Genomic DNA, 56,575 nt, shown 5'->3' on the forward strand with positions numbered 1-56,575 from the left:
TTGACCACGCCCAGCCGAGACTTCAACGACACCTGGACCCAGGTCGTCGACATGCTCATTCGCGGCACCGACGTGCGCGACGGAGAGCCGCAGCCGCTGACCACCCAGCACAAGGCTTTGCTCCGGTCCGTCCAGCCCGTCGGCCAGCTCAACGGGTTCGTGCTGCTGGCGACCGGCTCCGAGATGGTCCAAACGCTGGTCAAGGAGGAATTGTCCGAGCGCATCGAACGCGCGTTGGATGTGATCACCGGGCGTCCCCAGCAAGTCGTTGTGACGATCTCGGAGGACTCGTCGCACGCGGACAAATCGCACGCGGACACATCGCAGGCGGATACCTCGCACGCCGATGCCCCGCATCCCGGGCAGGCGGGACAGATGCCGGCCGGTCGCCCGGCACCGGCCGCGACCGATGGAGACGCCCCGAACCCCCCATACCCGGATGCCAACCGCTCCCGCGGCGTCGACCAGGCCGCCGGCCATGATTCCGGGGCCTGGCGCACCATCGAGTTCGAACGCGACGCCCGCGACACCGCACAGTTAGGCGATCCCCGTGGATTCACCGGCCAGGCTGCCCATGACCCGCGGTCGCCCCTGATGCCCCAGCAGGACCAGGGCGGGCAGATGCCGGGCACCCCGGGCGCGCCCCACCCCCCGCAAACCCCCCACCCGGGCCAGGCCCCCCAGATGCCGCACGGTGGCGGCGCCCAGACGCAGGGCACGGCCGCGGACCTTTTCGGCCAGAGCAAGTACCACCTCCACGGGATGAAAAACCCCATGTCCCAGCCGGTGGAGGAGCCGACGCTGAATCCGAAGTACACCTTCGAGACGTTCGTCATCGGCCCGCAGAACCGGTTCGCCGCCGCCGCGGCCGCCGCCGTCGCCGAGCAGCCGGCCCGCGCCTACAATCCGCTGTTCATCTCCGGCGGTTCCGGCTTGGGCAAGACGCACCTGCTCCATGCCATCGGCCACTACGCCACGGCGCTCGACCCGAAGCTGCGGGTGCGCTACGTGTCGTCGGAGGAGTTCACCAACGACTTCATCAACTCGGTGCGCGACGACGCCCAGGAGAGTTTCAAGCGCCGCTACCGCGACCTGGACATTCTCATCGTCGACGACATCCAGTTCCTGGAGGGCAAGGAAGGCACGCAGGAGGAGTTCTTCCACACGTTCAACGCCCTCCACCAGGCCGATCGCCAGATCGTGCTGTCGTCGGACCGGCCTCCGCGCGAGCTGAAGACGCTGGAGGAGCGCCTGCGCACCCGCTTCGAGTGGGGCCTGACCCCGGATCTGCAGCTGCCGGACCTGGAAACCCGGATCGCGATTTTGTCGAAGAAGGCGCAGCTCGACCGCCTCAACGTCCCGCATGACGTGCTGCAGTTCATCGCGGAACACACGGCGTCGTCGATCCGCGAGCTCGAGGGCCGGCTGCTGCAGGTCACCGCCCAGGCGTCGCTGCTGAAGATGCCGGTGACGTTGGCGCTGGCGGAGGAGATCATCGGCTCGGACAGCGCCGAGGTGGAGATCACGCCGGACATCATCATTTCGGCGACGGCGGAATTCTACGGCCTCACCGTCGCCGATCTCACGGGCCCGGGGAAGACCCGCCCGGTGTCGCATGCGCGGCAGGTGGCGATGTACTTGACCAGGTCGCTCATCGACATTTCGCTGCCGGCCATCGGCAAGGTTTTCGGCAACCGGGATCATTCGACGGTGTTGTACGCGCACCGGAAGATCCAGAAGGAGATCGCCGAAAAGCGGGCCACCCAGGACCAGGTCAACGATCTGACCACGCGCATCCGGGAGCGTTCCCGCACCATCGGCTGATTCGCGTCGGCGGCGTCGCCGGCGTCGGCGGACGGTGCGCGGCATGGGGCGGGCGTCATCGCTTTACGACGAAGCTCGCCTCACTGAAGCTCGCCTATTCCTTACTTAATGCGTGTAATTACGGCTGTGTAATTTAGAGACCCCGATCACACGGATCATGTTGGTAACCAGCGGTTTTTCGTTCACGGAGGTGTGGATGAACCGCGGTCTTCTGTGGAAGAATCCGCCGGCGGTCGATCCATCCACAGTTCGGGCGATTCATCCACAGGTCCATCAACTTTTCGCCCACACTCGGATTTCCGCGCCGACCAGCGGCGGACCGGTCATCCCACAGGATCCACAGCCCCTACTACTTCTTCCGACCATCCATCTCAATCAACGTCCGAGAAAAAGGGGCCTGTCGACAAACGGCGCGCTCGCCGCCGCGACCGGGCCGCGAATGACAGGAAGTCTCCGGACCGCCGACATCGGCGGCGGCAAACTGGGTTAAGGTTGTGATTCGAGGAAGCACCGGCGACGGCCGGACCGTCGGCTGCGCCGGCGGATCACAAATCGTGAAACTCATGGAGGGACGATGGAGCAGACGGACGTGCGTCTCCGCGCAGCCAAGGATGATCTCGCTGACGCGGTGGGGTGGGTCGCACGCAATCTGCCGACGCGTCCGACGCAGCCGATCCTTCGCGGCATGGTCTTCACCGCCGATGACGATGGTCTGGAGATCGCCGGCTACGACTACGAGGTGTCGACGCAGATCCGCATCGCCGCGGAGATCTCCGACACCGGTCGTTTCGCGGTCAACGGCAAGCTCGTCTCGGACATCGTCTCCAAGCTGCCGAACAAGCCGATCGACATGCATTACGACGGCACGCGAGTGCTGGTCACCTGCGGAAAGTCGCGTTTCGAGCTGCCGGCGATGACGCTGGAGGACTACCCGGCCCTGCCGTCGGTTCCCGCCGCCACCGGCACCATCGACCCGCAGCTGTTCACCGAGGCCATCGGCCAGGTCGCCGTGGCCGCCGGCAAGGACGAAACCCTGCCGATGCTCACGGGCATCCGCATGGAGACCGAGGGCGACACGGTCACCCTGGCCGCCACGGACCGTTTCCGCCTGGCGGTGCGCACCTTCCAGTGGAATCAGATCCCGGAGGGCAACGCGGAGCTGCTCATCCCCGCCAAGACGCTGGCAGACACGGCGCGTTCCCTGGACTCCGGTTCGAGCGAACCGGTGACCCTGGCGTTCGGCGACGGCTCGGATGGCCGGGCCGTCGGCGCCGATGGTCTGCTGGGCATCCTGGCCGACCCGCGTCGCACCACCACGCGTCTGCTCGACGTGGAGTTCCCGAAGTTCCGCCCGTTGCTGCCGAAGCAGCATTCGTCTTTGGCGTCGGTGCGCATCGATCCGTTGCGCGAGGCGATCCGCCGCGTGTCGCTGGTCGCCGATCGCGGTGCCCAGATCCGCATGGATTTCTCCGAGGGCCAGGTCGTGCTTTCCGCCCACGGCGACGAGGCCGGTCGCGCCGAGGAAGTCCTCGAGTGCGCGTTCGTCGGTGAGCCGCTGCTCATCGCCTTCAACCCGGGGTACCTGTCCGACGGCCTGTCGGCGATTCACACCGACCGCGTGGTCATGGGCTTCACGCAGCCGTCGCGTCCCGCGGTGCTCATCCCGGAGCCGGACGAGCTGCCGGGCGCCGACGAAGACGGCATGTTCCCGACTCCGGAGACGGAATTCACGTACCTGCTCATGCCCGTCCGCCTTCCGGGCTGACCGGCTTTTCCGGGGCGGAAGGGAAGCGGGGCGACGTCTCCGCGGTGCCGACATGTATTTGCGTTCGTTGAGCCTGCGCGACTTTCGGTCGTGGCCGGAGCTGAGCCTTGAGCTGGAGCCGGGCATCACGGTGTTCACCGGGCGCAACGGCTACGGCAAGACGAACATCGTCGAGGCCGTGGGCTACATGTCCACGTTGTCGTCGCATCGCGTGTCGACGGATGCCCCGCTGGTGCGGTCGGGGGCGGATTCTGCGCGCGTGTCGGCCACCGCCGTCAACGACGGCCGTGAGCTCACCGCCCATCTGCTGATCAACCCGCATCGTGCGAATTTGGCGCAGCTCAACCGCACGCGGCTGCGCAGCCCGCGCGAGTTGTTGGGCACGGTGCGGTCGGTGTTTTTCGCGCCGGAGGATCTGGAGCTGGTCAAGGGCGAGCCGGCCCAGCGGCGCCGCTATCTGGATGATCTCCTCGCCGTCCGTCGTCCGCGGATGGCCGGCGCGCGTCTGGAGTACGAGCGGATTCTTCGGCAGCGAAACGCCCTGCTCAAGTCGGCCGGTGGCTCGTTGCGTCGCGGGTATTCGTCGTCGGAGGGGCAGGCGGCGTTGGCGACGCTGGACACGTGGGATTCGCAGCTGGCCCACGTCGGGGCGATCATCACCGCGGCGCGCATCGGGCTGGTCCGCGATCTGGGTCCCCGGGTCGTGGAGGCGTATGCGACGCTCGCGCCGTCGTCGCGGCCGGCGACGGTCGAGTACCGCACGAAGTTGCCGGTCGACGATCTTCCCGACGACCCCGAGATCATCGAGGCGCTGCTGCTCACGGAGCTCGGCGCGCGCCGCAACCGGGAGATCGACCGGGGCATCAGCCTCGTCGGGCCGCATCGGGATGATCTGCAGTTGAATCTCGGCAATGATGCGGCGAAGGGGTTCGCCAGTCACGGCGAGACGTGGTCGTTCGCGTTGTCGCTGAGGTTGGCGTCGTATCTCATGCTCCGCGAGGAGGGCCCGGATCCGATCCTCGTCCTCGACGACGTTTTCGCCGAGCTCGACCGTCATCGTCGCGAGGCGTTGGTGGACATCGCGAAGCAGGCCGAGCAGGTGCTCATCACGTCGGCGGTCGGCGAGGAGCTGCCGGAGGGGCTTGCCGACGTCCCGGCGGTGAGCACGCACGTCGTGACGGTGCGGGACACCGATGACGGACGCATTTCGCTTCTCGACGCCGACGGGGACGCCGATCGATGAGCGAGGGCGACGCCCCGGATCTGGTCGGGGAGGTTTTCGGGCGGATGCGCGCCACGGCGAAGATGGGCGGCAAGCACCCGCCGTCGTTGCAGCGGCCGGCCCGGAAGAACTCGGGATTCACGCTGGAAGCGGGGCCAAGGGTGATCAAGCGGGACGATGACGGCGGCACCGCCGACACCGCCGGCAACGGCCGCGACCACACCGTCGCCCGCGACCTGGCGGGTACGCGCATTCCCGAACGGCTCCTGTACCGCGACGACATTCGCATTCGCCGTCGCCGCGATCGAAGTCCGCTGTCCTTCGGGTCCGTCCTCGCCCGTCAGGCGACCGAACGCGGCTGGCGGCGCAACATCGCCAACGGCATCATCATGTCCAAGTGGCCCGAACTTGTCGGCGAGGTCATCGCCGACCACACCGAGGTCGTGGAGTTCAAGGACGGCACGTTGGTCGTCCAGTGCGCTTCGAGTACGTGGGCGACGCAGCTGCGGTTGGCGCAATCGCAGATTCTGGCGGCGATCGCCGATGAAGTCGGGGACGGAGTCGTCGAAAAGCTGCAGATCAAGGGGCCGACGGGGCCGAGTTGGACGAAGGGTCGGCTGCGGGTCAAGGGCCGCGGTCCGCGCGACACGTACGGGTGACGTCGACGTCCGACGCGAATGCGGAGGCGAAATCGGGGATCACGACGACCCGATTTTGCGAAAATCGGCGCTGAACGCCCTTTTGGCGCGGCCTGATGCGTGTCCGGTGGGGGACTACGGGGTAAGATGGACGGGCATACCAAGCGCACAAGCAAAGGGAGACCGGGTCCACAGTGGCTGCCACCGAAAACCAGTACGACGCCTCATCGATCACCATCCTCGAGGGGCTCGAGGCCGTTCGCAAGCGGCCCGGCATGTACATCGGCTCCACCGGCGAGCGAGGCCTGCACCACCTGGTGTGGGAGGTCGTCGACAACTCCGTCGACGAGGCGATGGCCGGATACGCCTCCGAGGTCAAGGTGACGCTGCTGGAGGACGGCGGCGTCGAGGTCGTCGACGACGGCCGAGGCATTCCGGTGGAGATGCACCCGACCGGTGCCCCGACGGTGCAGGTCGTCATGACGCAGCTGCACGCAGGCGGCAAGTTCGACTCGGAGTCCTACGCCGTGTCCGGCGGCCTCCACGGCGTCGGCATCTCCGTGGTCAACGCCCTGTCCACCCGCGTCGAGGCCGAGATCGTCCGCGACGGCCACGTGTGGTTGCAGAACTTCACCAACGCGGTGCCGGAGGACCTGGTCAAGGGCAAGAAGGCCCGCGGCTCGGGAACCACCATCCGCTTCTGGCCGGATCCGGAGATCTTCGAGACCACCGAGTTCAACTTCGACACCATCGCACGTCGCCTGCGCGAGATGGCCTTCCTGAACAAGGGCCTGACCATCACGCTGACCGACAAGCGCGTGTCGGAGGAGGAGCTGGAGGCCGAGGCGCTGGCGGAGCAGGCCGAGAAGGAATCGGCCGCACTGGTCGAGGCCGACGCCGAGGACGGCGACAACGGCGATGCCGCCGAGGGCGCCGAAGACCAAGTGGCCAAGGCCAAGAAGCGTCGGGAGAAGAAGAAGGTCTACCACTTCCCGAACGGCCTGCAGGATTACGTCGAGGCCCTGAACAAGTCGAAGACCAGCATCCACCCCTCGATCATCAGCTTCGAGGCCGGCGGCGAGGGCCATGAGGTCGAGATCGCCATGCAGTGGAACAGCGGCTACTCGGAGTCGGTGCACACCTTCGCCAACACGATCAACACGATCGAGGGCGGCACCCACGAGGAGGGCTTCCGCTCCGCGCTGACGTCGTTGATGAACCGCTACGCCCGCGAGCACAAGCTGCTCAAGGAAAAGGAAGCAAACCTCACCGGCGAAGACGCCCGCGAGGGGCTGGCCGCGGTGATTTCGGTGCGCGTCGCCGATCCGCAGTTCGAGGGCCAGACGAAGACGAAGCTGGGCAACACCGAGATCCGCTCCTTCGTGCAGCGCATGACCAACGAGCACATCTCGCATTGGCTGGAGGCCAATCCGGCGGAGGCGAAGGCGATCGTCAACAAGGCCATCGCCTCGGCGCATGCCCGTGTGGCGGCCCGCAAGGCCCGTGACCTGGTGCGTCGCAAGTCGGCGACGGATCTGGGCGGCCTGCCGGGCAAGCTCGCGGATTGCCGTTCGAAGGATCCCCTGCAGTCCGAGCTGTTCGTGGTGGAGGGCGACTCCGCCGGTGGTTCGGCGAAGTCCGGCCGCAACTCGATGTTCCAGGCGATCCTGCCGCTGCGAGGCAAGATCCTCAACGTGGAGAAGGCGCGCCTGGACAAGACGCTGAAGAACGCCGAGGTGCAGGCGATCATCACGGCGCTGGGCACGGGCATCCACGACGAGTTCGACATTTCCAAGCTGCGCTACCACAAGATCGTGCTCATGGCCGACGCCGACGTCGACGGCCAGCACATCGCGACGCTGCTGCTGACGCTGCTGTTCCGTCTGATGCGCCCGCTCATCGACGAGGGCCACGTGTACCTGGCGCAGCCGCCGCTGTACAAGCTGAAGTGGGCGAAGGGCGAGCCGGGGTACGCGTACTCGGATGCCGAGCGCGATCAGATGGTCGCGGAGGGTTTGGCCGCCGGCCGCAAGATCAACAAGGACGACGGCATCCAGCGCTACAAGGGTCTGGGCGAGATGAACGCCTCGGAGCTGTGGGAGACCACGATGGATCCGGAGCGTCGCGTCCTGCGTCAGGTTGCGCTGGAGGATGCGCAGAAGGCCGACGAGCTGTTCACCATTCTCATGGGCGATGATGTCGCGTCGCGTCGTTCCTTCATCACCCGCAACGCGAAGGACGTCCGTTTCCTGGACGTCTAGGGCGGGCCTGCTCGGTCGGGCCCGGCGTGTTCAGGCTTTGACCAGCTGCTTTACGACGCCGATGGGGCGCCGACAAAGATCTCTGAACGAGATGATTATCGGCGCCCCATCATTGGTTTTAGGCCAACTGTTGGTGTACGCCCCTGGATTTCCCGGCGGGCGTCGTCAAGCAACGACCGCCGGGGAGGCGACCGCCGCGCCTAGGAGGACGACGGAATCGGGATCTCGCCGGAACCGCCCGGGATGTCGATGCCCGAGCACGCGCCGGCGCCCGACGCACCGTTGAACATGGCGAGGATGAAGCCGACGCCGAAGGGCGCGCCGCTGATCGCCTGGGCGAAGTGGTTGTAACCCTCGATCTTCGGCAGGATGTCGTCGCGGTAGAAGACCTCGCCGCCGTTGGCGCACCAGTTGTCCGCCAGATCGCGGGCCTGCTGGTACTCGACGTTGAGGTCATGGCGGCCCGACACGATCATCGTCGGCGCGGCCGGAACGCCATGGCCGATGAACTGGTCGTTCATGGCCTTCTGACCCTCGGGGATGTCGCCCAGGATCTCGTCGAGGCTCAGACCGCTGTTGGTCCACTGGCTGGTGCGCTGATGCCCGTACGCCTTGGTGATCTCGTCGGTGCACATGGTGGAAAGGTTCTGCAGCGTCTCCTTGCCGCCCTCGTTCATGTGGCGATCCATGGCCGGGGCCAGGTTCGGGTACCGCGCGGCCAGTCCGTTGATGGTGAAGCCGATGGCGCCGACGAGGTCGGAACCGTCGATGTTCCTCTGCACCGCGTCGAGGTCGGCCGGGGGAGCGGAGGCGTAGGCGGCCGCGACATCCAGATCCGGGGCGTAGGAGCTCGCGGCCTCGACCGCGGCGGCCGAGGCGCCGCCGCCCTGCGAGTGACCGTAGAACGCGACCCGGCCGTTGCCGCCCGACAGATTCCGTGCGGCGCGCGCGCCGTCGAGCATCGCGTGGGCCTGCTCGGCGCGGTTCATGTACGTGTGGATGCCCGGCGTGCCCATGCCGACGTAGTCCGTGACGAAGACGCGCACGCCCGCGGCGGCGAAAACCCAATCGTAGAGACCCTCGAGGTTGACCAGGCGACCGGAGGAGAACGGGTCGGCCTGGTTTTCCAGCGGCCAGTTGCGCGACGGGGCGCACTGATCGCCCTGGCCGACGGTGCCGCGGCCGATGACGACGGTCGGGCGCTCGCCGACGCCCGTCCACGGCACCGACGGCTCGACCATGTAGCCGCTGACCGGGACGGCGTTGCCGTGCATGTCGGTGGTCGAGTACAGCACCTTCGTCACCGACGACGGCAGCGGGTAGTTCAGCTCCGGAGGCATCGGCGCGGTCGGGGCGGCGGCGGTGCGCAGGATGGTGCCCGGGGCGCCGGCGGTGACCGTGGAGGTGTCGTAGAACGACTCGTCGATGGCTGGCGACTCGTCGGAGGAGCCGAGGGAACCGGTGCCGCCGGGAACCTCCGGCATTCCCTCCAGGCCCGGAACCTCGGGCATGTCGGGAAGGTTCGGTGCGGCGGAGGCCGGGGTGAGCAGACCCCCGATCGTCATCGTGCTGGCGAGGACTGCTGCGGCGGCGCGGCGCCTGATTCGAGAAGGGGATCGCATGTTTCGGATTATCGGCATTTGTCACGGGGCGCGAGCACGTTTTGGTGAAAAAATGGTATCCGCCGGTGAACGGCACGCCCGCGGGGGTGGTGAACCGGCGCGAATCGGTGCGGCAACACCGTTTGCCGGGCTGTTTCGGTGTTCGGGGAACCAAACCGGGATATCGTATCGGCCGTGAACGAACACGATGAACGGGCCAAGACCGCAGCCGACCCCGAGCGAGGCGCCGCCGACGCCGACGCCGACGCTGACGCCGACGCTGACGCCGTGGAAGCCGTGACCGAGGATCCTGCCGCGCACGCCGGGGAGCGCACGCGCTACGAGCCCGAGGTGGTCGAGCGCACGCTGTTCGACGGGTCGGTCACGCCGATGCAGCTGTACCGCCCGAAGGCTGCGCCGAAGGCGATCGTCGTGTTCTTCCCCGGCTTCGGCATGGGGGCCCGTTACTACTGGCCGATGGCGCAGGAACTGTGCGATCGCGGGTACGGGGTGCTCGTCTCCGAGCTGCACGGTCAGGGCGAGCAGACCGCCAAGCCCACGCGGCGCAATCAGTGGGGGTACAACGAGCTGGCCTCGAACGATTTCCCGGAGGCGGTGGCGACGGCGCGCGCCGAGTTCGAGACCTCCGGCGAGCGTCTGCCGGTCTACCTCATGTGCCATTCGATGGGCGGCCAGATCGGTTCGTTGTACCTGGCGCGCCCGGAGGCCGACGTCGACGGCATGATCACCGTCGGCTCCGGCACCCCGCACCACATTCGCTTCACCGGCGACGAGCGTCGGCGACTGCGGTTGGGCGGTCCGGTGATGTGGACGGTGTCGAGGCTGCTCGGCTATTGGCCGGCGGGTCCGTGGGATCTGGCGGGCTACGGGCGCCAGTCCGGCCGGCATGTCCGCGAGTGGGCGATGTTCGCCCGCAACGGTCGGCTGCGTCCGACGACGGCGGACATGGATTACGGGTGCGAGATGCCGAAGGTCACCACCCCCGTGCTCATGTTGACCTGCGACGGCGACCGGGATTGCACTCCGGAGTCGGCGATGGACCTGGCCTCGCGTCTGCCGAAGGCGGCCCGTTTCGAGTTCCTCGATCACCGCCTCGGCCACAACCGTTGGGCCCGCGAGCCGGAGGCCGTCGCCGACCGGTTCGAACGGTGGCTCGACGAGCTCGCCTCCGGGCAGCCCTGGCCTTGATGTCCGGGTGTTTTGCGTGACGACGGCTCGTCGTCAGCGCATCCGCCGTGCCGGGTCGCGCACGCCGGCGATGGCCGCGGCCCGGTCGAAGGACATGTGGGTGCCCGCCAGCCGTCCGTGCACCAGCACCGCCGTGACGGCGAAGGCGTCGTTGCCGCGATCGAGGGGTTTGAGGCGGCGAATGGTTTCGGCCTGCGCCCGGGCCCGATCCTCGAGGCGGTCGTCGCCGGGCGGATGACCTCCACCGCGTGCGCCACCGGGTCTTGGTCCGACATCGCCGAGATCGCGGTGCACGTCGACGGCGCCGATCATTCCGCCGCCTGCGGCACCGGCGGCCGCCAACGCCCACGGCCGCACGATGCGCACGCCGTCGTACTCGGGCAGCAGTTCGACGAGGACGTCGATGACCGACACCAGATCCTCGGCCGTCAACCCGGCCCCGGTGCCCCCGGGTATGCCGGTTGCCGAACTCATGTCGCCAACCGCCGCAGCACGGCCGCGTGGGATTCGACGGCCTCCGCCGTGAGCATGCGCACCTCGGAATCCCGCACCGCACGGGCCGCGGCCTCGACGATCGCGCGTTTGGCCGCCTCCTGCTTCGACGTGCCGCGCGTGCCGGCCAACAGGGTCAGGGCCCGATCCTCGGCTTCGCTGAGCCGCAATGTCATCGCCATGGCGCCAGAATAATCACGAAAGGGCGCCTATTGGTATCACGTTGATACCGGATATGGGCGGAAACGTCGTAAAGCACGCCCTTCACGGGCCGTTGCGGCCATCGGGGCGCGTAAGATGGGGGAGTAAAACCCTTGCACCCGCCACGCGCCGCCACCACCGGCGCGACACCCGCGCGGGACAACCCGGAGGTATGACGAGTGAGCGACGACAACGGAACCCTCTTCGGAGGCGGCGGTGGCGACGACGACCAGATCCGCCCCATCGACATCAACGACGAGATGCAGTCCAGCTACATCGACTACGCGATGTCCGTCATCGTGGGTCGAGCGTTGCCGGAAGTGCGCGACGGCCTCAAGCCCGTGCACCGCCGCATCCTGTACGCGATGTACGACAACGGCTACCGCCCCGAACGCGGCTACGTGAAGTCCGCCAAGCCCGTGTCGGACACCATGGGCAACTACCACCCGCACGGCGACTCCGCCATCTACGACACCATGGTCCGCATGGCCCAGCCGTGGTCCATGCGCTACCCGCTCGTCGACGGCCAGGGCAACTTCGGCTCACGCGGCGACGACGGCCCCGCCGCCATGCGATACACCGAGGCCCGCCTCACCCCGCTGGCCATGGAAATGGTCCGCGACATCCGCGAAAACACCGTCGACTTCCAGCCGAACTACGACGGCCGCACCACCGAACCGGTCATCCTGCCGTCCCGCGTGCCCCAGCTGCTGATGAACGGCTCCGGCGGCATCGCCGTCGGCATGGCCACCAACATCCCGCCTCACAACCTCCGGGAAGTCGCCGCCGCCATCAACTGGTGCCTCGACAACCCCGACGCCGACGACAAGACGGCCCTCGAAGCCGTCATGAGCCACATCAAGGGCCCCGACTTCCCGACCGCCGGCCAGATCGTCGGCGACAAGGGCATCACCGACGCCTACACCACCGGCCGCGGCTCGATCCGCATGCGCGGCGTCACCTCCATCGAGCAGGAGGGCAACCGCCAGTCGATCGTCATCACCGAGCTGCCCTACCAGGTCAACCCGGACCGACTCATCGCCAACATCGCCGAACAGGTCCGCGACGGTCGACTCGCCGGCATCGCCTCCATCGACGACGAATCCGACCTCAAGTGGGGCATGCGCATCGTCGTCAAGCTCAAGCGCGACGCCGTGCCGCGCGTCGTCCTGAACAACCTGTACAAGCACTCCCAGCTGCAGACCAGCTTCGGCGCCAACATGCTGTCCATCGTCGACGGCGTGCCGCGCACCCTGCGCATCGACCAGATGGTCCGCCTCTACGTGGACCACCAGATCGAGGTCATCGTCCGCCGCACCCAGTACCGCCTGGACGAAGCCGAGAAGAAGGCCCACATCCTCCGCGGCCTGGTCAAGGCGCTCGACATGCTCGACGAGGTCATCGCCCTGATCCGCCGGTCGGCCACCGTCGACACCGCCCGCACCGGCCTGATGGAACTGCTCGACATCGACGAGGTGCAGGCCGACGCCATCCTGGCTATGCAGCTGCGCCGCCTCGCGGCCCTCGAGCGCCAAAAGATCATCGACGAACTCGCCGAACTCGAAGAGCGCATCGCCGACCTGAAGGACATCCTCGCCAGCCCCGACCGCCAGCGCGCCATCGTCCGCGACGAACTCGCCGAGGTCGTCGAGCGATTCGGCGACGACCGCCGCACCGAGATCATCGGCGCCGTCGGCGACGTCACCGAAGAAGACCTCATCGCCCGCGAAAACGTCGTGGTCACCATCACCTCGACCGGCTACGCCAAGCGCACCAAGGTCGACGCCTACAAGTCGCAGCGACGCGGCGGCAAGGGCGTGCGCGGGGCGGACCTGAAGCAGGACGACATCATCCGCCACTTCTTCGTCTGCTCCACCCACGACTGGATCCTGTTCTTCACCAACAAGGGCCGCGTCTACCGCCTCAAGGCCTACGAGCTGCCCGAGGCCACCCGCGCCGCCCGCGGCCAGCACGTGGCCAACCTGCTGGAATTCCAGCCGGGCGAGCGCATCGCCGAGGTGCTGCAGATCCAGACGTACCAGGACTCCCCGTACCTGGTGCTGGCCACCAGCGAGGGCAAGGTGAAGAAGTCGCGCCTGGAGGAGTACGACTCCGCCCGCAGCGCCGGCCTCATCGCCATCAACCTCAAGGAGGGCGACTCCCTCATCGGCGCCCGCCTGTGCTCCGCGGACGACGACCTGCTGCTGGTCTCCGAGCGCGGCCAGGCCATCCGCTTCACCGCCTCCGACGACGCGTTGCGCCCGATGGGCCGCGCCACCGCCGGCGTGCTGGGCATGCGGTTCAAGGGCGACGACAAGTTGCTGAGCATGGTCGTCGTGGAGGAGGGCCAGCACCTGCTGGTGGCCACCACCGGCGGTTACGGCAAGAAGACCCCGCTCGACGAGTACACCGCGCAGGGCCGCGGCGGCCAGGGCGTGCTGACCCTGAAGTACGACCCGAAGCGCGGCCCGCTGATGGGCGCGCTGGTGGTGTCCAACGACGACGAGATTTTCGCCGTCACTTCCGCCGGCGACATCATCCGCACCCGCGTCAACGAGATCCGCGCGACGTCGCGTGCGACGAAGGGCGTGCGCCTGGTGAACCTGGCCGACGGCACCGAGTTGCTCGCCATCGACCGCAACGTCGAGGACGAGGGCGAGGAGACCGCCGTGAAGGTGTCCGAGACCGGCACCCTCGACAGCGTCGAGGCGCGCCCCGGCGGCGTTTCCGCGTCGGCTTCCGACGGCGGGTCCGACGAGGGCGGCGAGGAGTAGGCCATGGCCCACACGCAACTGTTGGTCCGGCGGATCAGTCCGTGGACCACGCTGCGGGTTTCGGCGGCGATCAGCGTCATCGGGTTCCTGGCCTGGATGGTCGCGGTTGCGGTGCTCTACCTCCTGTTCGAGGCGATGGGGTACCGCGATCGGTTCAACGATCTCCTCGGCGGGGATGCGGCCCTGGGCGTCGGCATGATCTTCGCGCTCGCCGCCGGCATCGGGGTGTTGTGGGCGGTGCTGGTGTCGGCGCTGGCCACGTTGGGTGCCGTGGTCTACAACGCGTGCTCGGATTTGGTCGGTGGCGTGACCATCACGCTCGACGACGTGGAGTAGCGCGTCGTTTGGCTTGACGACGGCCACGTGGTCGTCGTCAAGCCGCACCCGGGCAGGAGCGCCACCCGGCGATGTTCGGAGCAAGTGCCAAAAATGGTTATTGACCAGCCGATTTGGTTTCCTTCACGCGTCCGGGTTAAGTTATATCCCGGTTCAGGGGCCTATAGCTCAGGCGGTTAGAGCGCTTCGCTGATAACGAAGAGGTCGGAGGTTCAAGTCCTCCTAGGCCCACCACGAACGGGCCCCGCGCCGACGAAGTCGAAAGCTCGTCGACGCGGGGTTTCCCGTTTCCGTGAACCCGGGGCATTAGCTCAATTGGTAGAGCACCTGCTTTGCAAGCAGGAGGTCAGGAGTTCGATTCTCCTATGCTCCACGTTCAAGGCCCCCGTCAGTCCGCTGGCGGGGGCTTTTGCCGTTCCACGATCCCGGCGGATTCTAGGAGTCGTTGCAACACCAGCGGATCAAGACGCGTCCAGTAAAGCACTCATCCGCTGAGCCGGTGTGTCCCATCCAAGAGTTTTCCGGGGACGACCGTTGAGCTGCTGGGCGACGAACTCCAGGTCCTCCGGCGAATGCGCCGACAGGTCAGTTCCTTTGGGGAAGTACTGCCGCAACAGGCCGTTGGTGTTTTCATTGGTACCGCGTTGCCAGGGACTGGCCGGATCGCAGAAGTACACCGGGCATTCGGCTGCGACGCTGAACTGCTTGTGGCCGGCCATCTCCGAGCCTTGATCCCAGGTCAACGATCCCCGCAGGTGCGTGGGCAGCGAACCGATCGCCGCGGTGAGCCCATCACGCACGGCGGTGGCACCGTGACCGGCAGGCAGATGCACCAGGATGACGTAGCGGGTCGTGCGTTCAACCAGCGTGGCAATGGCGGACTTGTTGGCCGCACCCAGGATCAAGTCGCCTTCCCAATGCCCGGGCACCGCCCGATCCTCGACATCGGCGGGCCGCTGGCTGATCATGACCATGTCGTCGACGAAGCGTCGCCGCCGCTGGGCCGGGTCACCGTTGGGCACTCGCCGTGCGCGGCCGGTGCGCAGCGCTGCGGCGACTTGCTTTTTCAGCCCGCCGCGGGCTTGGACGTAGAGGGCCTGGTAGATCGTTTCATGGCACACGTGCCACTCCTTGGCGTGGGGATAGGCCCGGCGTAGCCATGCAGCGATCTGTTCGGGGGACCACCGCAGATCCAACTTTGTTTGGATCAGCTGCGCCAGCATCGCGTCACCGGCGATTTTGGGTTGTTTGGGCCGAAGCCTACGGGCCGCGGCTTTGCGTGCTGCGGCGATGGGCCGGTAGGGCCCGTCGGCGCTGCGGTTGTTGGCTAACTCGCGGCTGATCGTCGACGGGCTACGTCCCAGGTGCCCGGCGATGGCCCGCATGGACCATCCTTCCCGCCGCAGGTCGGCGATGGTTTCCCGTTCAGTCAGCGACAGGTAGCGCGGGTGGATCCGGTGATACGGGTCAATGGTGGGGTGATTGGCGGGATCGGGTTGCCGGCCGGGTTCGATGACGTCATGGTGCGTCAGCAAAGTGGTCATGAGTCTGTTGTACTGGGCGGCGTCGGCGCCGGTGGGGATGAAGCGTGTGCGCGGCCGGGTACCGGTTTTGGTTACCCCTTTGTCGAAGTCCAAGGCGGTGCGGGGGCTGATGCCGCAGGCTGCGGCGGCATCGGTGCGGGTCAGTGCTGATAGACGCAGCGTTAGATACTCGACTCGGCGAGTTGTCGCTGCGGCACCGCGAGGCATCGGGCGGGGTTGGTGGACGCCGGCGGCGCGGGCGGCGTTGAATACCGCCGAGATGCTGATGCCACAGTCACGGGCGGCTTGGGTCAGGGTGGAACCGGCCGCAACGCGGTCGACGGCCCGGTTGATGGTGTCGGCCGGTGGTGTTGGCCGTGGTGGTACCAGGCCATGGGTGTGGGCGAAGTTGAGGCAATGCCGGTAGTGCAGTCCCAGCGTGTGGGCCGCCGAGCGGATGGAAGTTCCCGGTTGTGACAGGGCTTGGGCAAGAGCCTGTTGGTCGGTGGGCGTCAGTGAGTAGAACGGGTGGCGTGGTGCCATGGTCGTTGGGTCCCCTGGTGGGTAGGGGTGTTGCAACGACCGATAGAACCCAAGCCCGGACCGTTCGCAGTTCCCGCCCGCTATCTTGGCTGCTCGTGGTTTCCGCCCGCTATCTTGGCCGTTCGTAGTCCTCGGCGGTCGGGGAACATGCGAAAGCGGCGCCCTCCCGGGTGATTCGGGAGGGCGCCGCTTCGTCTTCAGTGGCCGGTGGCCGGTGGCGATGACCGGTCCGATGCCGGTGCCGGCGGCTACTTCTTGGCGTTGCCCGGCTTCGGGGCCTTCGCGCCACCCGGCTTCGGGGCGGTGGTCTTCGGCGCCTTGACCTCGGACTGGACCTTCACCTCGGTCGGGGCCACGTCACCGTCGACGTCACCCTCCTCGGCGATCTCGGCCTTGGACTCCTCGGCCTTGTCCGCGGCGGTCTCGGCGGGCTTGTCGGCGGCGTCCTTGACCTCCTCGACCTTCTTGTCGGCCGCGTCCTTGGCGTCGGCGGCCTTCTTCTCGACGGTCTCCTTGGCCTCGGTGGCCTTCTCCGCGGCAACGTCCTTGGCCTCGCCGGCCTTCGCGGCGACGGTGTCCTTGACCTCGGCGGCCTTCTGCTTCACCGGGGCCGGGTCGACCGGCAGCTTGTCGTCGGACTTCAGCTTCCAGATGATCGCGGCGACGACCGCGGCGACCACGGCGAAGACGATCGAGCCGGTGGCGACGCGGCCGGCCTTGGCGCGACGCGCCTCCTTGCCGGACAGCTTGTCGGCGGTCTGCTGGACCTTCTTCTCCAGGTCCTTGCGGGTCGACTTGGCGCGCTTGGCGGCGTCCTTGCGGGCCTTCTTGGCCTCGCGGCGGGCCTTGCAGCGCTTCTTCTCGGCGTTCTTCTGCAGCTTGGCCGCCTTCTTGGCGGTCTTCTTGCGGTTCTTCTCGCCGGCCTTCTTCAGGTCGGCGACGCCCTCGGAGGCACGGTCGCGCAGGGACTCGGCCTCGGAGGTCACGTCGTCGCCGAAGGTCTGGAGCTTGTCCAGGGCGTCATCGGCCAGCGACGAGGCCTTCTCCACGGCCTCCTTGTTGCGCTTCTCGGCGACGGCCTTGGCCTCCTGCATGGTGTCGTACAGTTCGGCGGCCTTCCTGTCGCGGTAGTCGGCGTAAGCGTCGTACGCGGACTTGGCGCCCTTGAGAGCCAGCGAAACGGTGCTGGGGTACATGGTGTGGTCTTCTCCTCGTCGGTGGGGATAATCTCCGTGCCCGTGCGCCCAATGCGGGCGACCGTTGGCACGGCGTTCACCTTCCAGCGTATTCATTTCCGCCCGCTCCCGTGGGCGGGTCGGCGGATGTTCCCGGGATCGTGACCGCACCGTGGTCTTGTGATGCAGCCGACGCGCTGCGGCCGGCAAGAATGAGCACGCCGCAGGCGGGCCACCGGGAGCACGCTGCCGGGGGCTTCGTTGTTGCGGCCGCGCGGTCGGCGGTATCCTCGGCCAGGTGACTATGAAGACCGCCACCGCAACCGTCCACACCAACCACGGTGACATCACCATCGACCTGTTCGGCAATCACGCGCCGGTCACCGTCGACAACTTCATCGGCCTGGCCGAGGGCACGAAGGAGTACTCCGGCCAGAACGCCTCCGGCACCGAGTCCGGCCCGTTCTACGACGAGGCCATCTTCCACCGCATCATCGCCGGTTTCATGATCCAGGGCGGCGACCCGCTGGGCACCGGCACCGGCGGCCCGGGCTACAACTTCGACGACGAGATCCACCCGGAGCTCCAGTTCGATCGCCCGTACCTGCTGGCCATGGCCAATGCCGGCAAGCGCGGCGGCCGCGGCACCAACGGTTCCCAGTTCTTCATCACCGTCGTTCCGACCCCGCACCTCAACGGCAACCACACCATCTTCGGCGAGGTCGCCGACGAGGAGTCCCGCAAGGTCGTCGACGAGATCGCGCGCGTCGCCACCGACCACTGGGATCGCCCGCTGGAGCCGGTCGTCATCACCGGCATCGACATCGCCAAGTAAGCTCCGCGCCCCGCGAGGGGCATCTTCCCGGCAGTAGGCGCCGGCGGACATCGTGTCCGCCGGCGCTTTTTCATGCCCTTTTCGTGCCCTTTTCCGGTCCCGTTTCACGGTCCCTCCCGGGCAGTGGCCATGTCGTCCCCGCTTTCATGGCGTGCGATTCGCCGCCATGGGTCCCCGTGAGGCGGCCAACCCTCACGTGAACCCTCAATGTGTACTTAAGGGGGGTCGGGGGTGGGCGGGGTGATCCACATATCCACAGGGCTGTGGATGGATTCCCCGCCCGTTCATCCACCGATCCACCACCGATTCCGGGGCTTTACGACGCCTACGTGGACGTGAACCGCCGGTACACAAACCTCCACAGGGGTGTCCACACTTGTGGATAATTCCACTGTTGTAATTTACGAAAAGCCGTGCGAACCCTCCGAAAATCGGGTGAACATGGGGTCGCGGCGAGACCCTGCAGGGTATGTGGCGTTATTGTGCACAGAGTTATCCACAGCATGTGGAGGATGTGGACAGTTGTTTCGGCTCATCCGCGGGTCCCGTTACGGATGCGGCCATGAAAACCATCCACAGCTTTCCACAGCCGGCGATCCACATTCATCCACAAATTACACCGTTGATACACACCTTTCCGTGGATGAATTCCGCAGCAGCCCCCGACCCCTGGAACGGAGAATTCTGCGATACGATGCCCGAACCGGGGGTAGATCGCCGTCGTAAAGCACCCCCGAACTCGCGCATGAAAAAGCCCCGCGCACGAAGCGCGGGGCATTGGCCCAACGGAGGCCCAACGGAGGCCCCACCGGGCCCGCCGGGGTCAGCGGGAAGGCGTCAGCGCCAACCCATGGTCATCAACAGACCGAGGACGAACATGCCGAAACCGATGACGTAATTCCAGGCGTTGAGTTCAACCATGAACGGAATCGACGGGCCGGCGATGTAATTGACCACCAGCCACAGCAGCCCGATCACCATCAGGCCGAACATGATCACCTTGTACCAGGTGGGGGTCTGGGTGGTGTTGATCTTCACCGGGGTGCGGCTGACCCCGGAGCCCCCGGTCGGCGCGTTGGTCGTGCGATTCACCTTTGCCTTGGGCATCGGATCCCCATTCCATCTCGTTGATCGTGCTCGGTTGATCGTGCGCGGTCGGTCGTGCGCAGTCGGTCACGCCCAACCGGTCGTGTGCGGACGGCCCCGGAATGCGGGTACCGGCGCGGTGGCCCGGCAACGGCGCCCGACCATCATCGGCGCCCAATCTACCAGTATGATTCTGGCTCATGCGCATCCTCGTCGTCGACAACTATGACAGCTTCGTCTTCAATCTGGTCCAGTACCTCGGCCAGCTCGGCGAGACGACGACCGTGTGGCGCAACGACGACGACCGCCTCGCCGACCCGGCCGCCGTGGCCCGCGAGTTCGACGCCGTGCTGCTGTCGCCTGGGCCCGGCACCCCCGCCGATGCCGGCCGCACCCCCGACATGGTCCGCGCCTGCGCCGACGCCCGCACCCCGCTGCTCGGCGTGTGCTTGGGCCACCAGGCCATCGGCGAAGTGTTCGGCGCCGACGTCGTCCGCGCCGACGAGCTGCTCCACGGCAAAACCTCGCCCGTCTCCCACGACGGCACCGGCGTGCTGCGCGGCCTGTCCAACCCGTTCATCGCCACGCGTTATCACTCGCTGACCGTCGACGAGTCGACGCTTCCCGACGAGCTCGTCGCCACCGCCCACACCCCCTCCGGCATGCTCATGGCCATGCGGCACCGCGACCTGCCCATCCACGGCGTGCAGTTTCACCCCGAGTCGGTGCTCACCCAGTTCGGCCACCGCATGCTGGCCAACTGGCTGTCGGAAGCCGGCGGCACCTACTCCGAGACGCTGCTCACCGCACTCGAGAACGAGCAGGCCGGGTACCAGCGGGCCTTCGACGACGTCGTCTCCGGCTGATCGTCCGGCCCGGTCACCTGCCGGGGCGGGCGCCGAACGGCACGGGAAGGTCGATGCCGCGATCGTCCTCGGGCGGATTGCTCACGCCCAGGATGAACACCTCGAGGTCGACGTCGCCGTCCTTGTTCACCACGGCGTCGCGACCGGGCCGCTGGGTCTGAACGCGGTCCACGCGCGTCGGATCCAGCGTGGTCACCTCGCGCCGGTGGATCGTGCCGGTGAAGCCCGCGTCGCGCAGGGCGCGCTCGGCCTCCTCGAACGTGCGGCCCTCGACGTTGGGCATGTGCATCTGGTTGCCGCGGGAGACGACGATCTCCACGGTCGAGCCCGCGGGCAGGCGCTCGCCGGCCTGCGGAACCTCCAGAACGCGGCCCTCCGGCTCCGGCGAGTCGACCTCGGTGACGCGCAGGACGAAGTCGGCGGACTCCAGCGTCGCGCGGGCGGCCTCGAGGTTCTGGCCGGTCACGTCGGGCACGGTGCGGGTGGCGGGGCCGGACGACACCGTCAGGTTCACGCGGGTGCCCTTCGACACCTGCGCGCCCGCCGACGGCGACTGGTCGATGATGTGGCCGCGTTCGATGTCGGGCGACGCCTCTTCACGCAGCACCGGGTCGACCTGCAGGCCGGCTTCCTCGAGCAGGCGGCGGGCCTCCTCGGCGGGCTTGTCGCGAACGTCGGGGACGTCCGTGATCTCGCGGCCGGACGACACCTTCAGCACCACCGTCGAACCCTTCGGCACGCCCGAACCGAATGCCGGGTCGGTGCCGATGACGAAATTGCGGGCGATGTCGGGGTGCGGTTCGTCGCGGCGGTCGACCACGAAACCGGCGTCCTCGAGCATCGCCTGCGCCTGGTCGGCGGGCATGCCCTCGACCTGCGGGATGGCGACGGATTCGGACTGGCCGGAGTCGGTGAACAGGTTGTAGGACACCACGCCCACGCCGCCGAGCAGCAGCGCGGCGATGGCCAGCCACGCGACGACGGCGAGCTTTCCGCCCTTCTTCTTTTCCTCCCCGCGTTCGCGGGGGGCGGGCTCGTCCGCTTGACGACGGGCCGGCGCCGAATCGGAACGGCGTGCGGCGCCGCCTGCGGCCGCAGCGCCTCCGGCCGCGGCACCCGCCGCAGCGGCGGAAGCCCGGCGGGGTCGCTGCTCCGGAGCATCATCGTCGGCTCCGCGGACGTGGTGCACCGCGGCCAACGGAACCTCGCCGCGGCTGATGCGGCGCAGCTCCTCGGCGAAATCGGCCGCGGTGTCGTACCGCTCGGCCGGGTCCTTGGCCATCGCGGTGAGCAAAACGGCGTCCAGGGCGGTGCCCTCTTCGTCGGAAAGCCCCTCCACCAGGGTCGACGGCAACGGGGGATCGTCCTGCACGTGCTGGTAGGCCACCGACAGCGGGGTTTCGCCGGTGAACGGCGGCTGCCCGGTCAGCGCCTCGAACAGCACGCAACCGACGCTGTAAATGTCCGAGCGGGCGTCGGCCGGCTTGCCGCGCGCCTGCTCCGGCGACAGGTACTGCGCCGTGCCGATCACCGCCGCGGTCTGCGTCATCGACGTCGAATCACCCAGCGCGCGGGCGATGCCGAAGTCCATGACCTTCACCGCGCCGGTGTTGGTCAGCATGATGTTCGCCGGCTTGACGTCGCGGTGGATGATGCCCTGCTTGTGAGAGAAATCCAGCGCATCGCAGACGTACGCCAGAATCGACGCCGCACGCGCCGGGTCCATCGGGCCCTCGCGGCGCACGATGTCGCGCAGAGTCTCGCCCTGCACCAACTCCATGACGATGTACGGCACCGTGCCCATCGGACCCTCGGTCTCGCCGGTGTCGAACACCGAAACGATGACCGGGTGGTTGAGGAACGCGGCGTTCTTCGCCTCCCGGCGGAACCGTTCGAGGAAGCTTTCGTCGCGGGCGAGATCGGCTCGCATCATCTTCACCGCGACTTCGCGGCCGAGCAGCGTGTCGTTGGCCGCGTAGACGTCGGACATGCCGCCGACGCCGATGAGACCGCCGAGGCGGTAACGGCCGGAGAGGAGTTCGTCGCCGGTGGTCATCGGTGACTCCCTTCGATCGGTTGCTGCAGTGCCATCGCACATGAGTTGAAAATCATCGTGATCCGCCCATCATCCCGTCAAACCCGGGCGAAGCGGAATCCCCGGCAGACGGGGAGCGCCGTTGAGGTCGGAATCGCCGTCGCCGACGCCTGCACCGCCGCCACCGGTGCCTGAGTCGTTGCCCGCGCCGCCGTTCGAATCGCCGCCGCCGAGACCCGGGAGGTCGCCGAGATCGGGAAGCTCCGGAACGTCGGGAATCTCCGGCGAAATCGTCTCGTTCGTCGTGGGCGGCTGCGACGTGCGCGTCTCGGTCGGTTCGTCCTCGGTGGTGCCCGTCGGGGTCGTCCACTCCTCCGTCGCAGTCTCCGTGGTCGTCTCCGTGCTCGTTTCGGTCTCGCCCGTGCCGCGCTCGGACAGTTGGCCCATCAGAATCCACACCGCACCGGCCAGCACCGCGAGCAGCAGAATCAGCGTCAGCCACAGGCCGGCGTTGCTCTTCTTGCGCTGCGGCGGACGCTGCGGGCGCTGCGCCGGTCGAGGGGAACGCGGGGCCGGACCGGTGGCGGGGCGGGTGGCGGTGTGCCCCGATGCGCCCGTCGCCCCGACCGCACGGGTCTCCGGCGGTCGGCGCAGACCCGGCTCGGTGAGGGCACCGAGCTCACTCGTCGCCGGATGCGCCGCATCGGACTGGCGGTGCACCCGCGGCTGCACCCCGGCCGGCTGCGGCGGACGGTGACCCTGCCGCACCCGAGCCACCGCCTGCGCCAACTCGCGGCCGTCGGCGTAGCGCCGCTCCGGATCCTTGCGCAGCATGATGCCGATGAGCTCGCGGACGTGGGGATGCACCGACGACGGCAGCGGCGGCGGTGGCTCGTTGATGTGCGCGACGGCCACGGCGACGGTGGTGTCGCCCAGGAACGGACGACGACCCGCGACCATCTCGTACGCCACGCACCCCAGCGAATAAACGTCGGTCGCCGGAGTGACCCGCTTGCCCTGGGCCTGCTCCGGCGACACGTACTGGGCGGTGCCCACCACCATGCCGGTGCGCGTCAGGGGCACGGCCTCCGCCGCTTTCGCGATGCCGAAGTCGGTGATCTTCACGGTGCCCTCCGGGGTCACCAGAAGATTGCCCGGCTTGATGTCCCGGTGAATGAGGCTGCCGGCGTGAATCGCCGACAGGCCATGCGCCGTCTGTTCGATGACGTCCAGCGCAAGATGCTCGGGCAGCGTGCGGCGACGACGCAGAACGTCGGCAAGCGACTCGCCCCGGATGTACTCCATGACGATGTAGCAGGGGCCGTCGGCCCCGCGGCCCGGTTCCTCGTGGGAATAGATGGCCACGACGTTCGGGCTGTCGACGCTGCGCGCCGCCGACGCCTCATTGCGGAACCGCTGGCGGAACTCGTCGTCGTCGCCCAACTCGCGGTTGAGGATCTTGATGGCCACCTGCCGCCCGCCGGCCGACACGTCGTCGGCGAGCCAGACCGTGGACATGCCGCCGCGGCCCAACACCGTGCGGACCCGATACCGGGAAGAACCGAGCATCTCCTGCACGGCGGCCGCCTCGGAATCGAGGGGACCGCCGGCCGAAGAATGTCCGCCGTTGGGAGTGGTGCCGGAACTCATGCTCAACGCACCGCCCTCTCCACGGCCGCGATGATCTCCCGGCCGACCGGAGCCGCGACGGAACCGCCCGTCGCCCCCTGGCCCTGGCCGCCGCCGGACTCGACGACCACGGCGACCGCCACGTCCGAATCCGGGGCGAAGGCGATGTACCACACGTGCGGCGCCAACACGCCGCGCTCCGAGCCATGCTCCGCGGTGCCCGTCTTCGAGGCGATGGCCGACCCGTTGCCGCCGGAGTTGTTCTCCGACCCGCGCATCAGATCCGTCAGAATCGCCGCGGTGTCGGGGTGGATGGCCTCGTTGACCTCCTTGGGCTCGATGGTCTTCAGCGGCGACAGGTCCTGGCCCTGGATCGACTTCACCAGGTGCGGCTCCATGCGCTTGCCGCCGTTGGCGATGGTCGCCGCGATGATCGCGTTCTGCAGCGGCGTGAAGGACACGTCGCGCTGGCCGATGGCCGTCTGGCCCAGGGCCGCATCATCCGGGATCTCGCCGATGGTCGACGACTCCTGGGGGACGCCCAACCCGTCGAACTCCTCGCCGACGCCCATGCGGTCGGCGACGTCGCGCAGCGAATCCGCGCCGTTGTCGATCGCCAGCTCCGCGAACGCCGTGTTGCAGGAGCGGGCGAACGCCGTCCGCAGGGTGGTGGTGCCGCCGCACGACTGGCCGCCGTAATTCTCCAGCGTCGTGTTCGTGCCCGGCAGCGTGATCTCCGAGGCGCCGGTGACCGTCGTCTCCGGGCTCGCGCCGTTTTCCACGGCCGCGATGGTGGTCAGCACCTTGAACGTCGAACCCGGCGGCAGCGGACGCTGCGTCGCGTGGTTGAGCAGCGGGGCGTCCTCGTCGGCGTTGAGGCGGGCCCATGCGTCGGCGTCGTTGGCCGCGATGTCGTTCGGGTCGTACGACGGAGTCGACGCCATGGCCAGGATCTCGCCCGTCGACGGGCGGATGGCCACCGCCGACCCGACGTAGCCGTTGTCGGCCAACGCGCGGTACGCGGTTTCCTGCGCCTCCGGCAGCAGCGTCAGCTCCAGGTTCGCGCCTCCGCTCGCGCGGCCGGTGATGGTGTCGATGGCACGCGACGCGAACAGCGACGGGTCGGAACCGTTGAGGATGTCGTTTTGCGAACGCTCCAGGCCGGTCGACCCGTAGATGTCGGACAGGTAACCCTCGACCGGGGCGTACGCCTCCGGGTTGGCCTCGTAGCGGCGGGAGTAGAAGCCGTCGTCGCCCAGTTCCGAGCGGGCGAGGATCTCGCCGCCCGCGCTGATTTGACCGCGATGGCGGGACTTCTCCTCCAGGAACTGACGGGAGTTGCGGGGGTTTTCGGCGTACTGCTCCGTGCGGAACGCCTGCACCCACGTGAGGTTGGCCAGCAGCAGCACGATGAGCACCATCGTGAAGAGCATGACCTGGCGGATCGACTTGTTCATCGCGCCCCCACCTCCGCGGCCGGCTCCGGCGTCGGGGCGAAGGCGCCCCACGGGCGGCGGGCCGAGTCCGAGATGCGCAGCACGATGGCCAGCAGGATGTAGTTGGCCAGCAGCGACGAACCACCCGCCGACATGAACGGGGTGGTCAAGCCGGTCAGCGGCATCATCTTGGAAATGCCGGCGACGACGACGAACACCTGGATGGCGAGGGTCAGCGACAGACCGGAGGCCAGCAACTTGCCGAAGGAATCGCGCACCTGCATCGCCGCGTTCATGCCGCGGGCGACGAGGATGGCGAACAGCAGGATGATGGCGGACAGGCCGACGAAGCCGAGCTCTTCGCCGAAGGCGGCGAGGATGAAGTCGGAGTGGGCGACCGGCACCTTCTCGGGGTAGCCGTTGCCCAGGCCGGTGCCGGTGACGCCGCCCCAGCTCATGCCGAACAGCGCCTCCGACAGCTGGTAGCCGCCGGTGTCGTAGTGGGCGATGGGGTCGATGAAGTGATTCACGCGATCCTGGATCTTCGTCGACACCTGGTACACGCCGAAGCCGCCGATGGCGACGAGGATCAGGCCGATGACCAACCAGGATCCGCGCGCGGTGGCGATGTACAGCATGCCCAGCACCGTGCCGAACAGCAGCAGCGCGGGACCGAAGTCGTTCTGCAGCGCCATGATCACCAGGGCGATGCCCCAGACGACGAGGATCGGGCCGAGGTCGCGCAGGCGAGGGAAATCGAGCCCGAGGACGCGCTTGCCGGCGACGTTGAACAGCGAGCGCTTGTTCACCAGCAGCTGCGCGAAGAAGATCAGCAGCAGCACCTTGGCGAACTCGCCGGGCTGCACGGAAAATGGGCCGATGGAGATCCAGATGCGGGCGTCGGAGTTGATCGACGACGGCCACACCAGCGGCAGGGCCAGGAGGATCAGGCCGCAGAGCCCGAGGATGTAGGAGTACCGCGACAGCGACCGGTGGTCGCGCAGCAGCACCATGACGGCGACGAACATGCCGACGCCGAGCACCGTCCACATGACCTGGTTGCGCACCAGGCCGGTGCCGTTGGCCATGTCGAGACGGTGGATCATCACCAGGCCCAGGCCGTTGAGCGCCGCGACGACGGGCAGCATCACCTGGTCGGACCAGGGCGCGAAAATGCGCAGCACCACGTGCGCGACGCCGAAGACGAGGACGAAGCCGCCGACGATCCAGAGCATTTCAACGGTGGCGGTGTTGCCTTGGCCGAGCTCGGTGGATACCAGCGCCAGCAGGGTCACCGCACCGGCGAGAAGAAGCATCATCAGCTCACGGCTGTGCCCCGGGCGGGCGGGGGATTCGGTTCGGGAATCGGTCATCGCTGCACCTCCCGGCAGTTGACGCCCGGTTCGGAGCCGGTGCCCGGATCTTCCCCGTCGGCGCCGTCGGCGTTGTCGCCCTCCGGCGCCTCGGCGCCGGGCGCGCCGGGCGTGGTGGTCCCGTCCGCCGGGTCGGCCTCGTCGCCGGGGGCGACGGTCAGGCAGACCGGCAGCGCCTGTTCGGCGAGGCGGCCGACCTGGCCGCGGATCTCGTCATAGGAGTCGGCCGGCAAACCGTCGAGCTGCGACCGTGCGGACGGGGAGAGGTCCTCGGGCGTCATCAGGTGGCAGTCGAGGTCGCCGCGGTCCGACTCGGGGTCGGGCAGCGTCACGGCGTTGTCGTCGGACAGGCAGATGTACTGGTGGTGGGAATGCAGGGAGAAGCCGAGCACGCTGCCCGGGACCCCGTGCATCACCTGGATCACCCCGTCTTCGACTGCGAGGTGGTACATCGAATTGTTCTTACGCCACCCCCACAGGCCCACGGCGGCGGACGCCACCAGGGCTAGAACGACGAACGTCGCCACCAGCCAGCGGCCGCGCTGCTTCGGCGGGTCATCGACCGGGTCGGTGGTCACGGCGCGTTCCTGTTCGGCGGGCGGGCGCATCGCGGCGGCCCGTCCCGCCGAGGTGTTGGGCCGCGGCGCCTCGGAGTCGATCGCACCCAGGGCCCCGGCCAGCGCCGGCTCGCTCGGGGTGTCGGCGGAGGCCGCGACGACGTCGGCGATGACGATGGTGATGTTGTCCGGGCCACCCGACCGCAGGGCCAGCTCGATGAGCCGGTTGGCGGCCTCCTTCGGCGTGCCCTCGGCCAGCGCCTCCGCGATGGTTTCGCGGGAGACGGGGTCCGACAGGCCATCGGAGCACAGCAGGTACCGGTCGCCGCGGCGCACCTCGCGGTACTTCAGGGTCGGCTCCACCGGACGGCCGGTCAACGCCTTGAGGATCAGCGACCGCTGCGGGTGCATCGACGCTTCCTCGGCGGTCAGCGACCCCTCGTCGACGAGCGACTGGACGTAGGTGTCGTCGCGTGTGATCTGGGTCAGTTCACCGTCGCGCAGGAGGTACCCGCGGGAATCGCCCACGTGGCACAGTCCCACGCGTTCGCCGTCGAAAAGCAAGGCGGTCAGCGTGGTGCCCATGCCCTCGGTCGCCGGGTTGGCGTCGATCTCCTCCGCGATGGAGGAGTTGCCCTCTGCGCACGCCAGCGCGAGGGCATCGAGCAGGTCGGCGTCGGGCTGGTCGGCGTCGAGCTTGGACACCTGGGCGATCATCAGCTGCGAGGCGACCTCGCCGGCGGCGTGTCCGCCCATGCCGTCGGCCAACGCCAGCAGGCGGGGGCCCGCGTAGGCCGAGTCCTCGTTGTTCTGCCGGACCAGACCGCGGTCGGAAATGGCGACGTAATCGAGCGAATAATTCACGGCTGCAACCTCAAAGTCGTTCGGCCGATGCGGATCTCCATCCCGGGCTGGAGCTTTTCGGGCTGTTCCACGCGCTGGCCGTTGAGGAACGTGCCGTTGCGGGAATCCAGGTCCTCGAGGTACCAATCTCCGTCGCGGGGGATGAGGCGCGCGTGGTGCGACGAGGCGTAATCGTCGTTGAGGACGAACGCGGAGTCATCGGCGCGGCCGATGGTGATTTCCCGCTGGTTGGCCAGGTTCATGCGCGAACCGGCCAGCGGTCCGGCGGTCACCAGCAGCTGGTGGGGCGTCTGGGAGCGGTGGAACGGCCGGCTGCGCATCGGCGGCGCGGCGGCGCGCACCGGTCGCAGGCCCGACGCGGCGTTGGCGTCGGCGCGCAGGGCGCGCAGGGTCATCCAGATGAAGAACCACAGCACGACCAGCACGGCGATGCGGGACAGCAGGAAGACGATCGCCTCCACGTACTTACCTCCTTGTCGCGGCGCCTGTTCGGCGCCGGTTTCCCGGCCGGTGGGTGGATGCCCTCCCGGTGTCCGGGCCGGTGGGCCCGGTTAACGGATACGGACTTCGATGACGGAATGGCCCATCGAGATCACGTCGCCGTCGGCGAGCAGCCAGTTGTCGATCGGTGAATCGTTGACCATCGTGCCATTGGTCGAGTGCAGGTCCACCAGGACGGCGTCGCGGCCGTCCCAGGTGATCTCCGCGTGCTGCCGGGATACGCCGGTGTCGGGCAGGCGGAAGTCGGAGATGGTGCCGCGGCCGATGATGTTCGATCCGGGCTTGACCTCGAAGGTGCGGTTGGATCCGTCCTGCAGCAGCAGGGTCACGGTGAGCTGCTCCTGTTCCGGCGAGGCGGGACCCGGCGGGACCTGGACGGGTTGGTCGTAGGGGGAGTGGGCGTTGCTTTGCGACGCCCCGACGTCGGCACGGGAGTCGGCCGCACGGTCGTCGGCGTAGTCCCGGTCGGCGTATCCGGAGTCGCGGTAATCGTCGGGGGCACCGGGGTTTCCGTACATGCCCGGCTGGCCGGAATCGACCTGCCCGGAGCCGAACTTCCCGGGTGCGGGCCGAGCGTCGTCGTCGGGGGCGCGGTAGCGGGATTCGGTTTCGCCCGCGGCGCCTGCGGCGGCGGCTCCGCCCACGGCACCGGCGGCCCCTGCGGCACCCGCGGCTCCCGACGCACCGGCGTCGAATCCGCCGCCGAACCGGTGTTCACCGTCCTCGTTGCCGTACTCGCCACCGCCGAACCGGTTCGACGGTTCCTGCGGCGCGGAGGGCGAAGAGGTGGTGCGGGGGTCGTCGTCACGCGAAGAAGGCACTGCATCCGGCGTGACCGGCTGTCCGTCGCCGCCGATGAAGCCGGACTCGTCGCGGTAGCCCTCCGTGAACTGGCTGGCCGTCTTCAACTGGCCCGTGTGCAGCGAATCGACCTGCTGCACGCGCACCGTCACCGAGCCGGACATCGCCCACCCGTTGTTGCGGCAGTACCGGGCCATCCGGTCGGCCAACTCCGACGGCAGGTCGGGGCCGCCCGCCGACAGGTTGGCGAAATCCTTCGCGCTGACGCCGATGCGGAAGTCGTTCGGGGCCAGATAACGGCCGTCGGCGTCCTGCATCAGGAAATCCTCGATCTCCTGCTTCAGGCACTCCTCCAGCTCATTGGGCACGACCTTGCCGCCGAAAACGCGGGCGAAGCTGTTGTCCAGCCCGCGCTGCAGCGAGCTGTCGAGCTTCCTGATGCGTCCCAGAAAATCCATCTGCGGGTCGTTTCGCCTTCCCCCGGCCAGCCGGGGGCGGGCGCGGGCTATCGGGTGCGGACGCCGCCGGCCGTGACCGCCGTGACGGTTGCGACCGCGACGCCCGCGCGTGCGTATGTGCGAGCACCAGTATAGGGGCGGGGCAGCCCGAGAGAACGGTCGTTTGCTACCACTCGACCTGGGTCGGATGGGGATGCGGGGGCTGCTCACGTGCTTTTTCGGCGTGGGCGGGGCGCGCTTCCGGGGGTTGGCGCGTGGCGGATTCGGGTGGGTGCGGGCGTGCTTCACGACGTGGCGGTCGTATCGGTTCAGGGGCCCAAAAACAGCGTGTGGCCTGCGGGTTTGGTGTCGGTGGGAGTGCTGGTGTTATTGTATTCCTCGTTGCCACGGGCGAGTGGCGGAATGGCAGACGCGCTGGCTTCAGGTGCCAGTGTCCTTCGGGACGTGGGGGTTCAAGTCCCCCTTCGCCCACCACGGGAAAACCCCGGATTCGAAAGAATCCGGGGTTTTTCGCCGTTTCGGGGCGTTGGTTTCTAGCGGTCGTGGCGGGAAACCGCCGCCGTGCGCCCCAGCCCCCGGGTGAACAGCACGCCGTAGCCGAGGGTGATCGCGGCCATCCCGAGCCCGACCAGCGCGTGGACGATGTCGGCGGGGCGGTCGCCGTTGATCATCAGCATGCCGATGGCGCCGACGGTCATGCCGAGCACGGCCATGACCACGTGCACTCCGCCGCGGGTGGCGGGGCTGAGCTGGAAGACGAGGAAATGCGCGCCGACGATGAGCGCGATAGTGGGCTGGATCAGATCCGGGTTCGCGGAGCCCAGCCAGCGCACGGCGGCGAAGATCGCGATGACTTCCACGATGATGGCCGCCACCGTGATCCGCGATGCCCCACGCTGCTTTGGGCGGCGATGTGCGTCGTCAAGCACTGCTTCTTCCTTGCTTTGCGACGACCCGCCCCGCCCGCGGCGGCCCCGCAGGAGGGAGACGACGGCGACAACCGCAGCGGCGAGGGCGAAGGCGATGCCGGGGACTTGCAACAGCGGACGGGGCGATGGCCAGGCCCAACTCGACCACAGCACCGTGAAGACGGCCATGATGAGCGTGCCGATGCGAAGCATTCCCATGCCAACACTTTAGGGGAAACGACGTTCAGTGTCGTTGGTGCCCTCGTCGGTGCCGTCGCCGGGGCCGACCAGGCGGGCGGTGTCCATGACACCGATTAAACACTGGTCATCGCGGTGAGGCGCCGATGTTGTACGGGGCGCGGTCCCGGCTAGTCTCGGAAGGGAACGCCGCCGCAAAGAGACGGCGGTGCAGGATTGATCGCGGTGAAGAACCGGTCGTGAGGAAGGACGTGCGGTGAAGGGCAAGCGCGGCGGCGTCGGCAAGCGCTTCATTCCGACGTACGACCGGATGGCGCGCAAGGCCACCTCGACGGTCATCGACACGTATTCGTCGTCGTTTTCCCTGGCCACCCGACTGCTGGGCAAGCGCGAACGGCAGGACATCCGCAACCTGTACGCCATGGTGCGCATCGCCGACGAGATCGTCGACGGCACCGCGGCGGAAGCCGGCTGCACCGACGAGCAGGTCCGCGAGCTGCTCGACCACTATGAGGAACTGGTGCTCGGCGCGCCCGCCATGCCCTTCCACCCCGATCCGGTGCTCCACGCCTACGCGGGCACGGTGCGGCGTTGCGGCATCGAAGACGAGCACGTCCGCGCGTTCTTCCGGTCGATGCGCCGCGATCTGACCGAGACGACGTACGACCACGACGCCCTCGACGAGTACGTCTACGGGTCCGCCGAGGTCATCGGCCTGATGTGTTTGTCCATTTTCCTCGCCGACCACCCCGTCGACGACGCAGACCGGGAAACGATGGCCGCCGGGGCCCGCAGTCTCGGGGCGGCGTTCCAGAAGATCAACTTCCTCCGCGACCTCGCCGAGGACACGGGCGAGTTGGGCCGAACGTACTTCGACGAGCTCGACGGCCATGCGCTGACGGAGCCGATCAAGAACAAGCTCCTCGACGACATCGACGCCGACGTCGCCGACGCGCGCGTGGCCATCCCGTTGCTGCCGGGTGCCGCCCGCGGTGCGGTGCTGGCGGCGACGAACCTGTTCACCGAGTTGTCGAAGAAGCTTCGCGAGACCCCGGCGGAGCGGATCGCCGTCACCCGCATCCGCGTCGGCTCGCCGAAGAAGGCGTTGATCGTCGGGCGTGCGGCCGTCACCGCCGCGCGGACGGGCCGCGCCGGATTCTGACGGCGGCTCAGTCGATTTCGTCCCGCAGCCATGCCGCGAGCACCAGGGCGTGGTTGTGGTCGCGGTCCTTTGCCGCGTACGCCAGGTACAGGGGCTTTGCGACGGTCGCATCCGCCGCGGCGGCCAGGAGCTCCGCGAGTTCATCGTCGTCGGAGTCATCGTCGTCGGAGGAACGGTCGCCGGCGTCGGAATCCGGGCGATTGATCGCGGCCGCCCGTTCATCGAGCTCATGGCGGTAGCGGTCGGCGAACTCGTCGAACCGGTCCGGATCATGGCCGAACCATTTTCGCAGGTCGGGGGAGGGGGCGACCTCCTTGAACCAGTCGTCCAGGTCAACCGAGTCCTTGGCCACTCCGCGCGGCCACAGGCGGTCGACGAGGATCGTCCGGCCATCTCCGGCGGTCACGTCACCGGATCGCAGATCGTGGATCTTGACCACCCGGATCGGGCCGTCGCCGGTCGTGTCGCCGGAGTCCCCCGCGGGCTTCGCGTTCGTCGAATCTGACATGACACGACCCTATGCGAGGAGGCGGGCGTCGTTAAGCGAAGGATCCGGATGCCGGATCATGCCGTCGGCGCAGGCGAACGACGAATCGTCCCTGCCGCCGATCCCGATCCGGTGTTACCATTTTGTAGGCAAATGGAGGGCTCGGCGTGACAGTGGCCGCCGTCGTCGGCCGAGACGGTGGGCGGGAGCCGACCCCGGGAATGGAGGAGCGCCATGCAGTATCTCCTGAGCGTCCACGGGCGACGGGACATCAACCCCTACGACTCGGACGAGGACATGCACGCCGCGTTCGAACGCGTCGGCGTGTTCAACCAGTCCCTCCAGGACCGCGGCCACTGGGTGCTCGCCGGGGGCCTTGTGCCGCCGGAGGACGCCAGGACCATCCTGCCCGACGGCTCCGTGGTCGACGGCCCGTACCTCGACGCAGACACCTTCCCCAGCGGCTTTTGGATCATCGAGGCCGACGGTGACGAAACCGCCCTCAACCTGGCCACCGAAGCCGCCGAAGCCTGCGCCAACACCGTGGAAATCCGCGCCCTGGCCGAGTGACGCGCCGCCGTTTGCGCCTACCGTGGGGGCCATGACCCCGGACTTCATTCAGGAATTGCGCAGGCACGTCGGCCATGCGGAGCTGTGGCTCATCGGCGTGACCGTCATCGTCGTGCGCGGTGAAGCCGGTGCGGAGGAGGTGCTGCTGGTCAAGCGTGCCGACGACGGCCGGTGGACGCCCGTCACCGGAATCGTCGAGCCCGGCGAGGAACCCGACGTCGCCGGTGTGCGCGAAGCGCTGGAGGAAACCTCCGTCGCCGTGGAGATCGAGTCGCTGCTGGCCGTGCAGGTCACCCGCAAAATCGAGTACCCCAACGGCGACCGGGCGCAGTACCTCGACCACGCCTTCCTCGCGCGGGTCGCGGAGGAGGAGGTGGCGGCGCGGGACGATGTCGGCGCGGACGATGATTCCGGCGCCGACGAGCCCCGGCCCGCCGACGGGGAGAACACCGCGGCCGAGTGGGTGCCGCTGGCCGACGTGCCGCCGATGGGCCCTCGTTTCGACCGCACCGTCGAGCTGGCCATCCGGGCCCGACGCGACGGCTCCGGCGGCCCCGGTCACTCCGACGGTGCCGTCGAGTCCGGCCGCGCGATCCTCTTCGGCGCGGAGGAACGCCGCCGATGAGCGCGGGCGACGGCGCGGGCCGGTGAACTCGGCGCCGACGAGATCCGCGACGGCGGTCGAATCCTCGAGGACAAGGTCGCCCGGCAGCGGCGGCGGCGCGGCGGCCCGGAGATCGTCATGGTCGCCGGCATCGGGGCATTCCGCACGGCGTTCGGGGCGACCGGGCCGGATGGCCGGAAGGTGTGCGTCGGCAAGCAGCAACGCGAAATCGGAGGCGCGGAAACCTGGGTGGTGCCCAACCCGAGCGGGCTCAACGCTCACGAAACGGTCGACTCGCTGGCGCGGGCCTACCGCGAAGTGTGGGAGCGGCTGGGCTGATCGACGACCCGTCCGCAGCCGGCGCCCCTACCGGCGACCCTCGGGCGCGAGCTTCAGACCGGCCTCGGCGGCCCGGGCGACCGGCGCCATCGACGCCACGCACACCACCGCACCGAAGAGCAGACACAGGATGATGCCCGCGACGTCGCCCAACCCGGTGATCCGGCCGACCAGCGGCGCGACGAGCGACAGAATGAACGGAACGAAGAAACCGATGTACGACAACGCGTAGAACACGCCGATCATGGCGCCGAGCTCGTCGGGACGGGCGATGGCCTCGACCTCGCGGAGCCCGGCGACCATCATGATGCCGTAGCTCGAACCGAGGATCAGCGCCGACGGGAACACCAGCGCCGCATTGTCGAGCCACACCGTCGCCGCCGCGGCGAGCATCCCCGCGCAGGCGATGCCCAGCGCCATCACCGACAGCGGCAACACGCCCTTCTCCGCGACGCGGGCGGCCGCAGGCTGGATGAGCATGCCCGAGATCATCGCGACACCGGCCAGCACGCCGATGTAGGCGATCTTCATGTCGATGTCCTGCGCGACGTAAATCGGCAACGTGACGAACGAGACCGTCACCGTGCCGAACACCCACGGCGCCCACGCCGCCACCGCCCACAGGAACGTGCCGGTCAGCGCAGTCTTGGGGATCAGCGGGCCGCGCCGGGCGGCCGCGCCGTCGGAGGGGAATTGGGTTTCCGGGGTGGACCACATGATCGGGGTGGCCGCCGCCAGCACGCACAGGAACACCAGGTAGGGCACCAATTTAGGCTCGGGCGCGAACTGCGCGACCAGGCCGGCGACCAGCGGGCCGCCGCCGAAACCCGCCGACACGGCGACGGTTGCGCGTCTGGGGCCGGCGGAGGGCTTGTCGGCGGACAGCTGCTTGATCCACGCCGCCCCGGACGCCATGGCCATGCCCACCGACGCACCGACGATGAAACGGCCCGGAAACAGCAGCCATTCCGGGCCGAACGACGCCGACGCGAGGATGACGGTGCCCGTGGCGGATACGAGCATCGCCGGGCGCAGGACGGCACGGCGGCCGCGGCGGTCGGAGATCGGGCCGAAAATTAGCAGCGCCGGGACCAGGCCGGCGGCGTAGATGCCGAACATCGCCGTCACGGAGGACTGGCCGGTGCCGTTGAGTTCGCGGTAGACCTCGAGCATCGGGGCGAAGAGGTTCGCGCCGAAACCGATGGCGAACATCGCCAATGCGACGCGAAGCCAGTCGCGGTGACCGAATGCGGGGCGCTCGGCGGCGGTGGAGGTCGCCGTCGAGTCCGCAGGGTGAGGGTCGGCCGCGGGTGGCGGGGTGGGTTCGTCGGGCTCGCCGGGGCTCCCGTGCGTGTTCCGCGTCACAGTCATGCGGCAACCCTACCGATGGAACCCCCGCGGGCGAGCGGCCGTTAACGGCGTTGAGGGGCAAACCCCCCGAATGGGGCCGGGCGGGCTTTACGACGGCCGGCGCCTCCGACAGCGGCCTTCGTCCCCGCTACCGGCCTTCCGAACGCAAATACGCGAGCACGGCCGAGACCCGGCGGTCGGCACCGTCGTCAAGTGGAAGCTTGGAAAAGATCCCGCCGATGTGCTTGCGCACCGCCGCCTCGGAGACGACGAGCTCCTCGGCGATCGCGTGATTCGTGCGGCCCTCCGCCATCAGCGACAGAACCTCGCGCTCGCGGGGCGTCAGCGTCGCAATGGGGCCCGACGCCGCCGCACCGCCGACGAGCGCGCGGACAACCTCCGGATCGATGATCGTCTGGCCGGTCGCCACCTCCGCGACCGCATTGAGGAAGTGACGGATGTGCGCGACACGGTCCTTGAGCAGATACCCCAAACCGCGGCCGCCGCCCGCCATCAGATCATCGAGGTAGGCCACCGACACGTACTGCGACAGCACGATCATCGGCAGCGTCGGGCGCTCCCGGCGGATCTGCGCGGCGGCGCGCAGGCCCTCGTCGGAATGATTCGGCGGCATGCGCACGTCCGTGATCACGAGATCCGGGACGGTGGCGCGCACGGCGGCGACCAGCGCGTCGCCATCGCCGACCGCAGCGACGACCTCATGGCCGCCGCGGCCCAGAACGGCCTCCACCCCCGCGCGCAGCAGGGGCGAATCCTCGGCGAGGACGATGCGCAGCGGGGAGCGCGCGGGGGTGGCGGCGGTCATCGGCGGGAATCCTCCTCGGGAGTCGGGGCGGTGTCGTTGGCGGCGTCTGCCTGGACGGTCGCCCGGTCGGCCGCCGCGGGGATGATCCGCGTCGGGCAGATCAGCGTCACCGTGGTGCCGCGCCCGTCGGGGCTGGTCACGGTCACGGTACCGTCGACGCCCGCCGCGCGCTGGCGCATCCCGCGCAGGCCGTGACCGGAGCCGTGCAGCCCGGCGGCCCGTTCGACGGCACCGCCGCGCCCGTCGTCGGCGATGGTCAGCGTCAACGTGCCGCGTCGCTCACCGCCGGCACCCGCGGCCGGACCATCCGCGCCTTCGGCCGGTTCATCGATGGCCGCCACGACCGTCGCCCGCGAGGCACCGGAGTGCTTGGCGACGTTGGACAGCGCCTCGGAGGCGAAGAAGAACGCCGCCTCCTCGATATGGCGGGGCATCCGCACCGACGGGACGTCGACGTCGACGGGCATCGGCATTTCGGCGGCGAGGTCGGCCACCGCCGCCCGCAATCCGTGTTCGGACAGCGCCCGCGGCTGGATGTTGCGGATGACGCGACGCAGGTCGGCGAGCACTTCGTCGACGTCGCCATGCACCTCGGCGGCCAGCTTGCCGGTGGGGCCCTCGGGGTCCTCGGCCTCGGCCATGCCCAGCTTCATGGTCAGTGCGACCAGCCGATGCTGGACGCCGTCATGCAACGCCCCCTCGATCCGCGCGCGTTCCATCGCCGCCGCGTCGAGCACGTCGGCGCGGGAGGATTCGAGGCGGTCGACGTCGGCGCGCAGCTGCTCCTCGTCGGGCGCCATCAGGGTCCGGCCCAGACGTCCGGTCGCCCACGCCCACAGCCCGGCGGAGTAGAGCAGCGCGATGGCGAAGACCACCGCCGCGACGACCATCCAGACCACGAGCATCCACGTCGGCAGCGGCGCGATGACGGCGTCGTACACGCCCTGGCCGAACTCTGCGTCGGTGGCGTTCGGGTCCAGCGCCTCCACGGGCGTGCCGTCGAAGAACGGCCACGGGGAAAACAGCATGGTGAACATCACCGGCAGGAACGCCACGCCCACGGTGAACGGAAAGAGCAGGAAGATCACCAGCGCCAGGTGCGCGAACTGGGAGAACGTCGGGGTACCGCCCTCGTCGGCGAGTCGGTCGATGGGCGGCCCGATGGCGTCGGCGCCGGGCCGGTCGATCAGTCGCAGGCGCCACACCTCGACGCGCAGCAGCGCCGGCCACAGCAGATTCCGGATCTGCGGCACCAGGCTGATCACCAGCAGCGGCAGGATGACCGAGCCGAGCACCGACGACAGCGCGAGCCCGACGATGATGTTGCCCAGTGCCAGCCACGGCCATTTCGTGAACAGGTAGCCCGGCCGCCGCAGCGCCTCACCGAGGGTCGCCGCCGGTCCGCGCCCCTCGGGGTGCTTTGCGACGGTCCGCGTGCCACGCGCCTCGGCGCCGTCGTAAAGCGAAGTGTCGTTGGTGTACGTGGTGTTCATGGCGGGTCCTTCCGTATCCCGGTGACGGGGCCCTGTTGCTCCGTCTGACCCAATTTCACCGTTCCACCAGCGAAAATACAGTGGCTCCCGCGCCCGTTTCACGGTGGCGCGTACGCTACCCCCGCCGCCTGGGCGGGAACCATCTGGGGCGGCGGGGAGTTGTGCAGGGGTCCCCGAAAACGCGAAAATCGCTGGAATGCGGCCGGTCCCCGGGTCCGCGAGCTGCGACGAAGGAGCCCCGTGCAGACGATCATCGATTGGTCAGTGTCCCTCATGGGCGTCTTCGGTCCGCCGGGCATCGCGTTGGCGATCCTCGTGGAGACGATCCTGCCGCCGGTGCCTTCGGAGCTGTTCCTGCCGCTGGCCGGGTTCACGGCCACGACCGGCAAGTTCACCTGGTGGAGTGCGGTGGCGTGGGCGACGGGCGGTTCGGTGGTGGGCGCGTTCGTGCTTTACTGGGCCGGGGCGGCGCTGGGGGCGGAGCGCGTACGTGCGATCGCGGAGAAGCTTCCGCTCACCAGGGCATCCGACGTGGATTACGCGCTGGAGTGGTTCGGCCGACACGGAGAGGCGTCGGTGTTTTTGGGCCGCATGGTCCCGGGCATCCGGTCCATCATTTCTGTGCCTGCGGGACTGTGGCGGATGCCGTTGCTCAAATTCGCCCTGTACACGACCGCGGGGTCGACGATCTGGAACGGCGTGCTGGTGTACCTGGGCGTCATCCTCGGTGCGAAGTGGCACATCGTCGGCGAGTGGATCGACAGGTTTTCGGTGGTCATCTACGTCGCCTGCGCGGTGGTGGCGGTGGTGGCCGTCGTGCTGCTCGTGCGGCGGCGCAGGCGCGAGCGCGAGGGAGACCGGACGGCTACTTCAGGCCGTGGACCCGACGCATGAGGGCCAGCGTCGCCTCGGTGGGCAGCGCCCGCGTCAACGGCACGACCAGCCCCGCCCTCGATCCCCGGGCGACCAGGGGCAGCGGGCGCTCGGCGGTGATTTCGTGCATGACGGTCTCGGCGACGTCGTCGGCGGAGATGCCCTTGGCCTCGTTGGCGTCGAGGTTCTTCAGCATGGTCAGGGCGTCGTCGCGGTAGGGCGAGTCGATGTCGGCGCCGTACTTGGTGCGGCGGTTGGAGATGCCGGTGTTGATGCTGCCCGGCTCGACGACGGTGACGCCGATGCCGAAGCGCGACACCTCCCCGCGCAGCGACATGCCGAAACCGCGCAGCGCCGCCTTCGTGGCCACGTACGACGACCGGTGGGGCAGCGGCAGACCGCCGAGCATCGAGCCGACCAGGATCACGCGGCCGCGCCCGGCGTCGCGCATCGACGGCAGCAGGCGCTGAACCAGATCCACCTGTCCCAGTACGTTGACCTGGAACAGCCTGTTCAGGGCGTCGGCGGGCAGCTCCTCGAAGGGGCCGGACTGGCTTTCGCCGGCGTTGGCGATGACGACGGACGGGGCGCCGCCGGAGATGACTTCGTCGGCTGCGGCCGTGATGGAGGCGCGATCGCCCATGTCGAGGGCGATCATCTCGATGCCGTCGGGGTGCGGGGCGTCGGCGCCCTTGCGGGAGGTCCCGACGACGTCGAACCCGGCGTCGCGCAACGCCTCGGCGCAGGCCCAGCCGATGCCGGAGGACGCGCCGGTGACCAGCGCGCGGCCGGAAACGGCGGGGAGTTTGGGGCCGTGGGTCAACGTGGTGCGGGGCAGGGCCATGGCGTGGTCCTTTCGGTAGGGGCGGGGCGGGTCAGCCCAGCTTGCGGGCGCCGATCTTCATGCCGCCCTCGCGGAGGCGTTCGACGAGGGCGTCGCCGATGCCGGACGCGGGGGTGAGTACGCCGGTCCGGTTCGGCAGGCGGTCGCGGTCGAATGCCAGGGCCAGGGCGGCGGCGGAGATCATCATGGCGGTGCCGTCGTAGCCGGGGTCCTTCTCCAATTCGACGCGGCTGGTCCATTGGGCGCCCGACAGGGTCAGCGAGTGGACGTCGATGGTGAAGCGGCCGTGGGCGCGGTCCTCCTCGGACGGGCCCTCGCCGGGTGCGGGCAGCTTCTTGTCCAGCAGTTTCGCCGTCGGGCCGAACGTCATGCCGCCGATGAGCGCACCCATGGCGGCCTTGAACGCGCGGGCGCGGACGGCCGACTTCGGGCCGCGGCCGACGGACATGACCTCGCGGTAGCGGAAGCCGTCGCCGTAGCCGTCGGGGCCCTCGGCGTCGAGCAGGGCGGCGGTGCGACGGACGACGCGGGTGTTGTACGGCGCCATGAAAAACGGTGCGAACGCGCCGGTCTCGCCGAGGTAGATGTCGCGGCGAGGGACGATGGGTGCGTCGTCCTGGCGCCTGGGCCCCGGCCCCTCGAGTCCGGGGTTGAGCGAGTAGGCGGTGCCGGCGATGCGGGCACGGTCGGGGTCGGCCTTGACGTCGTTGAGCTGTTGGCGCAGCGAGTCGATGGTGCCTCCGGACACTCCGCCGCGCATGTGGGTGACCACGAGGGTGGTTTCGCCGAGGTTGCCGTCTCCGGCGGCTGCGGCGGCGTCGTGAAGCACCTTGACGCCGATGTCGGAGGGGATCGAGTCGAAGCCGCACGAGTGGACGATCCGCGCGCCAGTCGACTGCGCCAGTTCGTGGTTGGCGGCGATGGAGTCGTGTGCGAAGAGCACTTCGCCGGTCAGGTCGACGTAATCGGTGCCGGCGGCCGCGCAGGCGTGGGCCAGCGGGTGGCCGTAACGGGCGTACGGCCCGACGAGGGTGAGCACCACGCGGGTGGATTCGGCCAGTGCCCGCATGTCGGCGTCGGAGGCGGCGTCGGCGACGATGAGCGGCCAGTCCGCGGCGGTGTCCGGCAGGTCGTCGCGCAGGGCCGATAGTTTCGCGCGGTCGCGTCCGGCCAGTGCGATGGAGGTTCCGGTGGGCGCGTGCGCGGCCAGATGCTTTGCGACGAGCCCACCGACGAATCCGGTGGCCCCGAACACCACGATGTCGTGTGGGCGTTCGGTGCGGTCGGTGGCGGCGTCGCTGATCCGGTCGGTGCGGTCGGTGGCGTTGTCGTCCCGAGTCATGGTCCCACGCTATCGGGGCCGCGGGATTCTCGCGGGGTTTTTCGCCATTCGTTTGTAGACAGCTCGGTCTAAGGGCATAATGACGGGCACCCCGCTCGCCGTCGGCGGGCCGTGCCCGTCACGCGCCCGTCGGCGGCGTGCACCGATTACGAGCAGGAGAAGATCGCAATGAGCCAGGCCGACGCCGACCAGTCCCACGCCCCGAAGGACGGCGCCGACTACGACTCGACCCACGAGGTGGCGCATCCCGAGCGTGCCTTCGACACCGCCGCCGTGCGCGCCGGCTACCACCCGGATTCGCTGTACGGCCCGGTGAACGTGCCGATCTACGCCAGCTCGACGTTCGCGCAGGACGGCATCAACGTGCTGCGCGGCGGTTTCGAGTACACCCGTGTGGCCAACCCCACGTCGGCCGCGCTGGAGGCCGCGATCGCCGAGCTCGAGGGCGCCCGCTACGGCCGGGTGTTCGCGTCGGGCATGGCGGCGACGGACATCCTGCTGCGCGCGTACCTGCGCCCGGGTGCGCACATCGTCATTCCGAACGACGCCTACGGCGGGACGTACCGCCTGGTGGACACCATGTTCGGCGACTGGGGCGTGGAGTACTCGGTGGCCGACCTGGGCAGCGTCGAGTCGGTGCGCGCGGCGATCAGGCCGAACACGAAGATCGTGTGGATCGAGACCCCGACGAACCCGCTGCTCACCGTCGGCGACATCGCGGGCATCGCCGCGGCGGTCAAGGAGGCCAATGCGGAGCTGGGCGCGGACGCGAAGCTGATCGTGGACAACACGTTCGCCTCGCCGTACCTGCAGCGCCCGCTGGAGCTGGGCGCGGATGCGGTGCTGCATTCGACGACGAAGTACATCGGCGGCCATTCGGACGTCATCGGCGGTGCGGTGGTCACCAACGATGCGGCGCTGGATGAGGAGCTGGACTTCCTGCGCGGCGGCATCGGCGCGACGCCGAGCGCTTTCGACGCGTTCCTCACCGCCCGCGGCCTGAAGACGTTGGGTCTGCGCATGGACCGCCACTGCGACAATGCCGAGAAGGTCGCCGCGTTCCTGGAGTCGCGCCCGGAGATTTCGCAGGTCCTGTACCCGGGCCTGGAGTCGCACCCGAATCATGAGGTGGCGAAGTCGCAGATGAAGCGTTTCGGCGGCATGGTGTCGGCGCGCCTGGCCGGTGGCGCGGAGGCGGCGGCGAAGCTGTGCGAGTCGACCCGCGAGTTCCTGTTGGCGGAGTCGCTGGGCGGCGTGGAGTCGCTCATCGAGGTTCCGGCCGGCATGACCCACCAGTCCACCGAGGGCACGCAGCTGGAGATCCCGGCGGATCTGGTGCGCCTGTCCGTGGGCATCGAGGACGTCGACGACCTCATCGCGGACCTCGCGCAGGCTCTCGACCGGCTCTAGGAGGGCGGCCCCTGGTTCGTGCTCAAGCACCTCATGCCCACCGCCGACGTGCCCGTGGTGCAGCTGCCCATCAACGCCGAAAAGCCGCTGCCGCTGCCGGCCCGCCGGTCACGCCACCCAGCGACCCGCATCGGCCAGGGCGAGGATGTCGTCGTTCAGCGCGGCGACGGGCGGAGTCATGTCGACGGCGCGGCGGCGGATCATCCCCAGCTCGCGGTGGGCCGCCGGGGCGATTGGCCGCAACACGATCCCCGTCACGGAGAGAAACGGATCGTCGATGGGCAGCAACGCCACCCCCAGACCGGCGCTGACCAGGCCCGCGACGGTGGTCAACTCCATCGACTCGAAGACGAGGCGGGGGCGGAACCCGGCGGCGTCGGCAAGCGAATCCAGCAGCAGCCGCGTGCCGTAGCCGGGCAACATCGCGATGAACGGATCCTCCTCCACCGACCGCAGGCGCAGCGGCGCGGCCGACCCGGCTAGGCGGTGATCGGCGGGCAGGCCGACGGCCAGACGCTGGCGGGCCAGGGGCGTCCACTCGAGGGGGCCGTCGGCGAGGGATTCGGGGGGCTGCGGGCCGACGAGCGCGAGGTCGGCCTCGTCGGCCAAGACACGGTCGACGAGCAGGCGGGCGGCGCCCTGATGCAGGGAAATCGCCGCATCCGGCCTGGTGGCGCGGGCGGCGCGGAGGATCTCCGGGACCATCCACGTGCCCAGCGAATGCATGAAGTCCAGGCGCACGGGGCCCTGGGCGGGGTCGACGAGGCGGGCGACCTCGGCGGCGCCGGCGCGTAGGGCATCCGTCGCGGCGCCGGCGGCTTCGGCGAAGGCCCGGCCGCGGGCGTTGAGCTCCAGGCCCCGGCCATCGCGGTCGAAGAGTCGCGCGCCCAGCGTCGCCTCGAGTCTGGCGAGGCGCCGCGACAGCGTCGGCTGCGGGATGCCCAGATTCGCCGCCGAGTCGCCCATGTGGCGGGTGCGCGCGAGGTCCAGGAACCAGTCGAGGTCGGTGGGGATCATGAAACAACGGTATCCCACGAGGGGATATGCGCGACATGCAATGGATCATCCCGGACAATGCATTGGAAGTATCGAAGGCCCCGGCGCACCATGGTCGACATGAGCAACGAGCAGCACACGGTCGCATCTCCGGCGATTCCGGAGGGGCTGACGCCCGGAGCCCCGGGTTTCCGCCGCGCATTGGTCGCGGTGCTTTTCGCCGGCATCGCCTCGTTCCAGGCGCTGTATGCGACGCAGGCGCTGCTGCCGGTGCTGACGGAGGACCTGGCCATCAGCCCCGCGACCGCCGCCCTGACGGTGTCGGCGGCGACGGGCGGCCTGGCGTGCGCGATCATCCCCATGTCGGTGCTGTCCGAACGGTTCGGACGGCGCCCGATGATCCTGATCGGCGCGGTGCTGGCCACCCTCCTCGGTCTCACGCTCGCGCTGGCGCCGTCCGCGTCGGCGCTGATCGGCCTGCGCCTGATCCAGGGCCTGGTCATCGCGGGCGTCCCGGCGGTGGCGATGACGTACGTGTCGGAGGAGGTCCACCCGCAGCACGTGCCGCGCATCATGGGCCTGTACGTGGCGGGCACGACGGTGGGCGGGCTGCTGGGCCGCATCATCCCGTCGATCGTGCTGGAGTTCGCCGGCTGGCGCGTGGCGACGGTCGCCTCGTCGCTGGTCGCCCTCACGTTCGCGGTGGCCACGGTGTGGTTGCTGCCGCGCCAGCGGCGCTTCACGCCGAAGCAGCTGACGCCGGGCGGCGAGATCCGGGCGTTGGTCGGCCACCTGGGCAATCCGCGGCTGCTGGGCCTGTACGCCCTGGCGTTTTTGTCGATGGGCGCGTTCGTGTCGCTGTACAACTACGTCGGCTTCCGCCTGGGCGACACCTTCGGCTTGTCGGCCGCCGCGGCGGGGCTGGTGTTCCTGCTCTATTTGACGGGCACGTGGACGTCGGCGCGTGCGGGCTTCTTCGCCCAGAGCATCGGTCGTCGTGAAGCGATGCTCGCCGCGATCGTCGCCGGCATCGCGGGCCTGGCGCTGACCGCCACCCCGTGGTTGGCGACGGTGCTGCTAGGCGTGGCGGTGTTCACGGGCGGGTTCTTCGTGGCGCATTCGTTGGCGTCGTCGTCGGTGGGGCTCATCGCGACGGAGGACCGGGCGGAGGCCAGCTCGATGTACCTGTTCAGCTACTACCTGGGGTCGTCGGTGGTCGGGTGGGTCTCCGGCCACGTGCTGGGCTGGGGCGGCTGGGGGGTGCTGGTCTGCTGGCTGATCGGCCTGTTCGTCCTCGCCGGGGCGGCGACGGTGGTGGGCACGAGCGGCATCCGCGGCCCCCGGCGGCAGGCGTCTTAGCCGACCACCAGGTCGCCGTCGTCGGCGGCCATGGGGGCGGCGCCGGCGGGGTGGCGTGACGGGCCGGACACGACGTCGCCGGTGTCGATGTCGAAGTGGGAGTTGTGGTCGGGGCAGATCATGACGCCGTCGCGCACGGCGTTGATGCGTCCGCCCTGGTGGGGGCAGCGCACGGACCAGGCCTTGAACACGCCCTCTTCGGGCTGGGTGACCACGTAGTCGCCGACGACGGTGCCGCCGCCGACGGGGACGTCCGCCGCGGCGACGCGTTCGACGTCGGAGCCGGGCGCGCAGGCGGCGAGGAGGGCACCGGCGGCGGTGGTGGCGGTGCCGAGCAGGAATCCTCGGCGGGAGCAGGAGAACTGGGGGGCTGCCTTGTCGTTCATGCCCATCAGGGTACCCGGCGGGCATTGCTTGACGACGGCCCGTCGGCACGCGGAGACGGCAGCGTCGCGGGGTGCGCCGGGACCCCGATTCGCGGGCCCGGCAGTGCTCAGGGTCGGGGGCGTTCGCCGAAAATGGCGCGGCCGACGCGGACGGTGGTGGCGCCTTCGGCGATGGCGAGTTCGAAGTCGCCGGACATGCCCATCGACAGTTCGTCGAGCGTGACGCCGTCGGGGGCGTTCGGCGTGAGGCGGTCGCGCAGTTCGCGCAGGGTGGCGAAACACCGGCGCACGTCCTCGTCGCCGTCGGGGGAGGAGGGGTCGGCGATCATGGCCATGGTCATGAAGCCGCGCAGCCGCAGGTTCGGGTAGGGGCCGTCGGGGCCGAAGTCGGCGACGAACGCTTCGGCGTCGTCGGGTGCGACGCCGGCCTTCTGGGGTTCGTGCGACGTGTTGACCTGGATGAGCACGTCGAGGGTGCGGCCGGCGTCGCCCGTGGTGCTGCCGGGGTCGCCGGTGGCATTGGCGCCGCCGTCCAGTCGGCGTTGGAGTGCGGCGGCGACCTTGGGGCGGTCGAGCGCCTGGAACTCGTCGGCGAAGGCCGCCAACTGCCCGGCCTTGTTCGTCTGCAGCGGGCCGATCACCGCCCAGCGCGGCAGGGGAGTGATCGCAGTAGGGGGTGCATCGGCGGCATCGGTGGAGGCGGCTCCTGCGGCGTCGGCGAAGAACGCAGCCTTCGCGGCCGCCTCCTGGACGCGGTTTTCGGCGAGCGTCAGGCATCCGGCGTCGCGCAGGGCCGGCCAGTCGGCGAGCACGGCTGCGGCGGGCACCGTCTTGCTCACGGGCAGCAGGCGGATCTCCGAGGGGTCGCGGCCGGCGGCGCGGGCGGCGTCGCCGATGCGCGCCCGGATCGCGTCGTGGCGGGCGGTGACTTCCGCGGGGCTGGCGGGGGCCGCTCCCGCAGGGGCGGCGGCACCGGCGGGAGAAGCTGACTCGTTGTGCTCCATGGTCTCCACGCTACCGCCGCCCCGGTTGCCGCTCGCCCGCCGATCGGGCGCTGGGCCGTCTGCCGCAGTGGGGTTCGCGGCATCCGTGGGCCGCCGCGTCTTGCCGACGGGCGCGATCCGGCGGGTGCGGTACGTTCGATTCATGCTCCAGGATCGATTGATCGCGGTGCCCGATCGGTGGCGCCGTCTTGCGGCCGTCGTCGCCGCCCTCTTCGCCGTTGGCGTAGTCGGCTATCAGATGTACCGCGCGGCAACGTATTACATGATGGACGTCGAGGTCTTCCAGGACGCCGGCTGGGCTTTGCGCCGCGGTCGGGACCTGTATTCGGAGGACTTCCCCACGCGTTCGGGGTACCGCTTCATCTACCCGCCGTTCGCGGCGCTGTTGTTCTATCCCATGACGTGGGCGGGGCCGACGACGCTGCAGATCATCTGGACCGCCGCGACCATTGCCGCAGTGTGGGCGATGGTGTGGATGGTGGCCACGCGCCTGCGTGTCCCGTCTCCCGCCCTGGTCGCGGGGCTGCTGCTGGGTCCGGCGCTGCTGCTTGATCCGTTGTGGGAGAACATCAACTTCGGCCAGATCAACGTTTTCCTGGCGTTGCTCGTCGTCGCCGACGTGCTGGGCTTTCTGCCGCGCAAGCTCCGCGGCCTGGGCATCGGCATCGCCGCGGGCATCAAGATCACGCCGGCGGCGTACGCCCTGATTTTCCTGGTCCGCAAGGATTTCCGGGCGGTGCTGTCCAGTTTCCTGTGGTTCCTGGTCACGGTCGCCATCGGTTTCGTCATGCGTTTCGACGAGTCCATCTACTTCTGGACCGACGAGTTCTTCGAGGGCAACCGCGGCGGCGCCCCGACCTACGAGGCCAACCAGGCGTTGTCCGGCCTGCTGGCGCGGGCGACCATCGAGGATCCGGCGTTGAACATCATCGTCATGACGTGCTTCGTCATCGGGGCGATCCTGGCGGGCATCGCCGCCTTCCGATACGAGCAGCGTGGGCTGCGCGTCGAGTCGCTGGCCGTCGTCGCCCTGGCGGTCTGTTTCGTCGGCCCGTACACGGTCAGCCACCACTGGTCGATCACCATGATCTTCCTGCCGCTGATCTTCACGCTGCGCCGCCCGTGGCAGGTCGCCCTGGCCATCGGCTTCTACGTCGCCCATTTCCTGGCGCCCTACGGAACGTTCCCCGGCAATCCCTGGGGCCACGCCCTCAACCCCGCCGAGTGGGTGTGGGGCAACCTGCAGGGCATCTTCGGCGGCATCGCCTTCGTCGCCTTCATCGTCTGCGCGCTGCGTCCAGCGGATCCGGAGCATGCGCTCGACGGGAATGAGGCGGACGTCGCAAAGCAGGACCCGGCCCGCAGCTGACTTTCCTGGGCTGACCGGTCGAAACCGATCGACACCGAACCGGCCGTCCGGAGCTGACCGACCGGGGAGAGCCGCCGCCTACCTGCGCCGGTTGGTGCGCTTCGTCGCCTGCGCGGTCCACGGGTCCTCGGGCCACGGGTGCTTTGGGTAGCGGCCGCGCATCTCGGCCCTGACCTGGGCGTAGGGGCCGTCCCAGAAGCTGCGCAGATCCTGCGTCACCGCCAACGGACGCCCCGCCGGCGACAGCAGCTGCAGCTGGACGGCCACGCGCCCGTCGACGAGGGCGGGCGTGTCCGCCAACCCGAAACACTCCTGCAGTTTCGCGGCCAGAACCGGCGGGGCAGACCCTTCCTCCGCCGCAGCACCAACCTCCGGGTAGTCGACCCGGATGCGCGACCCGCTGGGCACCTCCAGGCGTTCGGGCACGAGTTCGTCGAGGCGGGCGGCCTCCGGCCAGGGCAGCAGGCCGCGCAGCTGGTCGACGCCGATGGGCCGCAACGTCGGCTCCGTCATCGCCGTCCCGAGCAGTTCCTCCGCCCTCGCGGCCAATCCCGCGTCGCTGACATCCGGCCAGGGGGAACCGAGTTCGCGGTGCAGCAGGGCAAGCCGCCGACGCAGTACCTCGGCCTCGGCGCCGAACCCGACATGCGTCCGCAACGCCGTCGGGTCGGCGGCGAACAGGTCCCGCCACGCCCGTCGGCATTGCTCGGCGTCGGGGGCCATCGGATGCGCCCCCAATTCGATCGCCCCGAGCAACTCCCGGCGCCGCGCGGTGACCTTCGGTTTGCCGACGCCGCTTCGCGCCTCACCGGAGTGCTTTGCGACGCCGACCTCCTCCACTTCCCTCGCCAACCCCGCGGCGGCCCACGACGCCAGCTCGCGGGACGCCGGTGCGGCGGCGCGGATGACGGCTCCGGCGCGACCGGCGAGGCGCCCACCGGCCCGGCCGACGTCGGAGACGGCCAACCACTCGTGGCCGCGCAGCTCCGGGGGAGCGGTGGCGGCGGTACCGCCGGTGAAGAGGTATTCGTCGGAGTCGGCGGAACGTCGCTTCGCGATCCGATCGGGCCAGGCCAGCGCCGTGACCAGTGCGATCGCATCGGCCTTCGTGTGCGCCGGCACCGACTTCGGCAGCCGATCCATGGTCTCGGAAATTGCGGCCACCGCCGCCGAATGTTCCTCGACCAGGCGCTTCAGGCGCGAAGCGTCGGCACCGGAACGGGTGCCGCCACCAGGAGCGCGGGTGAGGTCGCCGCGCGGGGAGTCGTCGAGAAGCGACACCGCATCCGCCGCTTTCGCCGCGCCCAGCACCGACGCACCCGCCAGCAGCGCACGGCCGAGCCGCGGGTCGACGGGCAGAGCGGCGAGAACGGTGCCCAGGTCGGTGATGCGCGCGGTGGCCGCAGCCGACGCGGTGGAGATGGTGTTCGCGGCATCGGAGGTGGTCGCGGTCGTGGTGGCGGCTGCGTTTTCGTCCCCGAGGTCTATGGCCCCCAACGCCGCCAGCGTCGAATGGGCGGCGGCGACGTGGCGGGGCGGGGGAGCGTCGGGAAGCGGCAGTCCGACCGCACCGGGCGTGCCCCATGCGGCGACGTCGAGCATGGCGCGGGTCAGATCGGCGACGGCGATCTCCGGCGCGGGCCACGCATCCAGGCCGCCCCACTCCGACTCGCCGATGCACCGCACCGCCAGGCCCGGGCCCAGGCGGGCGGCGCGACCGGCGCGTTGCTCGGCCGACGACCGCGCGCACGACGTCGTGACCAGCCCCGACATGCCCCGCGACAGATCCAGACGGGGACCGCGCGACAGGCACGCGTCGACGACGGCCCGCACCCCCGGCACCGTCAGCGACGACTCCGCGATCGCCGTGGACACGATGATCCGCCGCGGTCCATCCTGCGACCCGCCCCGGACGACGCGATCCTGTTCGCCGGTGTGCAGCCGACCATGGAGGGCGAGGGCCTCGACGCCGCGCCCGCCGCCGTCCGGCGCCATCCGCTCCAACGCGCCGACGACGTGCTCGACCTCGCGGACGCCCGGAACGAACACCAGGACGTCGCCGCCGTCCGGCGCATCGGCCAACGCCTCCACCGCCTCGCGGGCCACGTGATCCAGAAACTCCCGGGTCACGCCGCGATGATTCAGGCGGGCCACCGACGCCGGCGCCCACCGCACCTCCAACGGGTGCAGCACCGAATCTGCGGCGACGACGGGCGCCGGCGCGCCGGGCGTGCCCAACAGACCGGCGAAGCGTGGCGCGTCGACGGTGGCGGACATGGCCACCAGCGTCAGATCATCGCGAAGCTCCCGCAGATCCCGCAGCATGCCCAGCAGAATGTCGGAGTCGAGATTGCGTTCGTGGACCTCGTCGAGGACGACGGCCGAGACGCCGGGCAGGTCGCCGTCGCGAAGCAAGCGCCTGGTGATCACGCCGGGAGTGGCGAATTCCACCGATGTTTCCCGTGAAACCTTCCGATCTCCGCGCACCGTGTAACCGACCGCACCGCCGAGTTCGACGCCCGCCAGATCCGCCAACCGCCGCGCCGCCGCACGCACCGCCACGCGCCGGGGAGCCGTCACGATCACCCGGCCGCCGCCCTCGCCGCCATTCGCCCCCGCACCACCGGCCGCCGCCACATGATTGGCCACCACCGGCGGCACCACCGTCGTCTTGCCCGTGCCCGGCGGAGCCTGCACGACGGCCACCCCACCGGCCAGAGCCTCGTCCAGATCCCCCGCCACCGCGGCGAACGGCAACCCCGCGCCGATGGCGGTGACGTCGAAAAGCAAAGAACCCGAAGAACGCTGGCAGGTCATGGCCCCAAGCATGCCAGCAGCCCCGCAAAGCGAAACCACCCCTTCACAGGGGCCCGGAAACGGACGCGGCTTTCACGGGCAAACGTAGAATCGGGGGCGATGGACATCATCGACAGCCACTTCCACATCATCGGGGCCCGCGACCTGCAGCCGGAAAAGGCCTTCGCGCCGCCCCCGTTCACCGTGGACCGGTACCTACAACTCACCGACCGCATGGCCGACGCCGACCGATGGTCGCGCGTCATCGGCGGCGTCGTCGTCGGCGGATCAGCGCAAACCCGCGAAGAAACCCTCGCCGAAGCCCTGGAGGAACTGGAAATCGAGGCCCGGTCGCGCGGATTCGCCCGCGACGAGGGGCGCAACTTCATCGGCATCATCACCGGCACCACCGACCTCGGCGCCGACCGCGTGCTCGAACTCGATGCGAAGGGCATCCGCGGCATCCGCTTCAACCTGTTCAAGGGCCAGGAAATCGCCGTCGGCGACCTGGAAAACCTCGCCCGCAAGGTCCACGACCTCGCCGGATGGACCACCGAGGTGTACTTCGACGTCTCCTCCCGCCCCGAAGTCGCCGACCTGCTGCCGGACCTGCCCGCCGTGGCCATCGACCACCTGGGCATGTCCGCGCCCGGCGTCGACCGCGTCGTCGAACTCGCCGGCGAAGGCGTGCGCGTCAAGGCCTCCGGGTTCGGCCGCCTGGAATTCGCCGTCGCCGACGCACTGGAACGCATCCACGCCGCCAACCCCCGCGCCCTGATGTTCGGCACCGACCTGCCCGGCACCCACGCCGCCCGCCGCTTCGACCGCAGCGACGTCGACGTCATCCTCGACGTCCTCGGCGAATGGGAGATGCCGCGGGTCATGCGCGACAACTCCCTGGCGTTCCACAAGTTCGACTAGGGGTCGCATTCCCGCGGGGCCGCGATCCGGGGCGGGGAGTAGTGTTCGTGGCATGCGTGACTTGAGTCGCTTCGCCTGGCTGTCGGTGGCGGCGGCGATCGTGACCATCGCTCTGAAAACGACCGGCTACTTCGTCACCGGCTCCGTCGGTCTGCTGTCCGACGCCGCCGAATCACTGGTCAATCTCGTGGCCGCGGTGGTGGCGCTGGTGGTGCTGAAGGTCATCGCCAAACCCGCCGACGACGACCACGAATTCGGCCATTCGAAGGCCGAGTACTTCTCCGCCGGGCTGGAGGGGGCGATGATCCTCGTCGCTTCCGGCTTCATCATCGCCGCATCGATCGGCCGACTGCTCGACCCGCAGCCCATCGAGCAGATCGGCCTCGGCCTGATCCTCAGCGTCGTCGCCTCGGTGGTCAACCTCGTCGTCGCGATCATCCTCATCCGCGCCGGCCGGACCCACCGGTCCATCACGCTGACCGCCGACGGCAAGCACCTCATGACCGACCTGTGGACCTCCGCCGGCGTCGTCGCCGCCGTGTTCCTCGTGTGGCTCACCCAATGGTGGTGGCTCGACCCAGTCATCGCGCTGCTGGTGGCCCTGAACATCCTGATCACCGGGTACAAACTGCTCATGGAAGCCGGCGGCGGCCTGATGGACAGGGCGATGGACGGCGCCGACCGCGCCGACGTCGACCGCATCCTCGACTCCCACCGCGACCCGGCCCGCAACATCGACGTCCACGAAATCCGCACCCGCGTCTCCGGCCGCCAGGAATTCATCGAATTCCACGTCCTCGTCCCCGGCAAATGGTCCGTCGAACACGGCCACGACATCCTCCACGCGATGGAAGACGACCTCCGCGACCGGTTCCCCGGCGTCCACATTTCCTCCCACCTCGAGCCCATCGAGGACGAACGCGCCTACGACGACGTCGACCTGTGACCGCCCCGGTCACGGGCCCCGCGACGGGGTCACCCGGCCCCGGGCACCACGGCGCCGCCGCCGACCCCGGTGCCGGGCCGACACGCGGAACGTCGCAAAGCAACCCCGTTTTCGCCATTTGCGCGAAACCCCTGTGACTGCGCTCACCCGGTCCTAAACTCGCGGACGGAACGCCCGCGAAGGGCCCACGAACAGTCATGCGCGCCCCGCCGCCACTGCGCCGCCGGGGCAGGGAAGGACGAAATGTACCCCGAGATCAGCCCCCAGGAGTCCGCGCCCCGGCCCCGCCGGGATGTGATCATCCCCGCCGCCGACGGTCTGCTGCTGCGCGGCACCGTTTTCCGGCCGCAGGACAACCCCGGGGCGATTCGGGGCGTCATCACGGTTCACGGCGGCACCGGCGTGCCGGAGGGTTTCTACCACCGCTTCGCCGAGTACGTCGCCAACCAGGGCATCGCCGTGGTCACCTACGCCTACCGCGGCACCGGCCGGTCGGGCATGAAGTCCGACCCGGAAAACGCCGACATCCGCATGTCCGACTGGATCACCGAAGATGTCCGCGGCGTCATCGGCTGGGCGCACGACGAGTTCGAGGGCGTGCCGCACTTCGCCGTGGGCCACGCGGTCGGCGGCCACGGCATCGCCTACGCCGGCCCGGAGGGCACGTTCGATGCGGCGGCGCTGGTCAACTGCCGCGGCATGCGCATCTCCAAGGTGCCGTCGCTGGTGGGCAAGATCCGCGCGTTCGCGCTGTTCAACATCATCGGCCCGATTTCGGCGACGCTGACCGGCCACATCCCTGCGTCGCGGTGGAAGCTGACGCAGGAGCCGCCGCTGGGCGTCATGCGCCAGTGGGCGTCGTGGGCGCGGAAGAACGACTACTTCTTCTCCGACCCGGAGTTCGACTTCGCCGCCCGTTTCGCCCGTGCGACGCAGCCGTTCCTGTCGATCCGAATCCCGGACGATTACTGGACGGAGGAGTCGTCGGCGGATCTGATCACGGATCGTCTGACGGGTTCGGCCGGCGTCGAGAAGCGTCAGGCCCGCCCCGCGCGCGGCCAGGGCGTCGGCTACGGCGGGTACTTCCGCAAGGGCCACGAGAAGGAGTGGGACGAGCTGATCGAGTGGTTCGAGTCGAAGGTGTAGTCCCAGGTCAGGCTTGTGCTTGACGACGCCCGGCGTGGTTCGCGCCGGGCGTTTTCCCGTCTTCGGCCCCGAGTGCGTTCGCCGCGCTATTCGTCCCAGAGGCCGGAGCAGCCGCGGCGCCACGATCCGGCGAGGTGGCCGTCGACCATGCCGATGGCCTCCATCAACGCGTGCGCGGTCGTCGGCCCGACGAACCGGAAACCGCGTTTCTTCAGTGTCTTCGCCAGCGACGTTGCCGCAGGTGAAGTGGCCGGAATCTCCTCGACGGTGGTGGGTCGCGGCGTCGTCTCCGGCAGGTGCGACCAAATCAGCGCCGGCAGGCCGCGGGCGGGCGGGGGGAGACCGGCTCGTCGTAAAGCGGTGCGCACATGCGGGGGCAGCTCGTCGGGCAGGGCCCGCGGATCGTCGGCGTCCCGGAGCGTGACGACGGCCCGCGCATTGCCCACCGCCGCCACGATCTTGGCCCTGTTGCGAACGATGCGGGCATCGGCGACGGCCGCGGCGACTGCGGCGTCATCCATCGCGGCGACGCGGTCGGGGTCGAAGCCGTGGAAAACGTCGCGGAACGCCGGGCGTTTGGCCAAGATGACGTCCCACGACAGGCCCGCCTGAAACGCCTCGAGGCTCAGGCGCTCGAACAGCCCCGTTTCGTCGAGGATCGGCTCGCCCCATTCGGAGTCGTAGTACGCCAGCAGGCGTTCGTTGCCCAGCGCCCACGGCGTGCGCGGGCGACCGTCCGGGCCGATGGCGGGGCCGGTGCCGGGGGAGGAGCCGGCCGCGTCGGGGGAGGTGCGTGGGGCGTCGTCGGGCATGGGCCGATGGTACGTGCCGGGACGGCGAACCTACGGGAGCGTAAGCTGTGAGCATGCGAACCGACGCTTCCGATGCCCGCAACGTGGATCCCGACGCCCGCCCCGGCGGTCGGCCTCGCATCGAGCTGCAGCCGCACGTGCCAACCGGCGGCTCGTCCGTCGCGTCCGAGCACGGGGCCGAGCAGGTGTCGGGTCGACGTCGCCGCCCGCCCTTCGACCGCGGACCCCGCCCGCTCATGCGCGGCGTGCTCCACGAACGATCGACGTGGGGCTTCCTCGGATCGGGCATCGCCCTGATCGTGGTCACCGCGGTGAAGCACGGGGTGGGCATCGCCACGTGGATTTCGGCGCTGTACGTCGTGTGCCTCCTCGGGTCGATGGCGGTGTCGGCGGCGTACCACCTGGTGCCGTGGCGCAGCGCGGCGGCGGTGCGCATGTGGCGTCGCGCCGACCACGCCATGATCGCGGTGTTCATCGCCGGCACCTATGGCCCCGTGTCGGTGATGGCGCTGCCGCCCGAACGCGCCGCGCTGCTGCTCGGCCTGTGTTGGGCGGGGGCGTTGTTCGCGGTGCTGCTCAACGTCGTGTGGGTCAATCACCCCAGGTGGTTGGGTGTTTCCGTGTACCTGTTGCTGGGGTGGCTGGTCATCTGGGAGGCTCCGAACCTGTGGAACGGGCTGGGGCCGGCCATCACGATCCTGCTGGCCGTCGGCGGTTTGATCTACACCCTCGGTGCGCTGGTGTACGCCCTGAAGTGGCCGAACCCGTCGAGCCGTTTCTTCGGGTTCCACGAGGTCTTCCACGCCGCGACGATCATCGCCGCGACGCTGCATCACATCGCCATCTGGTTGACCGTCGCAATGTAGGCGCCGCATCGCCCGCCGCGCCTACCCTGAATCCCATGGCAACCGCACTGTTCGATTCACCGCTCGGCCCGCTGGGGCTCGCGGCGTCGGCCCGCGGTCTGGTGGAGGTGTCGCTGCACGGGCGCGTCGCCCCGCACGGGCCGGAGGACGACCCGGCGGCGCGGGCGATCCTCGACGAGGCATGCCGCCAGCTGCGCGAGTACTTCGCCGGTGATCGCCGCGTGTTCGACGTGCCCTTCGACGTCGACCTCGGCGACGGTTTCCGCGGTCGCGCCCTGACCGCGCTTGGCGACGTCCCCTTCGGCCACACCATCACCTACGGCGGCCTGGCGGAGGCGGCCGGGTTCCCGAAGGCGGCGCGGGCGGCGGGCACGGCGTGTTCGACGAATCCGCTGGCGGTGTTCATCCCGTGTCATCGCGTGGTGCCGGCGTCGGGTGGAATCGGGAAGTATGGCGGCGGGGAGTCGATGAAGCGCGCGCTGCTGGAGCTGGAGGGGCTGCACATCTGACGAGTGTGCGCGACCGGGCCGGTGGCGCACATTTGTCGGGTCTCTCGGCCGTCGGGCCGTCGACGCTGACATATGTTGATGTATCAGCTAATATTATGTGCATGTTCGACAACGCCGATTCCGCCAGCAACACCACCGCCGCCACCACCGCCACCACCGACGCCGCCTTCCGCGATCGCTTCGACGCGATGGTCCGGTCGCGCCGGGCGAACCGCGAATTCCTCCCGGACGCGCTGCCGGAGGACGAGATCACCGATTTCCTGGACGTCGTCCTCAGGGCGCCGTCGGCGTTCAACATGCAGGCCCGGTCGATCGTGCGCGTCGAGTCCCCCGAGGTCCGCGCGGCGGTGCACGAGGCGGCCCGCAGTCAAAAGCAGGTCCTCCAGGCCCCGCTGGTGTTGGCGTTCATCGCCGAGCCCGACGGGTGGGAGGACACGTTCGACGAGGTCGCGGCGCAGTATCTCGCGTCGGGCCAGTGGGACGACGCCGCTGCGGCCGCCAAGCGCGCGGGCATCGCCGAGTTCCAGAAGGTCCGCCGCGATCTCGGCCGGTCCCGCGAGTACGCGATCCGCGACGCGATGATCGCGGCGTCGTTCGCCATGCTCGCGGCGGAGGCCCGCGGGTGGGCGTCGTCGCCGATGACGGGCTTCGACGAGGAGGCGCTCAAGGAGGCCCTCGGCGCCGGCGATGCCGCCCGGGACGTGTCGGTTGCCCTGCTGCTGGCGGTGGGCCGCCCCGCGGGTGCGCCGCGGGATCCGGGCCGGTTGCCGCTGGAGCGCCGCGTCTACGTCGACCGGTACCCGCTGTAAAAAGCGTGACGACGGCCCGCGCGTGGGCGGACCGTCGTCAAGCGGGAAACTAGCGGGACAACTCCGCGGCCAACTCGACGGCCTGGCGGATGGCGCGCTTGGCGTCGAGCTCCGCGGCGACGTCGGCGCCGCCGATGACGTGGATGCGGGGATCCTCGGCACCGGCGCCGAGGGACGACCGGTCGGACTCCTGGCCGGTGCAGACGATGATGTTGTCGACCTCGATGACCTTCTGCTCGCCGTCG

At 69.2% G+C, this 56,575-nt stretch carries 49 protein-coding genes, 3 tRNA genes and 1 pseudogene (1 of these 53 cut by a window edge); 27 read left to right on the forward strand and 26 right to left on the reverse strand.

The features are described from left to right. From dnaA to gyrB, 5 genes are all read left to right on the forward strand, one after another. Positions 1-1,824: a chromosomal replication initiator protein DnaA gene (dnaA, locus tag CFREN_RS00005; protein ID WP_224370836.1), complete on the forward strand. Its 1,824-nt coding sequence runs from the start codon at positions 1-3 to the stop codon at positions 1,822-1,824. Positions 1,825-2,398: 574 nt separating this feature from the next. Next, positions 2,399-3,589 carry a DNA polymerase III subunit beta gene (dnaN, locus tag CFREN_RS00010; RefSeq protein ID WP_070519620.1) on the forward strand — a complete coding sequence of 397 codons (1,191 nt, stop codon included), beginning with the start codon at positions 2,399-2,401 and terminating at the stop codon, positions 3,587-3,589. Between the two features lie 52 nt (positions 3,590-3,641). After that, positions 3,642-4,832, forward strand: a complete 1,191-nt coding sequence (gene recF / locus CFREN_RS00015) for a DNA replication/repair protein RecF (RefSeq protein WP_070519622.1) — start codon at positions 3,642-3,644, stop codon at positions 4,830-4,832. Continuing rightward, positions 4,829-5,470, forward strand: a complete 642-nt coding sequence (locus CFREN_RS00020) for a DciA family protein (protein ID WP_209651529.1) — start codon at positions 4,829-4,831, stop codon at positions 5,468-5,470. The genes recF and CFREN_RS00020 overlap by 4 nt, the downstream gene beginning before the upstream one ends. A gap of 173 nt (positions 5,471-5,643) precedes the next feature. Continuing rightward, positions 5,644-7,710, forward strand: a complete 2,067-nt coding sequence (gene gyrB / locus CFREN_RS00025) for a DNA topoisomerase (ATP-hydrolyzing) subunit B (protein ID WP_209651527.1) — start codon at positions 5,644-5,646, stop codon at positions 7,708-7,710. Positions 7,711-7,910: 200 nt separating this feature from the next. Here gyrB and CFREN_RS00030 read toward each other — a convergent pair whose 3' ends face one another. Further along, positions 7,911-9,332 (reverse strand): lipase family protein, encoded by a 1,422-nt coding sequence (locus tag CFREN_RS00030; protein WP_244979463.1) that lies wholly within the window; start codon positions 9,330-9,332, stop codon positions 7,911-7,913. Positions 9,333-9,506: 174 nt separating this feature from the next. Here CFREN_RS00030 and CFREN_RS00035 point away from each other — a divergent pair, with 174 nt between their 5' ends. Then, positions 9,507-10,520 (forward strand): alpha/beta fold hydrolase, encoded by a 1,014-nt coding sequence (locus tag CFREN_RS00035; RefSeq protein ID WP_246580148.1) that lies wholly within the window; start codon positions 9,507-9,509, stop codon positions 10,518-10,520. A 33-nt stretch (positions 10,521-10,553) separates the two neighbouring features. Here CFREN_RS00035 and CFREN_RS00040 read toward each other — a convergent pair whose 3' ends face one another. Continuing rightward, entirely contained in the window at positions 10,554-10,994 is a 441-nt protein-coding gene (locus tag CFREN_RS00040; RefSeq protein WP_209651525.1) for a hypothetical protein, read from the reverse strand. Further along, entirely contained in the window at positions 10,991-11,194 is a 204-nt protein-coding gene (locus CFREN_RS00045; RefSeq protein ID WP_070519632.1) for a CopG family transcriptional regulator, read from the reverse strand. The genes CFREN_RS00040 and CFREN_RS00045 overlap by 4 nt, the downstream gene beginning before the upstream one ends. A gap of 198 nt (positions 11,195-11,392) precedes the next feature. Here CFREN_RS00045 and gyrA point away from each other — a divergent pair, with 198 nt between their 5' ends. The 4 genes from gyrA to CFREN_RS00065 all read left to right on the forward strand — a co-directional run bounded on the left by gyrA (position 11,393) and on the right by CFREN_RS00065 (position 14,696). Next, entirely contained in the window at positions 11,393-13,987 is a 2,595-nt protein-coding gene (gene gyrA, locus CFREN_RS00050) for a DNA gyrase subunit A (protein ID WP_246580149.1), read from the forward strand. Positions 13,988-13,990: 3 nt separating this feature from the next. Beyond that, the gene (locus CFREN_RS00055; RefSeq protein ID WP_070519635.1) at positions 13,991-14,323 is read left to right on the forward strand and encodes a DUF3566 domain-containing protein; all 333 of its coding nucleotides are present in this window, start codon (positions 13,991-13,993) and stop codon (positions 14,321-14,323) included. A gap of 157 nt (positions 14,324-14,480) precedes the next feature. Then, a tRNA-Ile gene (locus CFREN_RS00060) sits at positions 14,481-14,557 on the forward strand. Between the two features lie 66 nt (positions 14,558-14,623). After that, positions 14,624-14,696, forward strand: a tRNA-Ala gene (locus CFREN_RS00065). 88 nt (positions 14,697-14,784) lie between these two features. On the opposite strand, the gene CFREN_RS00070 is transcribed toward CFREN_RS00065, so the two are convergent. Continuing rightward, positions 14,785-16,011, reverse strand: coding sequence for an IS30 family transposase (locus tag CFREN_RS00070; RefSeq protein WP_141742971.1), 1,227 nt, complete (start codon positions 16,009-16,011; stop codon positions 14,785-14,787). Positions 16,012-16,637: 626 nt separating this feature from the next. Continuing rightward, positions 16,638-17,585 (reverse strand): prolipoprotein diacylglyceryl transferase, encoded by a 948-nt coding sequence (locus CFREN_RS00075; RefSeq protein ID WP_209651523.1) that lies wholly within the window; start codon positions 17,583-17,585, stop codon positions 16,638-16,640. A 283-nt stretch (positions 17,586-17,868) separates the two neighbouring features. Here CFREN_RS00075 and CFREN_RS00080 point away from each other — a divergent pair, with 283 nt between their 5' ends. Beyond that, on the forward strand, positions 17,869-18,399 hold the full coding sequence (locus CFREN_RS00080; protein ID WP_052054109.1) for a peptidylprolyl isomerase: 531 nt from the start codon (positions 17,869-17,871) through the stop codon (positions 18,397-18,399). Positions 18,400-19,236: 837 nt separating this feature from the next. Here the strand turns inward: CFREN_RS00080 and crgA are convergent. After that, entirely contained in the window at positions 19,237-19,506 is a 270-nt protein-coding gene (crgA, locus tag CFREN_RS00085; protein ID WP_035121598.1) for a cell division protein CrgA, read from the reverse strand. A 179-nt stretch (positions 19,507-19,685) separates the two neighbouring features. On the opposite strand from crgA, the gene CFREN_RS00090 reads away from it, so the two are divergent. Further along, a complete protein-coding gene (locus CFREN_RS00090) occupies positions 19,686-20,351 on the forward strand; it encodes an aminodeoxychorismate/anthranilate synthase component II (protein ID WP_209651521.1) in 666 nt (221 codons plus the stop codon). 13 nt (positions 20,352-20,364) lie between these two features. Here CFREN_RS00090 and pknB read toward each other — a convergent pair whose 3' ends face one another. From pknB to CFREN_RS00125, 7 genes are all read right to left on the reverse strand, one after another. After that, a complete protein-coding gene (pknB, locus tag CFREN_RS00095; RefSeq protein ID WP_209651519.1) occupies positions 20,365-22,407 on the reverse strand; it encodes a Stk1 family PASTA domain-containing Ser/Thr kinase in 2,043 nt (680 codons plus the stop codon). Positions 22,408-22,476: 69 nt separating this feature from the next. Continuing rightward, on the reverse strand, positions 22,477-24,036 hold the full coding sequence (locus CFREN_RS00100) for a serine/threonine-protein kinase (RefSeq protein WP_209651517.1): 1,560 nt from the start codon (positions 24,034-24,036) through the stop codon (positions 22,477-22,479). 2 nt (positions 24,037-24,038) lie between these two features. After that, positions 24,039-25,472: a penicillin-binding transpeptidase domain-containing protein gene (locus CFREN_RS00105; RefSeq protein WP_070519645.1), complete on the reverse strand. Its 1,434-nt coding sequence runs from the start codon at positions 25,470-25,472 to the stop codon at positions 24,039-24,041. Further along, entirely contained in the window at positions 25,469-26,824 is a 1,356-nt protein-coding gene (locus CFREN_RS00110; RefSeq protein WP_209651515.1) for an FtsW/RodA/SpoVE family cell cycle protein, read from the reverse strand. Before CFREN_RS00110 ends, CFREN_RS00105 begins: the two co-directional genes overlap by 4 nt. Beyond that, the gene (locus CFREN_RS00115) at positions 26,821-28,245 is read right to left on the reverse strand and encodes a PP2C family protein-serine/threonine phosphatase (protein ID WP_209651513.1); all 1,425 of its coding nucleotides are present in this window, start codon (positions 28,243-28,245) and stop codon (positions 26,821-26,823) included. Before CFREN_RS00115 ends, CFREN_RS00110 begins: the two co-directional genes overlap by 4 nt. Then, positions 28,242-28,706 carry an FHA domain-containing protein FhaB/FipA gene (locus CFREN_RS00120; RefSeq protein WP_070519651.1) on the reverse strand — a complete coding sequence of 155 codons (465 nt, stop codon included), beginning with the start codon at positions 28,704-28,706 and terminating at the stop codon, positions 28,242-28,244. Before CFREN_RS00120 ends, CFREN_RS00115 begins: the two co-directional genes overlap by 4 nt. 90 nt (positions 28,707-28,796) lie before the next feature. Beyond that, positions 28,797-30,005 carry an FHA domain-containing protein gene (locus tag CFREN_RS00125; RefSeq protein ID WP_070519652.1) on the reverse strand — a complete coding sequence of 403 codons (1,209 nt, stop codon included), beginning with the start codon at positions 30,003-30,005 and terminating at the stop codon, positions 28,797-28,799. Between the two features lie 388 nt (positions 30,006-30,393). Here CFREN_RS00125 and CFREN_RS00130 point away from each other — a divergent pair. Further along, positions 30,394-30,479 (forward strand) — tRNA-Leu (locus CFREN_RS00130). Between the two features lie 59 nt (positions 30,480-30,538). On the opposite strand, the gene CFREN_RS00135 is transcribed toward CFREN_RS00130, so the two are convergent. Then, positions 30,539-31,132, reverse strand: a complete 594-nt coding sequence (locus tag CFREN_RS00135) for a hypothetical protein (RefSeq protein WP_209651511.1) — start codon at positions 31,130-31,132, stop codon at positions 30,539-30,541. Positions 31,133-31,367: 235 nt separating this feature from the next. On the opposite strand from CFREN_RS00135, the gene CFREN_RS00140 reads away from it, so the two are divergent. Then, positions 31,368-32,273: a phytoene/squalene synthase family protein gene (locus tag CFREN_RS00140; protein ID WP_246580150.1), complete on the forward strand. Its 906-nt coding sequence runs from the start codon at positions 31,368-31,370 to the stop codon at positions 32,271-32,273. A gap of 7 nt (positions 32,274-32,280) precedes the next feature. Here CFREN_RS00140 and CFREN_RS00145 read toward each other — a convergent pair whose 3' ends face one another. After that, positions 32,281-32,781 (reverse strand): DUF488 domain-containing protein, encoded by a 501-nt coding sequence (locus tag CFREN_RS00145; RefSeq protein WP_209651509.1) that lies wholly within the window; start codon positions 32,779-32,781, stop codon positions 32,281-32,283. A gap of 213 nt (positions 32,782-32,994) precedes the next feature. On the opposite strand from CFREN_RS00145, the gene CFREN_RS00150 reads away from it, so the two are divergent. The 3 genes and pseudogenes from CFREN_RS00150 to CFREN_RS00160 form a co-directional block, all read left to right on the forward strand. Continuing rightward, complete coding sequence (locus CFREN_RS00150) at positions 32,995-33,330, forward strand: YciI family protein (RefSeq protein ID WP_070519657.1); 336 nt, start codon at positions 32,995-32,997, stop codon at positions 33,328-33,330. Between the two features lie 31 nt (positions 33,331-33,361). Then, positions 33,362-33,955 (forward strand): NUDIX hydrolase, encoded by a 594-nt coding sequence (locus tag CFREN_RS00155; RefSeq protein ID WP_209651507.1) that lies wholly within the window; start codon positions 33,362-33,364, stop codon positions 33,953-33,955. Continuing rightward, positions 33,956-34,252: pseudogene (locus tag CFREN_RS00160) on the forward strand (uracil-DNA glycosylase family protein); the annotation flags it as partial. Positions 34,253-34,300: 48 nt separating this feature from the next. Here CFREN_RS00160 and CFREN_RS00165 read toward each other — a convergent pair. From CFREN_RS00165 to CFREN_RS00175, 3 genes are all read right to left on the reverse strand, one after another. Further along, positions 34,301-35,644: an MFS transporter gene (locus CFREN_RS00165; RefSeq protein WP_209651505.1), complete on the reverse strand. Its 1,344-nt coding sequence runs from the start codon at positions 35,642-35,644 to the stop codon at positions 34,301-34,303. Between the two features lie 127 nt (positions 35,645-35,771). Continuing rightward, positions 35,772-36,449: a response regulator transcription factor gene (locus CFREN_RS00170; RefSeq protein ID WP_217124646.1), complete on the reverse strand. Its 678-nt coding sequence runs from the start codon at positions 36,447-36,449 to the stop codon at positions 35,772-35,774. Then, positions 36,446-37,942 (reverse strand): sensor histidine kinase, encoded by a 1,497-nt coding sequence (locus CFREN_RS00175; RefSeq protein ID WP_209651503.1) that lies wholly within the window; start codon positions 37,940-37,942, stop codon positions 36,446-36,448. The genes CFREN_RS00170 and CFREN_RS00175 overlap by 4 nt, the downstream gene beginning before the upstream one ends. Before the next feature lie 240 nt (positions 37,943-38,182). Here CFREN_RS00175 and CFREN_RS00180 point away from each other — a divergent pair, with 240 nt between their 5' ends. Further along, on the forward strand, positions 38,183-38,836 hold the full coding sequence (locus CFREN_RS00180; protein ID WP_246580151.1) for a DedA family protein: 654 nt from the start codon (positions 38,183-38,185) through the stop codon (positions 38,834-38,836). Here CFREN_RS00180 and CFREN_RS00185 read toward each other — a convergent pair. Both CFREN_RS00185 and CFREN_RS00190 read right to left on the reverse strand, forming a co-directional pair. Beyond that, on the reverse strand, positions 38,808-39,659 hold the full coding sequence (locus tag CFREN_RS00185; RefSeq protein WP_209651501.1) for an SDR family oxidoreductase: 852 nt from the start codon (positions 39,657-39,659) through the stop codon (positions 38,808-38,810). The genes CFREN_RS00180 and CFREN_RS00185 overlap by 29 nt on opposite strands. A gap of 31 nt (positions 39,660-39,690) precedes the next feature. After that, positions 39,691-41,001 (reverse strand): saccharopine dehydrogenase family protein, encoded by a 1,311-nt coding sequence (locus CFREN_RS00190; protein ID WP_070519670.1) that lies wholly within the window; start codon positions 40,999-41,001, stop codon positions 39,691-39,693. A gap of 111 nt (positions 41,002-41,112) precedes the next feature. Between CFREN_RS00190 and CFREN_RS00195 the strand changes: the two genes are divergently transcribed. After that, entirely contained in the window at positions 41,113-42,411 is a 1,299-nt protein-coding gene (locus CFREN_RS00195; protein ID WP_246580152.1) for a cystathionine gamma-synthase, read from the forward strand. Between the two features lie 108 nt (positions 42,412-42,519). On the opposite strand, the gene CFREN_RS00200 is transcribed toward CFREN_RS00195, so the two are convergent. Continuing rightward, entirely contained in the window at positions 42,520-43,428 is a 909-nt protein-coding gene (locus tag CFREN_RS00200; RefSeq protein ID WP_070519672.1) for a LysR family transcriptional regulator, read from the reverse strand. A gap of 99 nt (positions 43,429-43,527) precedes the next feature. On the opposite strand from CFREN_RS00200, the gene CFREN_RS00205 reads away from it, so the two are divergent. After that, a complete protein-coding gene (locus CFREN_RS00205) occupies positions 43,528-44,766 on the forward strand; it encodes an MFS transporter (RefSeq protein WP_070519721.1) in 1,239 nt (412 codons plus the stop codon). On the opposite strand, the gene CFREN_RS00210 is transcribed toward CFREN_RS00205, so the two are convergent. Both CFREN_RS00210 and CFREN_RS00215 read right to left on the reverse strand, forming a co-directional pair. Next, positions 44,763-45,152, reverse strand: coding sequence for a Rieske (2Fe-2S) protein (locus CFREN_RS00210; RefSeq protein WP_209651499.1), 390 nt, complete (start codon positions 45,150-45,152; stop codon positions 44,763-44,765). The genes CFREN_RS00205 and CFREN_RS00210 overlap by 4 nt on opposite strands. Positions 45,153-45,259: 107 nt before the next feature. Then, positions 45,260-46,156, reverse strand: coding sequence for a YggS family pyridoxal phosphate enzyme (locus CFREN_RS00215; RefSeq protein WP_209651498.1), 897 nt, complete (start codon positions 46,154-46,156; stop codon positions 45,260-45,262). A gap of 142 nt (positions 46,157-46,298) precedes the next feature. On the opposite strand from CFREN_RS00215, the gene CFREN_RS00220 reads away from it, so the two are divergent. Beyond that, positions 46,299-47,525: a glycosyltransferase 87 family protein gene (locus CFREN_RS00220; protein ID WP_209651496.1), complete on the forward strand. Its 1,227-nt coding sequence runs from the start codon at positions 46,299-46,301 to the stop codon at positions 47,523-47,525. A gap of 78 nt (positions 47,526-47,603) precedes the next feature. Here the strand turns inward: CFREN_RS00220 and CFREN_RS00225 are convergent, their stop codons facing one another. Continuing rightward, positions 47,604-50,342, reverse strand: a complete 2,739-nt coding sequence (locus CFREN_RS00225) for an ATP-dependent RNA helicase (RefSeq protein WP_209651493.1) — start codon at positions 50,340-50,342, stop codon at positions 47,604-47,606. A 99-nt stretch (positions 50,343-50,441) separates the two neighbouring features. Between CFREN_RS00225 and CFREN_RS00230 the strand changes: the two genes are divergently transcribed. The 3 genes from CFREN_RS00230 to CFREN_RS00240 all read left to right on the forward strand — a co-directional run bounded on the left by CFREN_RS00230 (position 50,442) and on the right by CFREN_RS00240 (position 53,334). Further along, complete coding sequence (locus CFREN_RS00230) at positions 50,442-51,242, forward strand: amidohydrolase family protein (RefSeq protein WP_070519676.1); 801 nt, start codon at positions 50,442-50,444, stop codon at positions 51,240-51,242. Between the two features lie 52 nt (positions 51,243-51,294). Further along, entirely contained in the window at positions 51,295-52,188 is an 894-nt protein-coding gene (locus CFREN_RS00235; protein WP_209651491.1) for a cation diffusion facilitator family transporter, read from the forward strand. A gap of 243 nt (positions 52,189-52,431) precedes the next feature. Continuing rightward, entirely contained in the window at positions 52,432-53,334 is a 903-nt protein-coding gene (locus CFREN_RS00240) for an alpha/beta hydrolase family protein (RefSeq protein WP_209651488.1), read from the forward strand. 86 nt (positions 53,335-53,420) lie between these two features. Here the strand turns inward: CFREN_RS00240 and CFREN_RS00245 are convergent, their stop codons facing one another. Beyond that, the gene (locus tag CFREN_RS00245) at positions 53,421-54,146 is read right to left on the reverse strand and encodes a DNA-3-methyladenine glycosylase I (protein ID WP_209651486.1); all 726 of its coding nucleotides are present in this window, start codon (positions 54,144-54,146) and stop codon (positions 53,421-53,423) included. Positions 54,147-54,382: 236 nt separating this feature from the next. On the opposite strand from CFREN_RS00245, the gene trhA reads away from it, so the two are divergent. The 3 genes from trhA (at position 54,383) to CFREN_RS00260 (ending at position 56,330) form a co-directional block, all read left to right on the forward strand. After that, positions 54,383-55,012, forward strand: a complete 630-nt coding sequence (gene trhA / locus CFREN_RS00250; protein WP_209654457.1) for a PAQR family membrane homeostasis protein TrhA — start codon at positions 54,383-54,385, stop codon at positions 55,010-55,012. Between the two features lie 35 nt (positions 55,013-55,047). Beyond that, positions 55,048-55,521: a methylated-DNA--[protein]-cysteine S-methyltransferase gene (locus tag CFREN_RS00255; protein ID WP_209651484.1), complete on the forward strand. Its 474-nt coding sequence runs from the start codon at positions 55,048-55,050 to the stop codon at positions 55,519-55,521. 101 nt (positions 55,522-55,622) lie between these two features. Next, complete coding sequence (locus tag CFREN_RS00260; protein ID WP_209651482.1) at positions 55,623-56,330, forward strand: nitroreductase family protein; 708 nt, start codon at positions 55,623-55,625, stop codon at positions 56,328-56,330. Positions 56,331-56,379: 49 nt separating this feature from the next. Here the strand turns inward: CFREN_RS00260 and CFREN_RS00265 are convergent, their stop codons facing one another. Next, positions 56,380-56,575: the 3' portion of an oxidoreductase gene (locus CFREN_RS00265; RefSeq protein ID WP_224370933.1), read on the reverse strand. 1,937 nt of this gene lie beyond the right edge of the window; only the last 196 of its 2,133 coding nucleotides appear in the window; its start codon lies beyond the right edge, outside the window; it ends in the stop codon at positions 56,380-56,382.

This window comes from Corynebacterium freneyi (assembly GCF_030408835.1).
Lineage (GTDB): Bacteria > Actinomycetota > Actinomycetes > Mycobacteriales > Mycobacteriaceae > Corynebacterium > Corynebacterium freneyi.

Bases quoted from the DNA above. Each gene is read 5' to 3' on its own strand.
- dnaN (WP_070519620.1), top strand. From the start codon at position 2,399: ATGGAGCAGACGGACGTGCGTCTCCGCGCAGCCAAGGATGATCTCGCT.
- recF (WP_070519622.1), top strand. From the start codon at position 3,642: ATGTATTTGCGTTCGTTGAGCCTGCGCGACTTTCGGTCGTGGCCGGAG.
- CFREN_RS00020 (WP_209651529.1), top strand. From the start codon at position 4,829: ATGAGCGAGGGCGACGCCCCGGATCTGGTCGGGGAGGTTTTCGGGCGG.
- CFREN_RS00030 (WP_244979463.1), bottom strand. From the start codon at position 9,332: ATGCGATCCCCTTCTCGAATCAGGCGCCGCGCCGCCGCAGCAGTCCTC.
- CFREN_RS00040 (WP_209651525.1), bottom strand. From the start codon at position 10,994: ATGAGTTCGGCAACCGGCATACCCGGGGGCACCGGGGCCGGGTTGACG.
- CFREN_RS00045 (WP_070519632.1), bottom strand. From the start codon at position 11,194: ATGGCGATGACATTGCGGCTCAGCGAAGCCGAGGATCGGGCCCTGACC.
- CFREN_RS00055 (WP_070519635.1), top strand. From the start codon at position 13,991: ATGGCCCACACGCAACTGTTGGTCCGGCGGATCAGTCCGTGGACCACG.
- CFREN_RS00075 (WP_209651523.1), bottom strand. From the start codon at position 17,585: ATGTACCCCAGCACCGTTTCGCTGGCTCTCAAGGGCGCCAAGTCCGCG.
- CFREN_RS00080 (WP_052054109.1), top strand. From the start codon at position 17,869: ATGAAGACCGCCACCGCAACCGTCCACACCAACCACGGTGACATCACC.
- crgA (WP_035121598.1), bottom strand. From the start codon at position 19,506: ATGCCCAAGGCAAAGGTGAATCGCACGACCAACGCGCCGACCGGGGGC.
- CFREN_RS00090 (WP_209651521.1), top strand. From the start codon at position 19,686: ATGCGCATCCTCGTCGTCGACAACTATGACAGCTTCGTCTTCAATCTG.
- pknB (WP_209651519.1), bottom strand. From the start codon at position 22,407: ATGACCACCGGCGACGAACTCCTCTCCGGCCGTTACCGCCTCGGCGGT.
- CFREN_RS00100 (WP_209651517.1), bottom strand. From the start codon at position 24,036: ATGAGTTCCGGCACCACTCCCAACGGCGGACATTCTTCGGCCGGCGGT.
- CFREN_RS00105 (WP_070519645.1), bottom strand. From the start codon at position 25,472: ATGAACAAGTCGATCCGCCAGGTCATGCTCTTCACGATGGTGCTCATC.
- CFREN_RS00110 (WP_209651515.1), bottom strand. From the start codon at position 26,824: ATGACCGATTCCCGAACCGAATCCCCCGCCCGCCCGGGGCACAGCCGT.
- CFREN_RS00125 (WP_070519652.1), bottom strand. From the start codon at position 30,005: ATGGATTTTCTGGGACGCATCAGGAAGCTCGACAGCTCGCTGCAGCGC.
- CFREN_RS00135 (WP_209651511.1), bottom strand. From the start codon at position 31,132: ATGGGAATGCTTCGCATCGGCACGCTCATCATGGCCGTCTTCACGGTG.
- CFREN_RS00145 (WP_209651509.1), bottom strand. From the start codon at position 32,781: ATGTCAGATTCGACGAACGCGAAGCCCGCGGGGGACTCCGGCGACACG.
- CFREN_RS00150 (WP_070519657.1), top strand. From the start codon at position 32,995: ATGCAGTATCTCCTGAGCGTCCACGGGCGACGGGACATCAACCCCTAC.
- CFREN_RS00155 (WP_209651507.1), top strand. From the start codon at position 33,362: ATGACCCCGGACTTCATTCAGGAATTGCGCAGGCACGTCGGCCATGCG.
- CFREN_RS00165 (WP_209651505.1), bottom strand. From the start codon at position 35,644: ATGACTGTGACGCGGAACACGCACGGGAGCCCCGGCGAGCCCGACGAA.
- CFREN_RS00170 (WP_217124646.1), bottom strand. From the start codon at position 36,449: ATGACCGCCGCCACCCCCGCGCGCTCCCCGCTGCGCATCGTCCTCGCC.
- CFREN_RS00175 (WP_209651503.1), bottom strand. From the start codon at position 37,942: ATGAACACCACGTACACCAACGACACTTCGCTTTACGACGGCGCCGAG.
- CFREN_RS00185 (WP_209651501.1), bottom strand. From the start codon at position 39,659: ATGGCCCTGCCCCGCACCACGTTGACCCACGGCCCCAAACTCCCCGCC.
- CFREN_RS00190 (WP_070519670.1), bottom strand. From the start codon at position 41,001: ATGACTCGGGACGACAACGCCACCGACCGCACCGACCGGATCAGCGAC.
- CFREN_RS00200 (WP_070519672.1), bottom strand. From the start codon at position 43,428: ATGATCCCCACCGACCTCGACTGGTTCCTGGACCTCGCGCGCACCCGC.
- CFREN_RS00205 (WP_070519721.1), top strand. From the start codon at position 43,528: ATGAGCAACGAGCAGCACACGGTCGCATCTCCGGCGATTCCGGAGGGG.
- CFREN_RS00210 (WP_209651499.1), bottom strand. From the start codon at position 45,152: ATGAACGACAAGGCAGCCCCCCAGTTCTCCTGCTCCCGCCGAGGATTC.
- CFREN_RS00215 (WP_209651498.1), bottom strand. From the start codon at position 46,156: ATGGAGCACAACGAGTCAGCTTCTCCCGCCGGTGCCGCCGCCCCTGCG.
- CFREN_RS00220 (WP_209651496.1), top strand. From the start codon at position 46,299: ATGCTCCAGGATCGATTGATCGCGGTGCCCGATCGGTGGCGCCGTCTT.
- CFREN_RS00225 (WP_209651493.1), bottom strand. From the start codon at position 50,342: ATGACCTGCCAGCGTTCTTCGGGTTCTTTGCTTTTCGACGTCACCGCC.
- CFREN_RS00230 (WP_070519676.1), top strand. From the start codon at position 50,442: ATGGACATCATCGACAGCCACTTCCACATCATCGGGGCCCGCGACCTG.
- CFREN_RS00235 (WP_209651491.1), top strand. From the start codon at position 51,295: ATGCGTGACTTGAGTCGCTTCGCCTGGCTGTCGGTGGCGGCGGCGATC.
- CFREN_RS00240 (WP_209651488.1), top strand. From the start codon at position 52,432: ATGTACCCCGAGATCAGCCCCCAGGAGTCCGCGCCCCGGCCCCGCCGG.
- CFREN_RS00245 (WP_209651486.1), bottom strand. From the start codon at position 54,146: ATGCCCGACGACGCCCCACGCACCTCCCCCGACGCGGCCGGCTCCTCC.
- trhA (WP_209654457.1), top strand. From the start codon at position 54,383: ATGCGCGGCGTGCTCCACGAACGATCGACGTGGGGCTTCCTCGGATCG.
- CFREN_RS00255 (WP_209651484.1), top strand. From the start codon at position 55,048: ATGGCAACCGCACTGTTCGATTCACCGCTCGGCCCGCTGGGGCTCGCG.
- CFREN_RS00260 (WP_209651482.1), top strand. From the start codon at position 55,623: ATGTTCGACAACGCCGATTCCGCCAGCAACACCACCGCCGCCACCACC.